At 72.2% G+C, this 56732-nt stretch carries 55 protein-coding genes and 1 pseudogene (1 of these 56 running past the window's edge); 30 read left to right on the top strand and 26 right to left on the bottom strand.

The window, feature by feature from the left end:
• From Val02_RS38720 to Val02_RS38710, 3 genes are all read right to left on the bottom strand, one after another.
• Positions 1-2793, bottom strand: partial view of an AfsR/SARP family transcriptional regulator gene (locus tag Val02_RS38720; protein WP_203904300.1) — the 5' portion only. Its footprint begins 213 nt before the window's first position; the window shows 2793 of its 3006 coding nt (coding positions 1-2793); it begins with the start codon at positions 2791-2793; the stop codon falls past the left edge of the window.
• A gap of 295 nt (positions 2794-3088) precedes the next feature.
• A complete protein-coding gene (locus tag Val02_RS38715) occupies positions 3089-3838 on the bottom strand; it encodes a Crp/Fnr family transcriptional regulator (protein WP_203904299.1) in 750 nt (249 codons plus the stop codon).
• Positions 3814-4518, bottom strand: coding sequence for a hypothetical protein (locus Val02_RS38710; RefSeq protein WP_203904298.1), 705 nt, complete (start codon positions 4516-4518; stop codon positions 3814-3816). The genes Val02_RS38715 and Val02_RS38710 overlap by 25 nt, the downstream gene beginning before the upstream one ends.
• Before the next feature lie 246 nt (positions 4519-4764).
• Here Val02_RS38710 and Val02_RS38705 point away from each other — a divergent pair, with 246 nt between their 5' ends.
• The 4 genes from Val02_RS38705 (at position 4765) to Val02_RS38690 (ending at position 8886) form a co-directional block, all read left to right on the top strand.
• Entirely contained in the window at positions 4765-5646 is an 882-nt protein-coding gene (locus tag Val02_RS38705) for a helix-turn-helix domain-containing protein (RefSeq protein ID WP_203904297.1), read from the top strand.
• An 18-nt stretch (positions 5647-5664) separates the two neighbouring features.
• Positions 5665-5892: a DUF397 domain-containing protein gene (locus Val02_RS38700; protein WP_239153664.1), complete on the top strand. Its 228-nt coding sequence runs from the start codon at positions 5665-5667 to the stop codon at positions 5890-5892.
• Between the two features lie 57 nt (positions 5893-5949).
• A complete protein-coding gene (locus Val02_RS48415; RefSeq protein ID WP_275415653.1) occupies positions 5950-7284 on the top strand; it encodes a chitosanase in 1335 nt (444 codons plus the stop codon).
• Positions 7285-7425: 141 nt separating this feature from the next.
• Positions 7426-8886 (top strand): benzaldehyde dehydrogenase, encoded by a 1461-nt coding sequence (locus Val02_RS38690; RefSeq protein WP_203904296.1) that lies wholly within the window; start codon positions 7426-7428, stop codon positions 8884-8886.
• On the opposite strand, the gene Val02_RS38685 is transcribed toward Val02_RS38690, so the two are convergent.
• Positions 8849-9646: an arylamine N-acetyltransferase family protein gene (locus Val02_RS38685; RefSeq protein WP_203904295.1), complete on the bottom strand. Its 798-nt coding sequence runs from the start codon at positions 9644-9646 to the stop codon at positions 8849-8851. The two genes, Val02_RS38690 and Val02_RS38685, sit on opposite strands and share 38 nt — an antisense overlap.
• Positions 9647-9855: 209 nt before the next feature.
• Here Val02_RS38685 and Val02_RS38680 point away from each other — a divergent pair, with 209 nt between their 5' ends.
• Positions 9856-10692, top strand: coding sequence for a hypothetical protein (locus Val02_RS38680; protein ID WP_203904294.1), 837 nt, complete (start codon positions 9856-9858; stop codon positions 10690-10692).
• Here Val02_RS38680 and Val02_RS38675 read toward each other — a convergent pair.
• Together Val02_RS38675 and rpsD are read right to left on the bottom strand one after the other, a co-directional pair.
• Positions 10681-12387 (bottom strand): proline--tRNA ligase, encoded by a 1707-nt coding sequence (locus tag Val02_RS38675; protein ID WP_203904293.1) that lies wholly within the window; start codon positions 12385-12387, stop codon positions 10681-10683. The two genes, Val02_RS38680 and Val02_RS38675, sit on opposite strands and share 12 nt — an antisense overlap.
• Before the next feature lie 45 nt (positions 12388-12432).
• Positions 12433-13041, bottom strand: coding sequence for a 30S ribosomal protein S4 (gene rpsD / locus Val02_RS38670; protein ID WP_203904292.1), 609 nt, complete (start codon positions 13039-13041; stop codon positions 12433-12435).
• Between the two features lie 53 nt (positions 13042-13094).
• Between rpsD and Val02_RS38665 the strand changes: the two genes are divergently transcribed.
• Positions 13095-13847 carry a DUF2470 domain-containing protein gene (locus Val02_RS38665; protein WP_203904291.1) on the top strand — a complete coding sequence of 251 codons (753 nt, stop codon included), beginning with the start codon at positions 13095-13097 and terminating at the stop codon, positions 13845-13847.
• On the opposite strand, the gene Val02_RS38660 is transcribed toward Val02_RS38665, so the two are convergent.
• Positions 13816-15054 (bottom strand): hypothetical protein, encoded by a 1239-nt coding sequence (locus Val02_RS38660; protein ID WP_203904290.1) that lies wholly within the window; start codon positions 15052-15054, stop codon positions 13816-13818. The two genes, Val02_RS38665 and Val02_RS38660, sit on opposite strands and share 32 nt — an antisense overlap.
• A gap of 70 nt (positions 15055-15124) precedes the next feature.
• Here Val02_RS38660 and Val02_RS38655 point away from each other — a divergent pair, with 70 nt between their 5' ends.
• Positions 15125-15631, top strand: a complete 507-nt coding sequence (locus Val02_RS38655) for a hypothetical protein (RefSeq protein WP_203904289.1) — start codon at positions 15125-15127, stop codon at positions 15629-15631.
• 21 nt (positions 15632-15652) lie between these two features.
• Here Val02_RS38655 and Val02_RS38650 read toward each other — a convergent pair whose 3' ends face one another.
• The 4 genes from Val02_RS38650 to Val02_RS38635 all read right to left on the bottom strand — a co-directional run bounded on the left by Val02_RS38650 (position 15653) and on the right by Val02_RS38635 (position 19653).
• Entirely contained in the window at positions 15653-17533 is a 1881-nt protein-coding gene (locus Val02_RS38650; protein ID WP_203904288.1) for an ABC transporter ATP-binding protein, read from the bottom strand.
• A 66-nt stretch (positions 17534-17599) separates the two neighbouring features.
• A complete protein-coding gene (locus Val02_RS38645) occupies positions 17600-18121 on the bottom strand; it encodes a hypothetical protein (protein WP_203904287.1) in 522 nt (173 codons plus the stop codon).
• A 5-nt stretch (positions 18122-18126) separates the two neighbouring features.
• Positions 18127-18750 carry a DUF6244 family protein gene (locus Val02_RS38640; RefSeq protein WP_203904286.1) on the bottom strand — a complete coding sequence of 208 codons (624 nt, stop codon included), beginning with the start codon at positions 18748-18750 and terminating at the stop codon, positions 18127-18129.
• A gap of 9 nt (positions 18751-18759) precedes the next feature.
• Positions 18760-19653 carry a glycoside hydrolase family 16 protein gene (locus Val02_RS38635; protein WP_203904285.1) on the bottom strand — a complete coding sequence of 298 codons (894 nt, stop codon included), beginning with the start codon at positions 19651-19653 and terminating at the stop codon, positions 18760-18762.
• A 200-nt stretch (positions 19654-19853) separates the two neighbouring features.
• Between Val02_RS38635 and Val02_RS38630 the strand changes: the two genes are divergently transcribed.
• Complete coding sequence (locus tag Val02_RS38630; protein WP_203904284.1) at positions 19854-20942, top strand: ATP-dependent DNA ligase; 1089 nt, start codon at positions 19854-19856, stop codon at positions 20940-20942.
• A 22-nt stretch (positions 20943-20964) separates the two neighbouring features.
• Complete coding sequence (locus tag Val02_RS38625) at positions 20965-22497, top strand: alpha/beta hydrolase (RefSeq protein ID WP_239153663.1); 1533 nt, start codon at positions 20965-20967, stop codon at positions 22495-22497.
• On the opposite strand, the gene Val02_RS38620 is transcribed toward Val02_RS38625, so the two are convergent.
• Positions 22448-22882 carry a potassium channel family protein gene (locus Val02_RS38620; protein WP_203904283.1) on the bottom strand — a complete coding sequence of 145 codons (435 nt, stop codon included), beginning with the start codon at positions 22880-22882 and terminating at the stop codon, positions 22448-22450. The two genes, Val02_RS38625 and Val02_RS38620, sit on opposite strands and share 50 nt — an antisense overlap.
• A 176-nt stretch (positions 22883-23058) precedes the next feature.
• Between Val02_RS38620 and Val02_RS38615 the strand changes: the two genes are divergently transcribed.
• Genes Val02_RS38615 through Val02_RS38605 form a run of 3 tightly spaced genes read left to right on the top strand, consistent with a single transcriptional unit; the run spans position 23059 to position 26580 of the window.
• On the top strand, positions 23059-24042 hold the full coding sequence (locus Val02_RS38615) for a DUF2637 domain-containing protein (RefSeq protein WP_203904282.1): 984 nt from the start codon (positions 23059-23061) through the stop codon (positions 24040-24042).
• Between the two features lie 22 nt (positions 24043-24064).
• Complete coding sequence (locus Val02_RS38610; protein WP_203904281.1) at positions 24065-25615, top strand: hypothetical protein; 1551 nt, start codon at positions 24065-24067, stop codon at positions 25613-25615.
• A gap of 23 nt (positions 25616-25638) precedes the next feature.
• Positions 25639-26580 carry an aminoglycoside phosphotransferase/kinase family protein gene (locus tag Val02_RS38605; protein ID WP_203904280.1) on the top strand — a complete coding sequence of 314 codons (942 nt, stop codon included), beginning with the start codon at positions 25639-25641 and terminating at the stop codon, positions 26578-26580.
• Here the strand turns inward: Val02_RS38605 and Val02_RS38600 are convergent.
• The 8 genes from Val02_RS38600 to Val02_RS38565 form a co-directional block, all read right to left on the bottom strand.
• A complete protein-coding gene (locus tag Val02_RS38600) occupies positions 26575-27486 on the bottom strand; it encodes a type II secretion system F family protein (protein ID WP_203904279.1) in 912 nt (303 codons plus the stop codon). The genes Val02_RS38605 and Val02_RS38600 overlap by 6 nt on opposite strands.
• Positions 27486-28457: a type II secretion system F family protein gene (locus Val02_RS38595; protein WP_203904278.1), complete on the bottom strand. Its 972-nt coding sequence runs from the start codon at positions 28455-28457 to the stop codon at positions 27486-27488. The genes Val02_RS38600 and Val02_RS38595 overlap by 1 nt, the downstream gene beginning before the upstream one ends.
• Entirely contained in the window at positions 28454-29863 is a 1410-nt protein-coding gene (locus Val02_RS38590) for a TadA family conjugal transfer-associated ATPase (protein WP_373318014.1), read from the bottom strand. Before Val02_RS38590 ends, Val02_RS38595 begins: the two co-directional genes overlap by 4 nt.
• Positions 29864-30014: 151 nt before the next feature.
• Positions 30015-31223, bottom strand: a complete 1209-nt coding sequence (locus Val02_RS38585) for a CpaE/TadZ family protein (RefSeq protein WP_203904277.1) — start codon at positions 31221-31223, stop codon at positions 30015-30017.
• 7 nt (positions 31224-31230) lie between these two features.
• The gene (locus Val02_RS38580; protein WP_203904276.1) at positions 31231-32034 is read right to left on the bottom strand and encodes an RcpC/CpaB family pilus assembly protein; all 804 of its coding nucleotides are present in this window, start codon (positions 32032-32034) and stop codon (positions 31231-31233) included.
• Between the two features lie 109 nt (positions 32035-32143).
• A complete protein-coding gene (locus tag Val02_RS38575) occupies positions 32144-33193 on the bottom strand; it encodes a pilus assembly protein TadG-related protein (protein WP_203904275.1) in 1050 nt (349 codons plus the stop codon).
• On the bottom strand, positions 33181-33609 hold the full coding sequence (locus Val02_RS38570; protein WP_203904274.1) for a TadE family protein: 429 nt from the start codon (positions 33607-33609) through the stop codon (positions 33181-33183). The genes Val02_RS38575 and Val02_RS38570 overlap by 13 nt, the downstream gene beginning before the upstream one ends.
• Before the next feature lie 5 nt (positions 33610-33614).
• On the bottom strand, positions 33615-33791 hold the full coding sequence (locus tag Val02_RS38565) for a Flp family type IVb pilin (protein WP_203904273.1): 177 nt from the start codon (positions 33789-33791) through the stop codon (positions 33615-33617).
• A 194-nt stretch (positions 33792-33985) separates the two neighbouring features.
• Here Val02_RS38565 and Val02_RS38560 point away from each other — a divergent pair, with 194 nt between their 5' ends.
• Genes Val02_RS38560 through Val02_RS38550 form a run of 3 tightly spaced genes read left to right on the top strand, consistent with a single transcriptional unit; the run spans position 33986 to position 36536 of the window.
• Positions 33986-35026 (top strand): zinc metalloprotease, encoded by a 1041-nt coding sequence (locus Val02_RS38560; RefSeq protein ID WP_203904272.1) that lies wholly within the window; start codon positions 33986-33988, stop codon positions 35024-35026.
• A 12-nt stretch (positions 35027-35038) separates the two neighbouring features.
• Positions 35039-35560, top strand: coding sequence for a sporangiospore maturation cell wall hydrolase GsmA (gsmA, locus tag Val02_RS38555; RefSeq protein WP_203904271.1), 522 nt, complete (start codon positions 35039-35041; stop codon positions 35558-35560).
• Between the two features lie 49 nt (positions 35561-35609).
• Positions 35610-36536 carry a hypothetical protein gene (locus Val02_RS38550; RefSeq protein ID WP_203904270.1) on the top strand — a complete coding sequence of 309 codons (927 nt, stop codon included), beginning with the start codon at positions 35610-35612 and terminating at the stop codon, positions 36534-36536.
• A gap of 4 nt (positions 36537-36540) precedes the next feature.
• On the opposite strand, the gene Val02_RS38545 is transcribed toward Val02_RS38550, so the two are convergent.
• The 6 genes from Val02_RS38545 to flgN all read right to left on the bottom strand — a co-directional run bounded on the left by Val02_RS38545 (position 36541) and on the right by flgN (position 42310).
• A complete protein-coding gene (locus Val02_RS38545) occupies positions 36541-38661 on the bottom strand; it encodes a PAS domain-containing sensor histidine kinase (RefSeq protein ID WP_203904269.1) in 2121 nt (706 codons plus the stop codon).
• Between the two features lie 47 nt (positions 38662-38708).
• On the bottom strand, positions 38709-38951 hold the full coding sequence (gene csrA / locus Val02_RS48410) for a carbon storage regulator CsrA (RefSeq protein WP_203904268.1): 243 nt from the start codon (positions 38949-38951) through the stop codon (positions 38709-38711).
• Between the two features lie 57 nt (positions 38952-39008).
• Entirely contained in the window at positions 39009-39437 is a 429-nt protein-coding gene (gene fliW, locus Val02_RS38535; protein WP_203904267.1) for a flagellar assembly protein FliW, read from the bottom strand.
• 22 nt (positions 39438-39459) lie between these two features.
• A complete protein-coding gene (flgL, locus tag Val02_RS38530) occupies positions 39460-40341 on the bottom strand; it encodes a flagellar hook-associated protein FlgL (RefSeq protein WP_203904266.1) in 882 nt (293 codons plus the stop codon).
• Between the two features lie 3 nt (positions 40342-40344).
• On the bottom strand, positions 40345-41739 hold the full coding sequence (gene flgK, locus Val02_RS38525) for a flagellar hook-associated protein FlgK (protein WP_203904265.1): 1395 nt from the start codon (positions 41737-41739) through the stop codon (positions 40345-40347).
• Positions 41740-41827: 88 nt separating this feature from the next.
• Complete coding sequence (gene flgN, locus Val02_RS38520; protein WP_203904264.1) at positions 41828-42310, bottom strand: flagellar export chaperone FlgN; 483 nt, start codon at positions 42308-42310, stop codon at positions 41828-41830.
• Positions 42311-42543: 233 nt separating this feature from the next.
• Here flgN and Val02_RS38515 point away from each other — a divergent pair, with 233 nt between their 5' ends.
• The 15 genes and pseudogenes from Val02_RS38515 to Val02_RS38445 form a co-directional block, all read left to right on the top strand.
• Positions 42544-43407: a sigma-70 family RNA polymerase sigma factor gene (locus Val02_RS38515; RefSeq protein WP_203904263.1), complete on the top strand. Its 864-nt coding sequence runs from the start codon at positions 42544-42546 to the stop codon at positions 43405-43407.
• A gap of 216 nt (positions 43408-43623) precedes the next feature.
• Positions 43624-44754, top strand: coding sequence for a flagellin N-terminal helical domain-containing protein (locus tag Val02_RS48405; RefSeq protein ID WP_203904262.1), 1131 nt, complete (start codon positions 43624-43626; stop codon positions 44752-44754).
• A 141-nt stretch (positions 44755-44895) separates the two neighbouring features.
• The gene (gene fliD / locus Val02_RS38505; protein ID WP_203904261.1) at positions 44896-46221 is read left to right on the top strand and encodes a flagellar filament capping protein FliD; all 1326 of its coding nucleotides are present in this window, start codon (positions 44896-44898) and stop codon (positions 46219-46221) included.
• Between the two features lie 20 nt (positions 46222-46241).
• The gene (gene fliS, locus Val02_RS38500) at positions 46242-46628 is read left to right on the top strand and encodes a flagellar export chaperone FliS (protein WP_203904260.1); all 387 of its coding nucleotides are present in this window, start codon (positions 46242-46244) and stop codon (positions 46626-46628) included.
• 13 nt (positions 46629-46641) lie between these two features.
• Complete coding sequence (locus Val02_RS38495; RefSeq protein WP_203904259.1) at positions 46642-46956, top strand: hypothetical protein; 315 nt, start codon at positions 46642-46644, stop codon at positions 46954-46956.
• A gap of 166 nt (positions 46957-47122) precedes the next feature.
• Positions 47123-47467 (top strand): flagellar basal body rod protein FlgB, encoded by a 345-nt coding sequence (locus Val02_RS38490; RefSeq protein WP_203904258.1) that lies wholly within the window; start codon positions 47123-47125, stop codon positions 47465-47467.
• Positions 47467-47874, top strand: coding sequence for a flagellar basal body rod protein FlgC (locus Val02_RS38485; RefSeq protein WP_203904257.1), 408 nt, complete (start codon positions 47467-47469; stop codon positions 47872-47874). Before Val02_RS38490 ends, Val02_RS38485 begins: the two co-directional genes overlap by 1 nt.
• Before the next feature lie 2 nt (positions 47875-47876).
• Positions 47877-48191 carry a flagellar hook-basal body complex protein FliE gene (gene fliE, locus Val02_RS38480; RefSeq protein ID WP_203904256.1) on the top strand — a complete coding sequence of 105 codons (315 nt, stop codon included), beginning with the start codon at positions 47877-47879 and terminating at the stop codon, positions 48189-48191.
• Positions 48191-49825 carry a flagellar basal-body MS-ring/collar protein FliF gene (gene fliF / locus Val02_RS38475; RefSeq protein WP_203904255.1) on the top strand — a complete coding sequence of 545 codons (1635 nt, stop codon included), beginning with the start codon at positions 48191-48193 and terminating at the stop codon, positions 49823-49825. The genes fliE and fliF overlap by 1 nt, the downstream gene beginning before the upstream one ends.
• Positions 49826-49828: 3 nt before the next feature.
• Positions 49829-50839 (top strand): flagellar motor switch protein FliG, encoded by a 1011-nt coding sequence (gene fliG, locus Val02_RS38470; protein ID WP_239153661.1) that lies wholly within the window; start codon positions 49829-49831, stop codon positions 50837-50839.
• Positions 50820-51494 carry a FliH/SctL family protein gene (locus Val02_RS38465; RefSeq protein WP_203904254.1) on the top strand — a complete coding sequence of 225 codons (675 nt, stop codon included), beginning with the start codon at positions 50820-50822 and terminating at the stop codon, positions 51492-51494. Before fliG ends, Val02_RS38465 begins: the two co-directional genes overlap by 20 nt.
• Entirely contained in the window at positions 51494-52798 is a 1305-nt protein-coding gene (locus tag Val02_RS38460) for a FliI/YscN family ATPase (protein ID WP_203904332.1), read from the top strand. Before Val02_RS38465 ends, Val02_RS38460 begins: the two co-directional genes overlap by 1 nt.
• The gene (locus Val02_RS38455; RefSeq protein WP_203904253.1) at positions 52798-53235 is read left to right on the top strand and encodes a hypothetical protein; all 438 of its coding nucleotides are present in this window, start codon (positions 52798-52800) and stop codon (positions 53233-53235) included. The genes Val02_RS38460 and Val02_RS38455 overlap by 1 nt, the downstream gene beginning before the upstream one ends.
• A complete protein-coding gene (locus tag Val02_RS38450) occupies positions 53226-54173 on the top strand; it encodes a transglycosylase SLT domain-containing protein (protein WP_203904252.1) in 948 nt (315 codons plus the stop codon). Before Val02_RS38455 ends, Val02_RS38450 begins: the two co-directional genes overlap by 10 nt.
• Positions 54170-56732: pseudogene (locus Val02_RS38445) on the top strand (hypothetical protein); the annotation flags it as partial. The gene Val02_RS38450 and the pseudogene Val02_RS38445, both read left to right, overlap by 4 nt.

Genomic DNA, 56732 nt, shown 5'->3' with positions numbered 1-56732 from the left:
CGGGTAGCCGGAGGCGCGCAGTGCCTCGCCGAGGCCGTTCAGGGCGCGCACCTCGCCGAACCGGTCGCCGATCTCGCGCAGCAGCGACGCCGCCCGCTGGTGGCCCTCGACCGCCATCTCCCACCGGCCCTGCCGCCCGTACACCACCCCGAGCATGCTGGTCGCCTCCGCCTGGCGGGCCACGCTGCCGCGTTCGGCGAAGATGGCGACCGAGTGCTTCAGGTAGCCGACCGCGCGGTCGTAGTCGCCCCGGGCCGAGGCGATGAGGCCCAGGTTGACGATCCCGACCGCCTCGTTGTCCGGGTCGCCGACCTGCCGGGCCAGCGCGAGCGAACGCTCCTGGCACTCCGTCGCGCGGTCGTACTCGCCCTTGCGTTCCAGCGCCACGCCGAGATTGCCCCACGCGCGGGACTCCCCGTGGGCGTCGCCGAGCGCGCGGAACAGCTCCACCGCCTGTTCGTGCAGCGGCACCGCCTGCGGGTACTGGCCGGTCTGGGCGTGGATGAGGCCCGAGTTGGTCAGCGCGCGGGCCTCCCCGAGCCGGTCGCCCACCAGCCGGAACAGCTCCAGCGCCGCCTCGTAGCGTTCCAGCGACTCCTTGAAGCGGGCGAGCCGGCCGTAGACGCCCGCGCTGTCGCTGAGGGCGTTCGCCTCGGCGGCGCGGTCGCCGGAGAGCCGGGCCGCCCGCAGCGCGTGCGCCGACACCGTGACGGCGTCCGGGAAGTGGCCGCCCCAGTCGAAGTAGCGCCACAGCGTGCCGCTGAGCCGGGTCGGGTAGGTCCACCAGCCGTGCGTGACCGTGTGGGCGGCGACCGCCACGATCGACGGGCGCTCGTTCTCCAGCCACAGGCGGGCCGCGGCCGCGTCCGACATCGGCGGCACCGGTGTGCCCACCTCGGGGATCGGCGGGCGGCGGTCGCGTTCGGCCGGGTAGAGCACGTCCATCGCGGTGCCGGCCGTCGCCAGGTAGTAGTCGAAGAGCCGGGTCAGGGCCGCCCGCCGGGCGTCCTCCGGGTCGGTGGCGGCCGCGAGTTCGGCGGCGTACGCGCGCAGGAGGTCGTGCATCCCGTAGCGGCCCGGCCCGGCGGCGTGCAGCAGGTGAACGCGGGCCAGCGTGCCCAACCACCGCCGGGCGGCCCCGAGGTCGGCGCCGGTGAGCGCGGCGACCGCGTACGCGTCGAAGTCCGCACCCGGGTGCAGCCCCACCATGCGGAACGCTCTCGCCGCATCGGCCGGCAGGTGCTGGTACGACCACGAGAAGACCGCACGCACCGCGCCCCGGTCGTCCCCGCCGGCGTCGAGCAGTTCGAGCCGCTGCTCACCCAGTTCCCGCGAAAGATCCGACAGGGGCGTGGCCGGGCGCGCGGCAACCAGCTCGGCCGCGACGCGCAACGCGAGCGGGAGGCGGGCGCAGCTGTCGGCGAGGAGCCGGGCGGCGTCGGGCTCGGCGTCGACCCGCTCGCGCAGCAGGCCGCGCAGCAGCTCCATCGCGTCGCCGGACTCCAGCAGGTCGAGGTCGACGCGCCGGGCGCCGTGCAGCGCCACCAGCCCGGCGAGGGAGTCCCGGCTGGTCACGACCACGAGACAGGTGGCGCTGCCGGGCAGCAGGGGCCGGATCTGCTCGACCGAGGCGGCGTTGTCGAGCACGATCAGCATCCGCCGCCCCGCCACCTCGCTGCGGAACCGGGCCGCCCGCCCGTCCACCTCGAGCGGCACGTCCCGGCCGGCGAGCCCCAGCGCCGCCAGGAACCCGGCGAGCGCGTCACCGGGCGTCACCGGCTGCTCGGGGTCGTAGCCGCGCAGGTTGACGTAGAGCTGTCCGTCCGGGAACTCGTCCGCGACCCGGTGCGCCCAGTGCACGGCCAGCGCGGTCTTGCCCACCCCGGCGGTGCCGGAGACGGCGGCGATGCGCACGGCGTTCGGCTGGCCGTCGGCGGGACTGAACAGCGCGTCGAGGGTGGCGATCTCCGCGTCCCGGCCGGTGAACCCGTACACGTCCATCGGCAGCTGCGCCGGCACGTTGCGCACCACGACCGGCGCCGGCGGAGGCCCGGCCGGCGGGTCGAGTTCGCCGCGCAGGGCGGCGCGGTGCATCGCCTGCAACTCGGCCCCGGGGTCGACGCCCAGCTCGTCGAGCAGCCGCTGGCGGGCGGCCGCGTAGCAGTCCAGGGCGTCGGTGACGCGCCCCACCGCGCAGAACGCCCGCATCAGCACCGCCACGGGCGACTCGGCCAGCGGATGTTCGGCCACCAGCTGGCTCAACGGCGTCAGCACGGCCCCCGGGTCACCGCCGTCGATCTCGGCCCGGGCCCAGGCGACCGTGCCGTCGAGGCGTTCCTGGCGCAGGGCCTCGCGGGTCCGGCCCACCCACTCGCCGGAGAGCCCCGCGAGCGGCTCCCCGCGCCACAGTTCGACGGCCTCGCGCAGCAGGGCGGCCCGTTCGGCGGGGCTGCGCCCGGGCTCCCGCGCCTCGGCCCGCAGTCGCCGGCCCCGGTGCAGGTCCACCCGGTCCGGGACGATGTCCAGCACGTATCCGCCCGAACGCCGCACGATGGCGGCACCCGGCACCTGTTCGACCATGCGGCGCAGCCGGGTCACGTAGGAGTGCAGCGTGCGGCGGGCGGCCTCCGGCGCGGCGGTGCCCCAGACGCGGTCGACGATCAGGTCGACGGGCACGATCCGACCCGCCTCGACCAGGAGCACCCCGAGCACGCACGACTGCTGCGGCGGCCCGGCGTCCTGCCACCCGCCCGGCCCGCGCAGCTGGATCGGACCCAGGGCCCTGAAGTCCATCGGTCCTCCTTCCAGCGCTCCGTGCACGTCGGTCGTCGACGCGGCGCCGCCGTCAACAACTCATCAAGGAACCATCCAACACCGCGCATCCATCCTTTAAGTCACCGGTGTGCTTCGTCCAGCCATGCCGGTTTCCGGACGGTCACAGCGTGGCCGCCGGTGTCGTGATCGGCGCCCGGCTCGGCGTTCAACCTCCCCGTCGAGCCACATCGGGGGGGCGCCGCTGACGACGTTCTGGACGGCGCCCTCCTCCTGCCCCTCTTCGGCGGGGCGGACGCGTCCTCGGCACGGCGCCTCAGCGCGGGCGGGCGGTCTGCCCGGCGATGCGGTGCAGGTCGGTCGGGCTGTTCACCACGACCCATTGCCGACCGGTTGCCACAATGCCGCGTTGCCGCCAGACGCCCATCACGCGCGCCACCGAACGCGACGAGCCGCCGACGCACGCGGCCAATTCCTTCTGCGACAACGCCAGACCGATCCGCTGACCGCCACCTGCCGTCGGCTCGCCGAACCGCCGTGTGAAATCGAGCAGCAGGCCCGCCAGACGCTGATCGACCGAGGTGGAGCCGGAACCGAGGCGGATACGGTCCGCCTCGAGCAGCCGTGCGATCAGCACCCGGTGCACCACCATCGACGCATGCGGATCGCGCATCAACAGCGCGCCGAAGGGCTCGCGGTCGACCGCCAATCCGGTCGCGCGGCCGATCGCCGTCACCGTCGCGCACCGCCGGCCCCCACCCACGCTCGCCATCTCGCCCAGAATGTCGCCCGGCCCTCGGACCGCGAGAATTACCTGCCGTCCGACCGCCACGCGGGAGTGAACCTTGACGAAGCCGCGCCAGAGAATCACCACATTGTCGGTCGACGCACCTTCGCCCATGATCGAATCCCCGGCGGCATACCTGCGTAAACTGCCGGCAGTCGTCAATGCCTCCCGGGCGGCGTCGTTCAGGTCGCCCCAGAATCCGGCACCTGGCTCCGGAAAACGCAGCGCCATGGGCAACCCCCGCTCGACCGGTCCTATCGACATGGACAGGATGAACATCGCGCTGCTATGTCGGACTCCAGGAGCCACGCCGGTGAATTGAATTCTTTGATCTGGACCTGGATCTCGCGAAAGCGGGTGGGCCCGTACATTCCGAACCCATGCCTGACGACGGTCCGGAACATCTCGTCCGAGACCACTACCACCAGGTCGAGGTCCCGCGCCGTTGCCAGCGCATCTCGTACCGGCAGGGCATCCACCAGGCGGGCCGCCCTGATCAGCGGTTCACCGGTCCAGTTGTGCCGGTGGGATTCAATCAAGCCGATGTCGAACGAGACCCGCAGGCGGATCCGGGCATGGGCGTCGACATATCGGCGATGCTCGCGAAGACCGGCCGTCAGGCCCGCCACGAAGGCGTCGACGATCGATGCGGGCGGGACGACGTCGAGCGGAACTATTACTCGCATACCGTCACCGCAGTCCTGACAGGACAACGCCGTCGCAGAGATCCCGTCGCCGAGCGTGACCCGATCAAGGATTTCATAAAGGTCATCGCGCATCCGCCGGAATGCGAGATCGTCACGTCGGGCCGAACCCTCGATGTCCACCAGAACGATTCCGTATATGTTCAGGCCCGTTCGACCGGACGATCGCGGCTGCTCGGGCAAGCGTGACGGCACCGCCTTGACCCGACGCCGGGCAGCAAGGGAGATCGGCCGCAAGGCTCGTTCCGCATTCATGATCGCTCCTCAGGTCACTGCTCGGATGCGCCGGGCACGCACCGAGATCGGTGTCGGAGGGCCTCACCGGACAACCGATCGACGCACTCCCTTGATCGGATCGGGATACTCGATATTTATATTGCGCAACGGATTGCCGCCGAACGCAAGAAGCCGTTATGCGCCATCTGGCCGTGATCATCCGCGCAACTTGCAGAACCCCACCGCAAGATGCCGAACCGAGGCGCAACTCGCTATGGTTTGCTGATGCCGGCTAGGGCAAAACAAACGCCCCCCAGACATCAACTCGGTCGGGACCTGCGCCTGATCCGCGAACAACGGCACCTGACGGCCGCCGCCGTGGCCGCGACCCTGGGCTGGTCCGAGTCCAAAATCAGCCGGATAGAAACGGCACTCGCCGCGATCTCCGCGAACGATCTCACGCGCCTCCTCGATCTGTACGAGGTCAACGAGCCCCGACGGGCACCGCTGATCGAACTCGCCGCGCAGGCACGCCAACGGCGACGCCGATTCCACACCGGCGGGACACTGCCCGACGTGTACGAGAAATACACCGAGTTCGAGGCCGAGGCAGCAACCATATCGGTCTATTGCAATACCGTCATTCCCGGCCTGTTGCAAACTCCCGAATATGCGAAGTCGATCGCTGCGGCGGCACCGGCACCCGAAGATGAGGAGTTGCTTTCCGAACGCATTTCCGTGCGCATGGTCCGACAGGCGGCGGTCTTTACGAGACAGCCACCCCCGGCGCTGCACATTGTGATCGACGAGGCCGTACTGTCCCGTATGATCGGCGGCCCCAGTGCCATGCGCCGACAGCTTCTACGAGTCCTGGAGGTGAGCGAGGCGCCCCGTACCACCGTCCAGATCCTGCCCTTCACGTCCGGCGCACATGCCGCACTCTCCGGCCCGTTCGTCATCCTCACGTTCGAGCCCGACACCGTTCCCGCGCAGGTCTACTGCGACGGGCTGACCGGCGGCGTCATCCACAAGAATCCGGACGACGTCGAGCTTTATCGACGGTGTTTCAATTCCGTCGCAAACGGAGCGCTCGATCCGTTTGAGTCGGCCGACATGATCGGTCGCGCCGCGGATCGCCTGGTCGGCCCCAATCACCCGACGGAGTGAAGTTGGGCGGATCATGCGGTGGCCGAAAACCTGCGAAGCACACTTCTGCAGGTGAATTGGCGTAAGAGTAGCCGCAGTTGGGACACCGCGAACTGCGTTGAGGTGCTTGTGGCGAAAGCAGGCGTGTCGATCCGCGACTCGAAGAGTACCGAGTCCGGCATGCTCGAATTCGATGCTGACGTATACCGTGAATTTATCCACGCGGTCCGGACAGGGCGGTTCGACATCACCGCACAGGTCCGCTGAGCCGAACATCCGCGAACCGCCCGCCCGGGTACCCGCCACTGCACTAGGTTCGGTGCGATGGGCGGGTGGGAGCGGCGACTGAAAGCGTTGATCGCCGCGGTCGCGCTCGGGGTGGCGGCCACCTCCTCGGGCGTGCTGATGTTCCGCGGGCAGGCGGCCGCCGAGACGCTGCTCTCCCGGGGCAAGCCGGCCGTCGCGTCGTCTGTCGAGGGGCCGGAGTTCGCTGCCGGCCACGCCGTCGACGGGGACAACCGGACCCGCTGGGCCTCCGAGGAGGGCGTCGACCCGCAGTGGATCCAGGTGGATCTCGGCTCGGTCGCCCGGGTCACCCGCGTGGAGATCGCCTGGGAGGTGGCGTACGCGCGGGCGTTCTATCTGGAGACCTCGACCGACGGGACGACCTGGACGCCGGTCGCGACCATCACGGGCGGCGACGGCGGCCTCGACCGGGTCCGGGTCGACAGTCGGGCCCGTCAGGTGCGGATCCTCGGCACCGAACGCGGCACCGCCTACGGCTACTCGATGTGGGAGCTGCGCGTGTACGGGGAGCCCGGCGTGCCGGGAACGGGCTCGACGAGTTCGTCGCCCACGCCGGCACCGGCGGGCAGCGCGACCGTCTCGGCGACGCCGTCCGCTTCCCCGTCGGCGAGCGCGTCGGCGCTGCCGGCCAGTGCCGCGCCGCGGGTGGACCTGTCCGACGCGCGCAAGAAGGACATCGCGATGCAGCTCGTCGCAAGCGCCGAGAACAGCTCGCTGAACTGGCGCGCGCAGTACGCCTACATCGAGGACATCGGCGACGGGCGCGGTTACACGGCGGGGATCATCGGGTTCTGCTCGGGCACCGGCGACATGCTCGACGTCGTGAACCGCTACACCCAGCGGAAGCCCGGCAACGCGCTCGCCAAGTACCTGCCGGCGCTGCGCCAGGTCAACGGCAGCGCGTCGCACGCCGGGCTCGACCCCGGGTTCACCGGCGATTGGAAGGCGGCGGCGGCCGATCCCGCGTTCCAGCGCACCCAGGACGAGGTGCGCGACGGCACGTACTTCAACCCGGCCGTGGGCCAGGCCAAACGCGACGGGCTGCGGGCGTTGGGGCAGTTCGCCTACTACGACGCGATCGTGATGCACGGGCCGGGGAGCCAGCGGCTGGCGTTCGGCGGGATCCGGGCGGCGGCGCTGGCGAAGGCGAAGCCGCCCGCGCAGGGTGGGGACGAGACGGCGTTCCTGCATGCGTTCCTGGACGCGCGGGCCGCCGCGATGAAGGCCGAGCCGGCGCACCGGGACACGAGCCGGGTGGAGACGGCGCAGCGGGTCTTCCTCCGGGCCGGCAACCTCGACCTGAACACGCCCCTGGCGTGGAGCGTCTACGGCGAGCCGTACCGGATCGGGTGATCGTGGATCTTGGTGCACGGGTGCTGCCGGATGCGCCATGGGGCGACACTGACGCACCAAGATCGACGATCACGAGAGGCCTCTTCCGGCCAATGGAAGGGGCGTGGCGGACCGGAGCGTGACCGTGCTCACAATTCGCGGGTGACTCTCCTCGATCGCAGTGTGTGGGAAGGCCGGATCTGGTCCGGCGGTTGGATCACCGGCTCGGGCGGGGAGTACGCCGCCGTCGAGCCCGCCACCGGACGGGAGCTGGCCCGCGTGGGCGCCGCGACCGCCGCCGACGTGCACAAGGCCGCCGAACGCGCGCAGCAGGCCCAACGCGAGTGGGCGGCCCTACCCTACGACCGGCGCGCGGCCGTTCTGCGCAGGGCCGGGCAGCTCTTCATCGAGCACGAGGACGAGATCCACGAGTGGCTGGTGCGCGAGTCCGGGGCGATCCGGCCGTTCGCGCAGTTCCAGACGCGGGGGGTCGCCGCCGAGGAGTGCTGGGAGGCGGCCGGGCTGGCCAGCCACCCGTTCGGCGAGATCCTGCGCAGCAACCAGCAGCGGCTGTCCATGGCGCGGCGGCTGCCCGTGGGCGTGGTCGGGGTGATCTCGCCGTTCAACGCGCCGATCATCCTGTCGATCCGGGCGATCGCGCCGGCGCTGGCGCTGGGCAACGCCGTGGTGCTCAAGCCCGACCCGCGCACCGCGATCAGTGGCGGGGTGGTCTTCGCGCGGCTCTTCGAGGAGGCGGGGCTGCCCGACGGGCTGCTGCACGTGCTCCCCGGCGGGGTCGACGTGGGCGAGGCCGTCGTCACTGACCCGCTGATCCGGGTGATCGCGTTCACCGGGTCGACCGCCGCGGGCAAGGCCGTCGCCCGCGCCGCCGCCGACCATCTCAAGCGCGTTCACCTGGAACTGGGCGGCAACTCCGCGCTCCTCGTCCTCGACGACGTCGACCTGGAGAAGGCGGTGTCGGTGGGCGCGTTCGGGTCGTTCAACCACGCGGGGCAGATCTGCATGGCCACCAGCCGGCACATCGTGGCGGCGTCGATCGCCGACGACTACGCGAACGCGCTGGCCGTGCACGCCGACCGGCTGCCCGTCGGGGATCCCACCGGCGAGGTGGCCATCGGCCCGATCATCGACGCCAAGCAGCGGGACAACATCCACCGCGTGGTGACGTCCAGTGTGGACGCCGGTGCGCGACTGGCCGCCGGTGGCACCTACGAAGGGCTGTTCTACCGGCCGACGGTGCTCGCCGACGTGCCGCTGACCGCACCCGCGTACGCGGAGGAGATCTTCGGACCGGTGGCGCCGGTGGTCGCGTTCCGCGACGTGGAGGAGGCCGTCCGGCTGGCCGCCGGGACGGAGTACGGCCTGTCGCTGGGCATCCTGACGGCCGACGCGATGCGCGGGCTGGAGATCGCCGAGCGCATCCCGGCCGGGCTGGTGCACATCAACGACCAGACCGTCAACGACGAGGCGATCATCCCGTTCGGCGGGGTGGGCGCCTCCGGCAACGGCTCGCGGGCCGGCAGTCCCCAGTCCAACCTGGACGCGTTCACCGAGACCCAGTGGGTCACCGCCCGGCGGGATCTCCCGGCATATCCGTTCTGACCGGCACGCGCGGCAGTTCCAGGCCGAAGTGGTCGCGATAGGCGGCCATGAGCGCCGCGTCGTCCGCCAGCGTCTCCTCCGTCTTCACGCCGTCGACGGTGCGGATCAACCGGTCGCCGGAGATCGAGATCCGGCCGTCGGCGGTGAGGCGCGAGCAGATCACGCCCTGCGTGAAGTGGGACTCCGGCGACGTGGCCGTCCACCAGCACGTCGGCACGCAGTCGGCCAGCTCGAGCGGCCGGCGCTCGATCCGGTACTGCGGCTCGCCGTCCTTGACCACGTCCACGTCGTCGCCGGCGTTCACCAGCCGGAACCCGCCGCCGGGATCCTCCTGCACCCACGGCTCCGCCCAGCGCAGCGGGTACGTGCTGTGCGCGCCGAACCCGACGTCGCAGACCCACGGCTCGCCTCCCTCGACGGTGTGCACCAGCAGCGTCAGGTGCGCCATCGGGGCGCTCAGCGTCCCGGCGCCGTAGACGCGGGCGCCGTGCAGGTCGACCCGGGCGCCGAGGGCGCGCAGGAGCTGCGCGAAGAGGCCGTTCAACTCGTAGCAGAAGCCGCCCCGGCGCCGGTGCACGATCTTGTCGACCAGGTCGTCCGGGTCGAGCGAGATCGACTCGCCGAGGTGGATGCTGAGGTTCTCGAAGGGAATCCGCTCCTGGTGCGCGCGGTGCAGCGCGCGCAGCGCCGCGGTGTCCAGCCGCTCCGGCCGGGGCGTCCCGAGGCGGTCCAGGTACGCCGCGACAAGCTCGTCCCTCATGGCAATGGATCCTATTGCGGTCCCCCTGGGGTGTTCCGCCGATCGGGTTCTTGCGTCCCGTTCCGCTCCGCCCCACGGGCCGATTCTGTTGGGGTTGGAGCATGGGTTGCCCGCGTTGCGGAGGCGCCGACCGCAGACCCGTCGCCCCCGGTTACTTCCAGTGCACGAGTGTGGTGCCGACCAGCCGGCCCGCCCAGACCCCGTCCGGGATGCAGATCATCCCGAGCAGTGCCGTCTGCGGTCACCGTTATCAACCGGGCCGCGCGGTCGTCGGGGCTTCGTGCGGCTGTGGAACGTACGCCGTCGGCGTCTGCGCCGAGTGCGGCCGGGGCGTCTGCGGCGACCACTCGCACGCCGGCGACGTGCGCACCTGCACCGACTGCGACACCGTGGAACGCGAACGGGTGCTGCGCGAGGCGGAACGCTTCCGCACCGAGTCGCACGACCGCGTGATCGCCGCCCTGACCGAGGTGCCCGATCCGCTCGAACGCCTCCTGCGGGTGGCCTGGTACCTGGTGCGCGCGACGGCGCTGAGCGAGCGCACCGGCGCCAGCGACGAGGACCTGCACGTCGTCGTCCCCGAACTGGACGGCGGCACGTGGGAGACGACCGAGGTCGCGGACTGGTTCCTGGACCGGGCCGCCGAGCAGGGCCTCGAACCGCCGGACCGGCTCAGCCTCGGCGTGAAGCGCTTCTCCTGGACCAGGGCGCTGGCCGGGCACGCCGGTTCGTACTACGAGCCGGGCCCCTCGCGACCGGCGTGGCGGCTACCCGGCGCCTCCACCCACGAACGGGTCGACGACCAGCTGCGCACGCACCGCCTGGACGCGTACGTGCTGCCGGACGCGCAGGTGGTGGCGCCGGCCGGCGGTGGGCACCACGTGACCCGCCACGGCTGGGAGTACGAGTGGTTCATCACGTCGGTGGAGCCCACCGAGCTGACCCTGGAGGGCCTGGGCGCGCTGGCGGACCTGCTGGGCTACTCGGTGGACCAGCCGGAGGTTCCCGAACTGGCCCACCTGCGCATCCAGCGCTCAGCCGTGTGAGGTGATCGCCTTGCGGACCTCTTCGACCAGGTCCGCACACGCGACGGCACGCGTCTCGCCGGTGGCCCGTTCGGTGAACTCGACGGCACCCTCGCTCAGCGCCTTCTTGCCGACCGTGATCCGGAACGGGATGCCGACCAGCTCGACGTCGCGGAACTTCACGCCGGGCCGCTCGTTGCGGTCGTCCACGATCACGTCGACGCCGGCGGCGCGCAGCTGCTCGTAGACCTGCTCGCCGAGCGCGACGGTCTGCTCGTCCTTCGGCTGCGCGATCACGACGGCGACGGCGAACGGCGCCACCGACAGCGGCCACACGATGCCCTTGTCGTCGTGGTGCCCCTCGACGATGGCCGCCATCGCGCGTTCGACGCCGATGCCGTAGCTGCCCATGATCACCGGGATGCGGTTGCCGTCGGGGCCGAGCACGTTGGCGCCGAGCGCCTCGGCGTACTTGTAGCCGAGCTTGAAGATGTGGCCCACCTCGATGGCGCGCTGCACCTGGAGCGGCTCGGCACAGGTGGGGCACTCCTCGCCGGCGGCGACCTCGCGCAGGTCGGCCCAGCGGCCCACGGTGATGTCGCGCTCGACGCTGACGCCGCGCAGGTGCACGTCGTCGGTGTTGGCGCCGGTGAACATGTCGGTGCGCCCGCGCAGCGCCTCGTCGGCGATGATCGGCAGGTCGGTGACGCCCACGCCGCCGAGGCTGCCCGGGGAGGCGCCGAGGGCCTCGCGGATCTCCTCGGGGTGTGCGGGGCGCAGTTCGCGGGCGGCGAGCGCGTCGTTGAGCTTCTGCTCCATGAGCGCGTGGTCGCCGCGCAGCAGCACCAGGGTGAGCTTGCCGTCGACGACGTAGACGAGCGTCTTGACCTGGCGCTCGCCCGGCGCGTCGTAGCGTTCGGCGAGGTCGGCGATGGTGCGCGCGCCGGGGGTGTCGAAGCGTTCGGGCGCCTGGAGACCGGGGGCGTCGGTGACGACGGGCAGCCGGGAGGTGGCCTTCTCGACGTTGGCCGCGTAGCCGCACGAGGTGCAGTGCACGACGAAGTCCTCGCCGGCCTCGGACGGACACATGAACTCCGTCGACGCGGAGCCGCCCATCGAACCGCTGGAGGCCTCCACCGGGATCGCCGGGATGCCGAGCCGCTGGAAGATCCGCACGTAGGCGTCGTGGTGCTTGTCGAACGAGGTGTCCAGCCCGGAGGCGTCCAGGTCGAACGAGTACGAGTCCTTCATCGTGAACTCGCGGGTGCGCATGAGGCCCGCCTTGGGCCGCGGCTCGTCCCGGAACTTCGTCTGGAACTGGTACCACATCTGCGGCAGCTGCTTGTACGAACTGAGTTCGAGCGCGAGGGTCGTGAAGATCTCCTCGTGCGTCATGCCGAGGGCGATGTCGGCGCCCTTGCGGTCCCGCAGCCGGAACATCTCCTGGCCCATGCCCTCCCAGCGGCCGGTGCGCTGCCAGATCTCGGCCGGGTGCATCGCCGGGAGGATGAACTCCTGCGACCCGATGCGGGCCATCTCCTCACGGATGATCGCGACGACGCGGCTGCGCACCAGAACGGCTATCGGCAGCAGGGAGTAGTGACCGGCCATCAGCTGGCGGATGTACCCCGCGCGCAGCAGCAGCCGGTGGCTGGGTGCGTCGGCGTCGGCGGGGTCTTCTCGCAGCGTGGGGATGTGCATCTGGGACCAGCGCATGGCCGGAAATTGTATGCGCTGGTCCCGTGCGCCCGACGGGCGGGATTACCGGGAGTAGAACTCCACGACCAGCTGCGTGTCGCAGATGATCGGCACCTCGGCCCGGACCGGCAGCCGCAGCACCCGCGTCGTCAGGTTGGGCAGGTCGGTGGAGAGGTACGGGGCGGTCCGCTCGAGCTGGTGCGCACCGGCGGCGGCCACCTGCCACGGGGTCTTCTCGCGGCTGGCCTCGTGCACCCCGACGACGTCGCCGGGGCGCAGCCGGTAGGAGGGCTTGTCGACGCGGCGGCCGTTGACGGTGATGTGCCGGTGCGTGACGGCTTGGCGGGCCTGGTAGATGGTGCGGGCCAGGCCGGAGCGCAGCACGGTGGCGTCGAGGCGCATCTCCAGGAGGGCGACGAGGTTCTCGCCGGTGGCGCCCTGCCTGCGGTGCGCCTCGTCGAACGCCCGCCGCAGCTGGCCCTCGCTGACGTTGTACTGGTGGCGCAGCCGCTGCTTCTCCATGAGCCGCACCGCGTAGTCGCTCGGGTTGCGCCGACGCCGGCCGTGCACACCCGGCGGGAAGGGCCGCTTCTCGAAGTACTTCACGCACTTCGGCGTCAACGGGATGCCGAGTGCGCGGGAGAGCCGCACCTTGGGCCGGGACTGGTTCACCGATCGACTCCTTGTCAGGTTAGCCTTACCTACACGAGCATAGGCTTACCTTAGTGGATCGGAGATCGCCCGTGCAGCCCAGCCCCGCAGAGATCGCTCGCACCCTCGCGTCGGGCCTGCTGCCCGGCGAGGCACACGTCCGCCAGCACCGCGGGCGGCTGCGGATGCGCCACGCGACCACGCCCGAGGGCGAGACGTTCCTGCTGACCCGGGCGGGCGGCACGCTGGAGCGCGCGCTGCGCCCGGCTCCCGGCGAGACCGACACCGCGCTGGTGCTCGCCGTCGACGATGTCGTTCCGGTGCAGGGCGGGCCGGATCACGGGCGGGTGTGGCTCTCCGGCTGGGCGGAGCGCCTCGACGGCGACGACGCGCGGGCCGCCGCCGACGGTTACGCCGCCGTCGCTCCCACCGGTGACCTGCTCGGCATCGGGTCGAGCCACTCGATCTACCGGTTCTCGGTGGACGAGGTGCGGCTGGAGCGTGGCGGCATCCTCGTCGAGATCGATCCCGTCGACTTCGTCTCCGCGACGCCCGACCCGATCCAGGCCGTCGAGCGCGAGTTGCTCGCCGACCTCAACGCCCACCATCTGGGGGAACTGGCGGAGGTGCTCGCACGCCGCGTTCCCGGCCCCGCCACGTTCCGTGCGGTGCGGCTGGACCGGTACGGCGTGGTGCTGGAGGCGTCCACTGTGGACGTTCCGGTGCGGATCAGCCTGCCCGAGCCGGCCCGCGACGCCGCGCACCTGACCGAGCTGCTGCACCCGGCGCTGTGCCCTAACTGCGCGGGACACCCCGCATCGCGCTGACCACGGCGGCCGTCTCGTCGCGGATGCGCGCCAGGTCCCGGTCCACCCGCCAGTAGTCCGGATGCGGGGCCTCCAGCGCCTCCTCCGCCGCACCGATGCGCCGCACCAGGCTGTCCAGCTGCGGCGCGTACTTGCGGTCCACGTTCTGTCCGAGGAACACGAACAGCCGCTGCGCCTCCCGGACGGCGAACCGGGTCCGGCGCACCGGTTCCCGCGGGTCCCGCTTCAGCTCCTCCAGGGCGGCGAGCCGGCGGGTGACGGCGTCCACGGCGTGCGAGGCGGCGTCCAGCGCCTCCCGGGCCGCGGCCACCTCCGCACGCGCCGACGGCCAGTGCTGCCGTGTCGACTCGCGTTCGGCCGCGGCGATCCGCTCCCGCGCGGCGCTCAACAGCCGGTCGGCCTCGGCCGGGCTGCCCTCCACGTCGGCGTACGCGGCGGCCACGAACTCCCGACGCAGCGCGCTCAGCGTCGCGGGGAGGCGTTCCCGCCGGGTGGCGACCGCATCCGCCCTGGTGTGCACCGACGCGAGCGAACGCCGCACCTCCTCGCCCTGCTCCCGCACGGTCTCCGCGAGGGAACGCGCCCGCGCCGCCTCGGCCAGCACGCCGTCGGCCGCCGCCACGGTGGCCCGCAGCCCGTGCACCGCCGGCCCCTCGGCGACGATCGCCCGGGCCCGTTCCGCCGCCGACAGCACCTCCGCCGCCTCGAACGCGGGCGTGCCGGCCCGTTCGGCCGCCTCGATCGCCGCGCGGGCGGCCGAGAGTGCCGCGTCGGCCTCCCGACCCGCCGCGCCGAGCCGGGTCACCGCGGCCTCGACGTGGGAGAAGACGGCCGCGTGCCGGGCCGTGAAGTCGCGCATGGCCGTGGCGGCCCGCTGCAGCGTCTCCTCGGCGTGGCGGAACGCCGCCTCGGCCAGCCGCGCGTCCCGTTCACTCAGATCCGTCTCGATGTCGAACTCGGCCGGAACCTTGAGATACGCGGCGAGCGCGGCGTCGGTGTCGGCGCGCAGCGCCTGCCAGTCCGGCCCCACCCGGGCGCCGGCGGCCGGATCGAGGGCGACCAGCGAGTCGACCTGGAGCTCGGTGCTTCGCTGCAACCCGTCGACCGCCACGAACACGGAGGCGGCGCTGCCCGCGGCGGCGCGGGCCCGTGCCTGTGCCTCGTCCCGCCCGCGACGCCACCAGCGCGCGGTGCCCTGCACCGTCACCCTGGCCACTTTAGGCGGCGCGGGCACCAGAAGGCTTGGTCACCGTGTGCGGTGGGTAGGGTCACTTGATGTGACCTGGTCCTTCGAATCGGCGCGGGAACCCGCGGCGTTCCCGGCGGGGCGGGCAGAGCAGCCGCCCGACGATCCGGCGCTCGAGCACGCCCTCGGTCCCGAGGGTGCGCTCTGCGGCATCCCGCGGGCCCGCATCACCATGTACCGGCACCTGTTCTTCCCGCAGCACCCGGCCGCCTGCCCCGCCTGCGTGAAGGCCGCCGCCGAGGTGCCGGCGATGCCGAGCGTGCAGGAACGCCTCCACGACCGCGTGCTGGAGGCCCAGGGCGGACCGCTGCGCAACGAACTCCTCGCCGTGCTGCGCACCGGGGCCAAGATCCGGCTGTGGGTCAACGGCGATCCGATGGACACGCTACGGCACGTGGCCGCCCTGGAACGGGTTCCGGAGGGGATCCGCGAGGTGCGGCGGCTGGGCGTCGCGGCGGTCCCGCACGACGGCGGCGAGTTCGTGGTGCTGCTGCCCGAGGGCGGGACGCCGTTCATCACCCGGGCGCAGTCTTCTTGAGGGCGCAGTCTTCTTGAGGGCTCAGGCGGCGTAGCCGCTCGCCTGCAGGTTGAACAGCTCGCGGTAGATGCCCTCCTCGGCCATCAGCCGGTCGTGACCGCCGTGCTGCACCACCCGCCCCTCGTGCAGCACGTAGATGTGGTCGGCGTGGCGGACGTTCGCGAGGCGGTGCGTGATCAGCACGATCGCCCGGTCCGGCCGCGCCCGCAGTTGCTGGAACACCGCGTGCTCGGCCCGGGCGTCCAGCGCCGACGAGGGTTCGTCGCAGATGAGCAGCGCCGCGTCGCGGTAGAAGCCACGGGCCGACACCAGCCGCTGCCACTGCCCGCCGGAGAGATCCTGCCCGTTCTTGAACTGGCGGTTGAGCAGCGTGTCGTAGCCGTACGGCAGTTCGGAGATCATCCCGTGCGCGGAGGCGGCGGTCGCCGCGTCGGTGATCGACGGGCCGACGTGCTCCGGCGCGCGGTCGTGGCGTCCGATGTGGATGTTCTGCCCGGCCGTGAACGGGAACTTCCACCAGTCCTGGCTGATCACGCCGACCTGTGCGGCGAGGCTGCGCGGGTCGAGGTCGCCGGTGTCGACGCCGTCCCAGGTGATGCGGCCGGCGCTCGGGGCGTACAGGCCGGCGATCAGTTTGGCGAGGCTGGACTTGCCGGAGCCGTTCTCGCCGACGAGTGCGATCACCTCGCCCCTGCGCAGCGTCAGCGAGACCCCGTCGACCGCGGGCGCGTCGGTGTCCGGATAGTGCAGGCACACGTCGTCGAGCCGGATCTCCTCGAACCCGTCGACCGGGTGGCCCGCCTCGTTCGGCAGCTGCTGGCGGGCGCGTTCCAGGAAGTCGCGGTAGTCGCCGTAGTAGAGCGCGTCCTCGTAGACCTGGTTGGCGGCGTAGATGGCGTTGTTGAGGCTCATCCGGGCGGACTGGATGGCCAGCAGCGCGGTCGCGGCCGCGGCGAGCGGGATCTCGCCGCGCAGCAGCAGGAGCCCGAGCAGCACGTACACGGCGAACCCGGCCAGCCCGGTCAGCGACGCGCCGGCCAGCCGGGTGCCGGTCTGCTGGCGGGCGAGGTCGAGGCGTTCGGCCGTGTCGACGTCCATGATCCGGCGGTACTGCGCCAGCAGGAACCCGCGCATCTGGTACGTGCGCACCTCGGCGGCGGTGTGCCGGTTGGCCATCAGGTGGCCGAGCATCCAGCGGCGGCGGTGCCGGGTGATGCGCGCCAGGAGGGCGATGTACTCCCGGCGGGCCATGCGCACGGCGGTGACCGCGGCCGGCAGCGCCGACAGGAACAGGCACGGCAGCAGAACGGGTTCGATGACGGCCACGGCGGCCGCGGTGGCGACGACGCCGACGACGCCCGTGATCAGGTTGACCGTGGTGTCCACGATGGACGCCGCTTCCAGCATTCCCCGGTCGCGGGCCCGATCCATCTCCTCGGCGAACCCGGCGTCGTCGAACGCGGCCAGCCGCACCGCCGTCGTCGCCTCGTACAGCCGCAGTTCGACCGTGTAGTTGATCTGTGGGGCGATGCGCGCCTGGGCCCAGCCCGCCGCGATGGTCAGCCCGCCGCGGGCCATCGTCGCGAGGGCCGCCGCGATCAGTGCCGGCAGGGCCGCCCGGACCCGGTCCGGGGTGGGCCCGGCGGCGAAGAGTTCGCGCAGCACCCCGGCCGTCGCGAGCAGGCCCAACGTGGTCAGCACCCCGGCGAGCAGGTTGAGGCCGATCGCGGCGACGGTGTCGCGGGGGTTGGCGCGCCAGGCGAGCCCGACCGCCTCGCGAACGATCGCGGGCAGGCGCCGGGCGACCGCCCAGAAGCCGGTGTTGACGAAGTCCTTGGTGTGGTGCAGCCAGTCCGGCGCCTCGAGCTCGGGGATCTCCTCGTCGTAGCCGTCGATGCTCACGGACCCATCGTCGCGAACCGATCAGTGGCTGAACCAGGTCTGAGGGCACACACGCCCCTGAATGAGTTACGAATCGAACAACTCACGTGCGGCGGCGGCCTCGGACACGGCGGTGTGGGCCGGGGCGGGTCGGGACGTCGCCACCCGGGAGAAGACCCGGCCGCCGGTGACCCCGCGCCGGGCGGTCACCGCGCAGGTCACCAGGTGCACCGGCGGCCCCGGATCGGTGAAGCGCCCGGTCCCCCACCGCACCCACAGCGCGATCCGGCCGGCGTCCGCCTCGGCGCGCAGCTTCTCGACCGAACGCTGCCGGTCGGAGCGGTCCACCTCGATCGCGACCGGCCGCCCGACCGGCCGGGCGAACGCCACGTCCAGGTCGGAACGCCGGTCCTCGTACGGCGGCGGCAGCGGGAACACGCTCGGCGCCCGCCGGTAGACCCGCCACCGCTGGGAGCGGCCCCATTCGACGATCGAGTCGACCAGCAGCCCGGTCACCTCGTCCGCGGGCCGGTCCACGAACGTGAACCCGTCCAGCCACACGGTGAGCGCGGCGGCGACGAGCGCGCTGTCGTCGTCCACAGTGGACATCGCTGCTACGCGGCCTCGCCGGCGGGCGCCCTGTCGTCGTCCTTCTTCTCGTCCTTGTTGTCCTTGTCCTTGTCGGAACCGTCGGCCTGCTCGGGCTGCCCCGGCCGGCCGTACTGGCCCGCCTGGCGCACCTCGGCGAGCGTCTCGTCCAGCTCCTTGCGCGCGCCCTGGGCGTGCTGGCCGACGATGATCAGCACCTGCTTGATGCTCTCCAGCAGGGCCAGCAGCTGCTGCGGCGAACCGCCCTGGAGCACCGTCGCGGTGAGCTTCTGCGTCTCCGACACCTTCTCGATGGTGGCGGCGTTGGCCTGGGTGGCCGCGACGAGCTTCTCGCTCGCCGGGGTAAGCACGGCGATCGCCTGCTGCGGCGACACCTCGCGGGGTGCGGCCGACACCGGCCGGTTGGCCTCGTTGGTGTCGTTGGCCACGGCGGTCAGCCGGGCGCGCACCTCACCGACGGCGGTCTTCACCCGGACGAGGTTCTGCGCGATGCCGAGGAAGCCCGCCGCCTGGATGCGGGTGGTGACCTCCAGCACCTTGGTCTCCAGCACGGCGGTGCGCGCCTGTGCCTGCTCGAGCCCGGTCACCATCGCCCGGAGTTCGACCGCGATCTTCTCCAGCGTCGCCATGCGACCAACTTAGCGGCGCGCGGGCGCCTCGCCCCAGACCCGCACGTAGTCGATCACCATCTCCTGGGGGAACGGCACGGTCGACGGCGGCGCGCCCGGCCAGTCACCCCCGACGGCGACGTTCAGCAGGACGTAGAACGCATGGTCGTCGAAGATCCACTTCCCCGACGCCCCGTACGCCGTGCAGCCCGGTGCGACATCGGCCGTGCGGCAGATCGTCAGGTACTTCGTGTCGTCGATGAACCACGACACCCGCCCCGCCGACCACTCGATCGCGTACCGGTGGAAGTCGTCGGAGAGCGTGAACGGCATTGCCTTGTAACCGGACTTCGTGTACTCGCCGCTGCCGTTGGCGCGCGGCCCCCACAGGGTGCCCTCGACCACGGTCGGCGAGTCACCGACGTTCTCCATGATGTCGATCTCGCCGTCGAGCGGCCATCGCGCGTCCGGCCCGCCCAGCATCCAGAACGCCGGCAGCAGCCCGGGCCCGCGCGGGATCTTGATGCGCGCCTCGAACCGCCCGAACTTCTGGCTGAACTTCCCCTGCGTCTTGATCCGCGCAGAGGTGTGGGAGCACGTGCCGTAGTAGCACTTCACGGCCGGGTCGGCGTTCTGCCGGGCGGCGATCACCAGGTTGCCCGCGCCGTCGTGGGAGACGTTCTCCGGCCGGTTCGTGTAGCTCTGCAGCTCGTTGTTGCCCCAGCCGGTGCCGTCGTCGCCGAGGTCGTACACCCACTTCGTGCGGTCCGGCAGCGTGCCGGCCGGCGCGTCGAAGGTGTCCTCCCAGGTCTGCTCCAGCGTGGCGGCGGACGCGGTGCCGTTCACCAGCGGCAGTACGAACGCGACCGCGGCGCCGAGGGCAAGGGTGGACAGCACCGCGACGGTGCGTCTGCGGATCCGCACGGAAACTCCTCTCGACGTGCGAAGACGGCCGAGGCGTGCTGACCCACGACCTCGACCGTCCCCTTCCCTTGTACCCCTGTGACGCGGCGCGACCTGGCGAAGGAATCGATCCGCGTCGGCTTCCCTACCTGTCCTGACGGGCCGGGGGGATCATCCGGTCGCAACGTTCCTTGTCGTACCCCCGTGCGAACATGCGGGGCATGAAGCTGCCGGTCATGCCACCGATCGAGCCGATGCTGGCCAAGAGCGTGCCCGAGGTGCCGGTCGCCGAGGGCATGTCCTACGAGCCCAAGTGGGACGGCTTCCGGTGCATCGTGTTCCGCGACGGCGACGAGGTGGAGCTGGCCAGCCGCGGCGGCAAGTCGCTCACCCGCTACTTCCCCGAGGTGATCGAGCAGGTCAAGGCCCAGTTGCCCGAGCGACTCGCCGTCGACGGCGAGCTGGTGGTGATCAAGCGGGTCGAGGACGGGCTGCCCCGGCTCGACTTCGATCTGCTCGGCCAGCGGATCCACCCGGCCGTGTCGCGCGTGCGCATGCTGGCGGCGGCGACGCCGGCCTCGTTCATCGCGTTCGACCTGCTGGCGATCGGAGACGACGATCTCACGTCGCGGCCGTTCCGGGAGCGGCGCGCGCGGCTGGCGGAGGCGCTGTCGGCGGTGGTGCCGCCGGTGCACCTGACGCCGGTGACGACGGATCCGGCCCGGGCGCGGGAGTGGTTCGCGTCGTTGGAGGGGGCCGGGCTCGACGGCATCGTCGCCAAGCCGGCCGACGCGGGCTACGAGCCCAACAAGCGCGTCATGTTCAAGGTCAAGCACGCGCGCACCGCCGACGTGGTCGTCGCCGGGTTCCGCTGGCACAAGTCGGGCGACGTGGTCGGGTCGCTGCTGCTCGGGCTGCACGACGCGGCCGGGTTGCTGCACCACGTGGGGGTCTGCGCGTCGTTCCCGATGGCGCGGCGGGCCGAGCTGGTCGAGGAGCTGGCGCCCTACCGTGAGGGGGCCGAGGCGGCCAACCCGTGGGTCGGCGTCGACCCGGCCAACGAGACGCACCGGGTGCCGGGGGCGGTCAGCCGGTGGACCGGCACCAAGAGCCTCGACTGGGTGCCGCTGCGCCCGGAGCTGGTGGTCGAGGTGGGCTACGAGGCGATGGAGGGCGAGCGCTTCCGGCACACGGCCCAGTTCAAGCGGTGGCGGCCGGACCGGGAGCCGGCGTCCTGCGGCTACGAGCAGTTGGAGCGGCCGTTGCGGCTGGACGTGGACGCCGTCCTCGCCGGGGCGGTCGACGAGTGACCGGCCCGGTTAGGCTCGGCGTGTGATTCGCCGTCCCCGTGCCGCCGTCGCCCTCGTCACCGCAGCGTTGCTGCTGCTCACGGGGTGCGTGTCACCGCCGACCCGCTGGGCGGGGCCGATCTCCGGGCGGCCGGGCGCCTCCGCGTCGGGTTCGACGGCTCCGGGGCAGGTCAACTGGACGCCGTGCCCGGAGATCTCGGAGCGCAAGCTGCCCAACATCACGTTCGAGTGCACGACGCTCAAGGTGCCGCAGGACTGGGCGGCGCCCAATGACGGGAAGACGTTCGACCTGTCGCTGGTGCGCGCCCGCGCCAAGGGGCAGAACAACAAGATCGGCTCGCTGCTGATCAACCCCGGCGGGCCGGGCGGCTCCGGCGTCGAGATGGCGACCTACCTCGCCGCGGCGCTGCCGACCGACGTCCTGTTCCGCTTCGACATCGTCGGGTTCGACCCGCGCGGCGTGGGCCGTTCCTCGCCCGTGGAGTGCTTCACCGACGCCGACCTCGACGCCAACTTCGGTGCCGACCCGGACCCGCAGAGCCAGGCCGACTTCGACGCGCTCGTCGGGCTGACCGGCCGGATGGCCAGGTCCTGCGGCGACAAGTACGGCGACACGCTGCGGCTGTTCTCCACCGAGCAGGCGGCCCGGGACATGGACGCCATCCGGATCGCCGTCGGCGACGAGAAGCTCTCCTACCTCGGCTACTCCTACGGCACGCTGCTCGGCGCGACGTACGCCCAGCTCTTCCCCAAGAACATCCGCGCGCTGGTCCTCGACGGCGCCGTCGACCCGACGCAGAGTTCGGTCGCCTCGTCGGAGGGGCAGGCCAAGGGCTTCGAGCGGGCGTTCGACAACTTCACCACCTGGTGCAAGAGCAACGGCACCAGATGCCCGATCTCCAGCGACCCGCGCGGCCTGGTCACCCAGGCGATCAACAACGCCCGCGGCAACGCCGTCGCCGGTGCGGGCGGGCGCAAGGCGACGGCCGGTTGGGTGTTCACGGCGGTGATCGCGTCGCTGTACACCGAGCAGAGCTGGGAGTCGATGGCCAAGGCCATGGACAACCTGCGCAAGGGCAACCCGGCCGGCATCTTCGAGCTGGCCGACTCCTACGCCGAGCGGGACGCCTCCGGCAAGTACAGCAACCTCTTCGACGCCAACCTCGCCGTCAACTGCGCCGACGACGACAAGTCCGTGACCGTCGAGGAGGCGCGCCGGCTGCAGGGCGAGTGGCGGCAGAAGTACCCCCTGTTCGGCGCCTCGCTCGCGCTCAACCTGGTCTGCGCGCAGTGGCCGGGCAAGCGCGACCCGTACCCGAAGGGCAAGGCCGAGGGCGCGCCGCCGATCGTGGTGGTCGGCACGAAGGGCGACCCGGCCACGCCGTACGAGCAGACCCCGGCGCTGGCCAACATGCTCGGCACCGGCGTGGTGCTGACCTGGGAGGGCGAGGGTCACACCGCCTATCCGCAGACGCGCTGCATCAACCAGGCGGTCAACAGCTACCTCATCGATCTGAAGGTGCCGGCGGCCGGAGCGAGCTGTCCCGCTCGCTAGCCGCCTCCAGGCGTTCGACCGCCTCGCGGATGCGGCGGAGGTTTTCCTTGATCTCCTCCTGCTCCTCGTGGCGGAACGCGTCCTGATCCACGATGAGCTTGCTGGCGAAGTGCGCGGTGATCAACGGCACGACCAGCAGCACCATCGAGGTGATCAGCGTGCCGGCGACGATCCGCCCGCCGGTCGTCGCCGGATAGGTGTCGCCGTACCCGACGGTGCTGGCCGTGACGACGGCCCACCAGATCGCGTCGCCGACGCCCTTGTGCTCCAGCGCGCTATACAGCACGGCGCTCACGATCACCAGTAGCACGAAGGCGGACACTGTGGCCTTTGCCGAGTTCGCCACCCATAAGAGGCCCCGGAAGGCCGCCCGAAACACGGTCATGCACGCATAATGCCTGTTCAATGCCAGTCTGGTGGGCCCTTGGAGTCACCGGACGGACATCGCTGCGTAACGGAGTACGCCAATATCTCGACACGCCGGGCGAAACGTGTGCGGCTACCATGCACTGTCGCGAAGATGACGCCCGAGTCAGCCCACCACCCGACGAGGAGGTCCCGTTGCCGCTGCGTCAGCTACGCCGCGTCCGCTGGGCGGTCCGCGCCGCACTGGTCCTGGGCGTTGCCGCCAGTGTCGCGGCAAACGTCCTGCACGCTCAGCCCAATCCGATCGCGCAGACCATCTCGGCCTGGCCGCCGCTCGCCCTCATGCTCACCATCGAGCTGATCTCGCGGGTGCCGGTGCACCGGCGTTCACTGGCTGCCGTGCGGCTGATCGCGACGTTCGCGATCGCCGGCATCGCGGCCTGGGTCTCCTACTGGCACATGACCGGCGTGGCCGCCCGCTACGGGGAGACCGGTGGGGCCGAGTACCTGCTCCCGCTCTCCGTCGACGGGCTGATCGTCGTGGCGAGCGTCTCGCTGGTCGAACTGGCCGGTCGCATCCGGGAGGCGGAGCAGGAGCTGCGGGAACGGGTCGAGCCCGCGGCCGCGCCGCCGAGTGTGGCGGCGTCGCACCCGGCCCCGGCGCGTAGCGAGGCTGCCCCGCAGGGCGAGGGGGCGGAACGGATCTCGGTCGTCGGCCTCTCGTCGGAGTTCGTGCACGACGGCGAGACCGACACCAAGCCGGTGCGCGGTGCCGGGGTGGGTGCCCTCATCGGCGCGCCGCCGATCGACACCCGCCCCCGCCTGAACGGCCTCGCCAGCAACGGCCACGGCGGCAACGGCAACGGGCACCGGGTGAGCGCGCTCGACAGCAACACCCGGCTGGAGCTGTCCCGGATCACCTCCCCGGTGAGCGCGGTCAGCGGCCGTTCGGCGTCCCGGCCGGCGCCGCGGCCCGCCGACGAGCCGGCCGTGGGGCGGGCGATGCCGGGCGTTCCGGCACCGGCGCAGCGGCGCGGGCGGCCCGTGGCGGAGACCCGCCGGCTGGCCGCCGAGCTGACGGCGCAGCAGCCGGACGCCACCGCCGAGGATCTGGCGCGCCAGTTGGGCATCACGCCGAAGCGCCTCAAGTCGATCCTGTCGAGCACGCCCGCCGCGTAGCGCACGCGCCCAGAATGGATGAATGGGGCGTTCCGGACAGTGGTTGCTGGCCACCGGTGCCGGGCTCCCCGTTCTCCTGGCGCGCGCCGGTGACCTGCACGAGTCGGACACGTTCTGGCAGGTGCGCACCGGTGAGCTGATCCTCGACCGGCACCGGCTGCCCACGGTCGACCCGTTCTCCTGGACGGCGGCGGGCCGCCCGTGGGCGCTGAACAGCTGGCTCTTCGACGTCCTGCTCGGCGCCGCGTACCGGCTCGGCGGGCTGCCGGCGGTCGCCCTGTTCGCGGCCCTGGTGGGCCTGCTCGGGACGGCCGCGCTGGTCCTGCTCGCCCGCGAGCTGGGCGCCACGCCCGCCGCGTCGGGCCTGGCCGCCGCGGTCGCCTCGATCGCCCTGATCGACTGGCTCGGCGGCCGCCCGCAACTCGCCGACTACGCGGCCGTACCGGCGCTCCTCGTCCTCCTCCTCCGCTGGCACCGCCCAGTCCTGCCACCCCGCCGACCTTGCAGTTGTGGCGCCGGGTGCGTCCGGTTTTGCCCCGCCCTGTCCCCACCACAACTGCAAGATCGGCGTGGGCTGGGGGTGCTCGCCGCGATCGGAGGGCTGCATGTGCTGTGGGTCAACCTGCACTCCAGCGCGCCGCTCGGGGTGGGGCTGTGCGCGGCCTTCGCGGCCGCCCACGTGCTCGGCGGGCGCCGGTCGATGCGTGGGCACCCGCCGGTGAGCGGGCCGCGTGGTGGCGAGCGGCGGTGGGTGAGAGTCGTTGCGCCGACGGTCGTTGCCGGGGTTTCGGTGCTGGTCAACCCGTGGGGGGTCGGGGTTCTCGCGCGGGGGGCCGCGGTGCGGCGGGAGTCCGCGGGGCTGGTGCAGGAGTGGGGGCCGCCGGACCTCACCGAGTGGTCCCAGGTGCTGCCGCTGATCGTCGCGATCGCCGGCTGCGCGCTCGCTTCGTGCGCCGCCCGGCCCCGGGGCGCCGGCCGCAGGGGTGGCCGAGCGGGGGCGCCGGTGCCGGCGACCGACCGGACGTTCCCGGTCGGGGTCGCGCTGTGTGCCGTCGGGCTTACCGGCGTGGGTGGTCTGATGTTGCGGTTCGTGCCGGTGGCGGCAGTGGTCGGCGCGGCCGTGATCGCCGTCGCGCTCTCCTCGCCGCGGGTGCGCGCGTGGGCCGCCGAGCGGCGGGTGGTGCTCGGCGGCGGGGCGGTCGCGGGGGTCGCGGCGCTGAGTGCGCTGGCCGTGCCGGCCCTCACCCACCTGGGCCGGCCGGAGGTCGAACCGCGCCTGCTCGACGCGTTGCCGTCCGGATGCCGGCTGCTCAACGAGTACATCCTCGGCGGGCACGTCATCCTGCGCAGGCCCGACGTGCCCGTGAGCCTCGACTCCCGCAACGACGTCTACGGGGCGGCCGAGGTGCGCCGCCTGCAGGGGGCGTTCGACGTTCCCGACGAAAGAACGATGCGGGGAGTGACGTGCGTGCTCAGTCGGACCGACCGGCGCCTGGCGGAGGTCCTGCGCGACGACCCGGGCTGGCGAACGGCCGCGACCGGCGGCGGCGTCGTTATCTACGTGCGCGCCTGAGCGCGAACCGCCACCATGGCCCGATGCGGTTCGCACCGGCCGACGCGCACGCGGCCGTCTTCGACCACTTCGGGGTGGCGCCCGCCGACCGGCCCACGGCGTCGTGCTACCGGTGGGCGCCGGTCTACCGGACCAGGGTCGACGGGCGGATCGCCGCGATCAAGCGCACCGCGGCGCCGCTCACCGACGCGGACGGGCTCGCCGCGTGGCTGGGCGCGCTCGCCGATCGCGGCATCCCCGTGGTGTCGCCGCTGGCGCTGCCGGTGCGCAACCCCGCGCCGATCGGCCGCAGCGACGAGGTCTGGGTGGCGTACCCGTGGATCGACGGCCGGCGCTACGACGGGAGCGACGCCGACGTGGCCGCCGCCGGGGACCTGCTCGGCCGCCTGCACACCGTGGACGTTCCGGACGACGGGGTGCCGGACCTGACGTGGCCCGCGCCCGACGCGGACTCCGTCGCCGAGGACATCGACGGGCTGCGTCCCGTGGTGCCGCCGCGCGATCTGCACCGGTTGAGCGCGCAGTTGGCGGCGTTCACGGCGGAGACGCTGCCGGCGATCCGCGACGCCGGACTGCCCACGCGCGCGGTGTCGCTGGACTTCAAGGCCGAGAACCTGGTGTACACAGTGGACGGTCCGGTGCTGGTCGACCCGGACAACGCCGACCGCGCACCCCGCCTGCTGGACCTGGCCAACGCCGCCCTGCTCTTCCACAACGACCGGCCGGAGGCCGACGCGCTGTTCGATCCGGGGCGGTGGGCGGTGTTCCGCGACGCGTACACGCGGCGGGTGGCGCTCACCGCGGACGAACGCGCGCTGTGGCCGGTCGCCGTGCGCTACATGATCCTGGAGTGGGCGGTGTGGACGCTGATCGACGCCGGCCGGCACGGCGAGTGGAACGTCGAGCCGCGGCGGTCGTTCCTGTGCGATCTGGCCGGCACGGACGAGCACCGGTTCCCGCTATAGATACTTGATCATGCTCAGCACACCCGGCCCGATCACCACGATGAACAGCGCCGGGAACAGGCACAGCAGCGTCGGAAAGAGGATCTTCACCGGGATCTTCTGGGCCGTCTCCTCGGCCCGCTGCCGATGCTTGAGCCGCATCTCCCGGGACTGTTCGCGCAGCACCTGCGCCACCGGCACACCGAGCTCGCTCGCCTGCACGACAGCCGAGGCGAACCCCTTCAGCTCCGGCACCGTCGTGCGCGCCGCCAGCGACCGCAGCGCCTCCGCACGGGATTTGCCGATGCGCATCTCCTGGAGGACCCGCGCCGTCTCCCCCATCAGCGGGCCGCGGCCGTTGCGGGCGACCTGCGCGAGCGCCGCGTCGAAGCCCTGTCCGGCCTCCACGCAGATGGTGAGCGTGTCCAGTACGTCCGGCAGGGTGAGGCGCAGTTCATCCTGGCGGTCGCGGCCCTTGCCGTAGAGCCGCGCGTCCGGGGCGAGGAACCCGGCCACCGGCCCGAGCACCGCCCCGAGCAGCACCGCCTCGGCGCCCCCGGCGAACAGCCCCAGCACCAGCCCGCACACCTCGCCGGCGACCAGGCCGGCCGCCTTGGCGACCAGGACCCGTTCGATGATCCAGCCCGGCGGATTGCCGGCGTAGTCGAGGTAGCGCTGCAGCCGGGCGCGCTGGCCGGCGGGCGTCAGGGCCGTTCCGGCGCGCAGCAGCGGGCGGTACAGCGGGGCGAGCAGGAGGGAGATCCGCCCGCGCCGCGCGGGAGCCCGCAGGACGGCCGAGTACCCCTGCTCGATCGCCGCGAGCGAACGGGCCACCCGCGCGTCCCCGGCGGCCGGCGCGGTGATCGCGACGACCCCCGCCGCCAATGCCGCGCAGAGCGCGACCAACCCCACGACCAGCAGCGCCATCAGACACGCACCCGGATCAGGCGCCGGATCCACAGGATGCCGACGGCCACGGAGAGCGCGCCGGCGGTCAGCATCACCAGGCCGCCCCGCTCGGTGTACAGCGGCCGCAGGTACTCCGGATTGCTGATGAACATGTACCCGGCCACCGCCACCGGCAGCCCGCACAGCAGGTACGCCGACAGCCGCCCCTCGGCGGAGAGCACGCGCACGTGCCGGGCGAGGCGGGCGCGTTCGCGCATGGTCTCGTTCGCCGTCTCCAGCACCTCGGAGAGGTTGCCGCCCACCTCGCGTTGGATCCTGATCGCCATCACCAGCCAGCTGAGATCGCGGCTGCCGTTGCGGGCGGCGGTGCGTTCGAGGGCGTCCTCGAGTTCGCCGCCGAGACGGGTCTCCGCCTGTGCCCGCCCGAACTCCGTGTTGATCGGCTCCGGCCCCTCGCGGACCACCGCGTCGATCGCCTGCGCCAGCGAGAACCCCGACCGCAGCGCGCTCACCACCAGCTGCAACGCGTCCGGCAGCAGGTCGGCGAAGCGCGCCGAACGCTTCTCCGCGCGGGCGCGGCGGTACTGGTTCGTGCCGACCCACCCGCCCACCAGGCCGGCCGGCAGCCCGAACCACCACGGCCCGGCCAGCATGAGCACGAAGGCACCCGACAGCGCGGCCGCGCAGCGGGTCACCACCCACTCGGCCGGCCCGAGCGCGATGCCGGCCCGTTCCAGGGAGGCGGCGAGCGCGGTCCGGCGAGACTCGCCGAGCAGCCGGTCCACCAGCGCGAACGGCCCGTGCCGCCGGGCCTCGCCGGCGATGACCGCGCTGCGCCGGTACTCCGCGACGGCGTCGAACGCGTCCAGCTGCCGCAGCCGCCGCAGCACCGCCCGGCGCCGCACCGCCGCCCGCGACAGCAGCGGGACGAGAATGACGACGGCCGAGAACAGGCAGGCGACCCCGACGGCCAGCAGCACCGGCGTCACCCGCCTACCGCGAACGTCTCCGCCGGCACGTGCACCCCGAGCGCCGCCAGCCCGTCGAGGAACCGGGGCCGCACGCCCGTCGGCAGGAGCGTTCCCCGCCGGTGGTCGTAGACGAAGATGTCCTGCAGCAGCACCACGTCGCCGTCGATGCCGAGCACCTCGGTGATGTGGGTGACCCGACGGCCGCCGTCCTTGAGGCGCGCCATCTGGATCACCAGGTCGACGGCGGAGGAGATCTGTTCGCGGATCGCGCGCACCGGCAGGTCCATGCCGGCCATGAGCACCATCGTCTCCAGGCGGCTGACGCTGTCGCGCGGGGAGTTGGCGTGCACGGTGGTGAGCGAGCCGTCGTGGCCGGTGTTCATCGCCTGGAGCATGTCCAGTGCCGCGCCGTCGCGGACCTCGCCGACCACGATCCGGTCGGGGCGCATCCGCAGGGCGTTGCGCACCAGGTCGCGGATGGTGATCTCGCCGCGGCCCTCGGCGTTCGGCGGGCGGGACTCCATGCGCAGCACGTGCCGCTGGTGCAGCTGCAGCTCGGCGGCGTCCTCGATGGTGACCACGCGCTCGTCGTCCGGGATGAAGCCGGACAGAACGTTGAGGGTGGTGGTCTTGCCGGCGCCCGTTCCGCCGCTGACGACGATGTCGAGCCGACCCTGGACGCACGCCGCGAGCAGGTCCACGGTCTGCGGGGTCAGCGTGCCGACCTCGACCAGGTCCGCCACCCGCAGCGGATCCGCCGAGAACTTCCGGATCGTCAGCGACGAACCGTCCAGCGCGATCGGCGGCACGACGGCGTTGATGCGGCTGCCGTCCGGGAGGCGCGCGTCGACCATGGGACTCGCCTCGTCGACCCGCCGTCCCACGCGGGAGACGATCCGGTCGATCACCCGTCGCAGGTGTGCCTCGTCGACGAACTCGGCGTCGACGCCGTGCAGCCGGCCGTCGCGTTCGACGAAGATCTGGCGCGGGCCGTTCACCATGATCTCCGTGATGGCGGGGTCGCGCAGCAACGGCTCGATCGGACCGTGACCGAGGATCTCGTCGTAGACCTCCTGCGCGATCCGCGCCCGGTCGGTGCCGTTGAGCGGCGTCTCCTCGCGCGCCAGCAGCTCGGCGATGATCTCCCGCACGCCGTGTGCGAGCTGCGCGTCGGTGCCGGCCGTGTCGTAGAGCTTCGGGCCCATCGTCTCGACCAGCGCGTGCTGGATCCGCCGGCGGACCTCGCCGACCACCTCGGGCCCGCCCCGGCTGCTGCGCATCCGGTCGATCGCCGCGCGGGAACGTTCGGGGTCCGGCTCCGGCGGGAGAACCGGCTCGGGCGGTGGCGGCGGCTCGACCGCCACGGGTGGATGCCGCGGCGGCGCCTTGGGAATCTTGCGCCCGAGCCGGTCGGACAAGCTCATCTGCTTGCCCGCTCAGTGCACGGCTCCGCCCCACGGCGGCTTCCCTCCGCTGCGCTCCCTGCTTCCCGCTCAGTGCACGGCTCCGCCCCACGGCGGCTTCCCTCCGCTGCGCTCCGGTCCAGGCGCCGCGCTTTGCACTCGCTCATCGGGCTTACCTGGCGCCTCGGCGCAGGAGGAAGGGGCGGCGCTTGTTGCCGGCCGGCTCGGCCGTCGCCGGGTAGACCTGTTGTCCCTCGCCGCCGCCGAGCCGGTTCACGGCGAGATCCTTGATCGCCTTGCTCACCGGGTGCGCCTCGTCCTTGACCATCAACGGCACGCCCTGATTGATCGAGACCGGCACGTCCCGGGTGGAGGGCACGTTCGCCTGGATCGGGGCGCGCACGACCCGTTCGATGTCGGCGGGCGTGAGCCCCACGTGCGAGTCGGCCCGGTTGAGCACCACGATCCGCTCGTCCTTCGGGTACTCCAGCAGGTCGAACATGTCCATCGTCAGGCGCAGGTTCTTCAGCGACGGGATGTCCGGCGTGGCGAGCAGGATGTAGTGGTCGGTCACGTCCAGCGCGGCGAGTACCTGGTCGCTGAAGAACGGCGGGGTGTCGACGACGATGAAGTCGAAGACCTTGCGGGCGGTCTTGATGATCTCGCTGACCAGGTCGCGGTTCACTCGTTCGCCGTCCGCGGGGCCGGCCGGTGCCAGCAGCGCGTCCACCCCCGGGGCGAACGGCGTCAGCAGCGACCGCAGCCCGGTCTCGTCCAGCCGCCCGGTCATCCCGACGGCGTCGACCATGCTGCGTTCCGGCGCGAGCTGGAGCATGATCGCGACATCGCCGAACGACAGGTCCAGATCCATGAGCAGCACCGAGTGCGCCCCGTTGCCGGCCAGCGCGACGGCGAGGTTCGTGGCCATCGTGCTCTTGCCGCAGCCGCCCTTGCCGGCGAAGACGGTGATCAGCCGTCCGGCGGTCGGCCGCGCGGGGGCCGGCGCGGCCGTTCCCATGGCGCCGCCGAGCTGACGGGACACCTCGAGCGAACGCGCCAGCGCCTCCCGCACCGCCACGACGTCCCCGGGGAGCACGACCTCGCGGATGCCGGCGCGCAGCGCCTCGGCGAGGTCGGTCACGTCGAGGTGGTCGCGCAGGAGCACCACGCCGAGCGAGGGCCTGATCATGCGCATCTGCTTGGCGAAGTTCAGCGCGTCGGGGAGCACCACGCCGGAGCCGAGCAGCACCAGTTGGGCGGTCTTGTCGGCGTTGACGAGTTCGGTGATCGCCCCGAGGCTGGCCGTGGGGCGCACCTCCTTGCCGAGCAACGCCGCGTACTCGCGGGCGCGGTCCGGCTGCGGCTCGAAGTACAAAATCATCGTGGCCTCACGGGAAGAGCGATCGGGTGTCCGTGCCCGGTCCCGGGCGAAGGGCTGAGGAGTCGTCGAGCAGGGCGACGTAGATCTGGGTGGTGGTGGCGGCGAGGATCAGCCTCTCGGCGTCCTCCTGGCTGACCGCGAACGTCACGGCGGTCAGCGCGGACGCGGCCTTCTCCCCGGTGGCGAGCTGACCCGCCGGCGCCTGCGTGGCGTCGGAACCGGTCGCGCCCGTGGCCGCCCCGACGGCGAGGACCTGCACCTTCGGCATCAGCAGCCGGGTGACGTGATCGGCGTCGGCGGCCGGCTGCGGACCCTTCAGCCCGGAGGGCACCCGCGTGGCGTCGCGCGGGGTGTACACGTCGAAGACCGCGACGAGCGAACCGGCGCGCACCAGCGAACCGGCCGGCACCCCCGCCACGTCCACGGTCACCGCGATCTTGCCGGACGGGATGGCCACCCCGCCGGAGAGCCCGCTGCGTTCGCCGAACGCCCCGCGCAGCACCAGCTGGCGCGGTTGCAGGTCGGCGGTGAGCACCAGGGGGTCCAGCGCGCCGTCGACGTTGTTCAGCGCATCGTCCGGAACGGTCGACGCCGGCATCGTGACCGCCTCGACGTAGCCGCCGGCCCGCAGGTCGGCGCCGGTCGTGCCGGCCGGCACGCGCTTCGTGGTGACCAGGACCGACACCGGCGCGCGCCCCTCGACGGCTCGCCGGTCGGCGGCGCCCACGTACAGCAGGATCGCGGTGCTGCCGGCGGCGGCCAGAACGACGGCCGCGGCCACCGCGATCAGGCTGCGCTTGTTCCGGGCCACACCACCCTTTCGGCAACCGATGCCCGAAAATAAGCGGATTAAGGCGTGTCCTGCCGGTCAGGGGGCGGCTGGGTCCGCCGCAGGCCCGCCATGATCGGCAGGAGGCGCCTTACCCCGTGGTGCGGGTCTGGAGGCTGGTCACGCCGTCCCGGCGGGTCCCGCCGCCGCGCACGATCGGATACGAGTACTGGGTGAACCAGCCGTACAGGCAGGTCTCGGTGCCGGTGCACGGGTCGGTGCCGGTGAGCGTGGACGGGCGGGCGCGTCCGGGCAGGTGGTAGCCGGTGAGCCGGAGTGCGGCGAAGCCCACCAGGTGGTAGCCGCCCGGGCCGGCGGTGTCGTAGAGCGGCACCGGCATCGGCGTGGCCCGGTCGACGTAGCCGTCCAGCACGTTCTGGCAGGTCGGGTCGGGTGCCGCGGCGCCGGGATGGCCGGCCGGGCGGTCGGCGGCGTAGGTCCCGGTACAGGTGGGGCCGGCGAGGAAGCCGAGGCCGGCGGGTGCCGTCGCGCACGGGTCGGTCGGGTCGGGCACGACGCGCAGCGCGCGTTCGGTGGTGGCGTAGCCGTAGCCGGCGCGGTAGCACTCGGCGAGGGTCACCGCCGGGGTCGCCATCTCCAGGGGCAGCGTGGGGTCCGCGCGTCCGTCGCCCGGGCCGGTGGTCGGGGGCCGTTGCCCGGCCGCCGCGCGGGCACAGGCCGAGACCGGGGTGCCGGCACTGTTCTCCCGTCCGATCAGGGCGCGGGCGAACGACGGAGGCACGACCACGCGGACCCGCACCTCCACGTACGGCCCCGCGGCGGGGCGGTGCGCGGAGCACTCGGCGAGGCTGGGCTCGGCCGGCAGCGGGGCGCACGCGGGCAGCCCCCAGCCCGCGCCGCACAGCTCCACCGGCGGCGGCTCGTCGGGGATGTTGCGCCGCACGTAGTCCTCGGCGGTCGCGCGGGGCGTGCAGGTGGCACCGGTGCCGCACTGCTTGGCGACGGCGAGCGCGCCCGCGTCGGCGGCGGTCTGCAGGGTCTCGCGGGCCACGTAGACCTGCCCGATGTCGACGACGACGGCGGTGACGCCGAGCAGCGCACCGCCGGCGAGGAGCACCGCGACGAGGGCGGTGATGGCGCCCCGTTCGCGGTCGTGCCGCAATGCGCTCAGGCGCTGCACGTCATCACGCCGGTGGCTTCCATCGCGACGGTCTCCCCCGGCCCGCTGCCGCCGACGATCCGCGCCAGCGCCCCGAACGGCGTCACGAAGTGGAACGTGTGCCGCACGGTCACGGTGGCCGCGCCCGGGTCGGCACCGGCGCCGCACGGGACGACCTGCACGTCAGCCGCCGTCGGCAACGGCTTGGACGTCATCGAACCGGCCGCCCGCACCGCGCGGGCCCGGGCCGCGTCGGCGCTCTCCCCCAGGGCCACCGCCCGGGCCCCCTCGCGGGCGGCCTCGGTGAGGGTGATCCGGGCGTGCAGCAGCCGGCCGAAGTCGATCGTGCCGAAGACGATGAGCAGGAGCACCGGCAGAACAAAAGCGAGTTCGACCGCAGCCGCCCCCCGTTCGCCCCCGCCGCGCAGCCGGCGCACGGCGGCTACTTGACGGCGTTCTGGACGGTGTCGAACTTCTCGTTGAGGTTGCTCCCGAGCATGGTCACGGCGCCGACCACGACCACCGCGATCAGGGCGACCATCAGTCCGTACTCGACGGCGGTCGCACCCCGGTCGCGGGTGGCGAACAACGCCTGGAGGCGGGCGTAGAGGTCGGACATCAACGCACTCCTGTCATCCGTAACGTTCAACCAGGGTCGCAGTTCGTTACCCCGGGTAGCAGCCGGATGACCGGCCGTTGTTCGGTGGTCGCCCGGTGGGCACGCTCTCTGATCGGCCGACAGCCGGCTGTCGTTAACCGATATGACCGAGAAATCAGGACAAAAAACATTCGCGCCCCCACAATGGGGAAATCATGAATCAGCGTCGACGTACGAGCTCCGTCGCGACCGCGCTCCTGGCGGCCGTTGCGCTGCTCGCCACCCCGCCGGCGGGCCCGTTCCGCTTCGGGGCCGGCCGGCCGGACACCTGCCCGCACGGCACCGGAACCGTCGACGCCGCCGCACTCGCCGAGGCCACCCCGATCACCGGCTGCCGGCTCGGCGGCGCGGTCGTCGCCAGTGGCGAGCTCAGCGTGCGCGTGCCGGACGACGACGGTTCGGTCACCGCCGCCGGCATGGGGCGCACCGGGCACCCGGCGGTGCTGACCGTCACGCGGATCCGCGGCAAGGTGCGCGCCATCGTGTCGGGGCGCGCCCGCACGGAGAACGAACCGTCGCAGGCCATCGAACGCTTCGGCCGGGCCGACGGAAGTTCGACCGAATCGGCCGGAGAACCGGCGGCCGAGACGGCCGCGGTCGACCCGCGCTGCGCGGACGCCGCGGGAACCTGGCTCGGGATGCGCTGGCGCAACCAGTACAAGTGGTGGCTGCGCAACAAGAACCTGCCCGGCTACCTCGGCTCGGCCGACCCGGTCCGGGACGCGATCCGCGCCGCGGGCGCCGGCGTCGACGACGGCCGGAACGACTGCGGCCTCGGCGGCGGCCTCGCCCTCTCCCAGCGCTACATCGGCGACACCGACAAGGACGCGAACATCCGCCCCGACGGCACCTGCGGCAGCCGCGACGACCGCAACGTGGTCGCCTTCGGGGAACTCTCCGGCGGCCTGCTCGCCCTCACCTGCCTGTGGTGGTCCCGCGGCCGCACCGTCGAGGCCGACATCCGCATCAGCGACGTCGACAACCTCTTCTCGCTCGCGCCGACCGAGAGCTGCGCCGACACGTGGGACCTGCAGGGCACGCTGACCCACGAGTTCGGGCACGTGTTCGGGCTGGGGCACGTGACGTTCGCCGAGCACGGCGAACTGACCATGAGCGACGGCCTCCCGGCGTGCTCCACCCGGTTCCGCGCGCTGGGACTCGGCGACTACCAGACGCTGAAGAACCAGTACGGCTGAAGAGCGGCGGCGATGACGACCACCGGCGCCCGGCCGCGCGGTCCGGCCGCCGCCTACGCGGGTGCGGCGACCCGGGCCGCGTTCCTGACCATGGCCGTCGATCCGGCGCGCACCACCCGGGACCAGTACCGCGTGCCGGCGTCGGTGACGCTCGCCCAGGCGATCCTGGAGTCCGGCTGGGGCCGCAGCCGCCTCTCCACCACCGACCGGAACTACTTCGGCAAGAAGTGCCACGGCGGTGAACCCGGCCCCATCGCGGCCGGCTGCCACCTCTACCCGACCCGGGAGTGCACTGCGTCGGTGTGCGTCACGATCACGGCCGCGTTCCGGGTGTACCTCAGCGTGACCGACTCGTTCCGCGATCACGGGTTCCAGCTGTCGACGCTGCCCCGGTACGCGGGGGCGTTCCGGTACACGCGACAGCCGGACCTGTTCGCCGCCGAGGTGCACCGCAGCGGCTACGCCACCGACCCGAACTACACGACGAAGCTCGTCGGGATCATGAAGAAGTACGACCTGTACCGCTTCGACTAGCTTCCTGCCGGGACAGCGCCGCGCCACCCGCCTGGCTACGATGCCGGCCGTGAACCAGCCCCCGGACCCGTTCGCCGGCCTCGACGGCTGGGCCCGCTCCGTCGAACGCCGCGAGACCCGCGCCCTCAGTTCGGGTCGCCGTCGGCGGCGGTGGGGGCGGCGCCTGATCGTGCTCGTCGTCATCGGCGCGGCCGTCGGAATCAGTTGGGGCGCCCGGGGAGACCTGACACAGTGGCGGCCCGACGCGGCCGCCTACCCGACCCAGAGCCCACCGGCCGGTGCGCAGGCCACGACGACGCCGGCCGGCAGGGCGAAGCGGCCGTTCGAGGGGACGCCCGCGGAGTCCTACGCGGAGGGCGAACGGGGCATCGTCGATCCGCCCCTCGTCGCCGTCGCCGGGTTCAGCGACCAGCAGGTCACCGACGCGATCGGGGCCGTCCGCAGGGCGATGGTGGCCGGCAGACTCGACCCGCGCATGATCGTGCAGCGGGACCCGAGCGCCTACCTCGGCCTGCTGGCGCCACGCGCACGCGAGCAGATCGAACCGTGGTTCGCCACGAAGAGCGCGGCCAACCTCGCGACCCGGGTCGCCGACGGCTCCTCGCTCGCGCAGTATCCGCCGCGCGTGCGTGGCACGTTCTCGTACCTGGGCGGCACCACCGAGCACGGCGTTCCCTACATCGAACTGACCACCAACTACGTGTGGGTCTACCCGTGGGCGAACGACGCCGGCGTCTTTCTGGCGCACGACGAGGTGAAGTGGCGGGTCTACGACCCGGGCCGGGTGGCCCCCGCGGATCGCGGGCTGTGGGTCAGCGAGGCCCGGTCGTACCTGTTCGGCGAGATCGACTGCGGGCGTTCGGACGGGTTGGTGGGGCTGCGGCGGGCGGCCGACGTGACCGGCGGGGTGCAGCCCGGGGACGAGAAGCAGTACTACGACCCCAACCGCTCGCTGGAACTGGAGCAGGGTTGCTGAAGGATCAGGGGTCGGTGACCCTGGGGATCAGGCAGGTGACCTCCGTGCCCGGGCCCTCCGGCGGGGACATGGCCCAGATGCGGCCGCCGTGGCGTTCGACGATCGACTTGGTGATCGCCAGGCCAAGGCCGGTCCCCTGCATCTCCCGCTCCTGCGAACGGGTCGACCGGAAGAAGCGGTCGAAGATCAGGTCCACCTCGTCGTGCGGGATGCCGATGCCCGTGTCGGCGACCACCAGCCGCGCGAACCCCTCGCCGTCGTCGTCGACGCTGACCCGCACCTGGCCCCCGGCCGGCGTGAACTTGAGCCCGTTGTCGACCAGGTTGATCAGCACCCGTTCGAGCTGGGCCTGGTCGCCGAGGACGACGACGGGCTCGGTCGGGAGTTCGACCTGGAGGTCGACGCCGCGGCCGGCGCGCACCGCCTGGACGGCCTCCAGCGCGCCGCCGATGATCGCGCGCACCGGCACCGGACGGGTGTTGATTTTGACCGCCCCGGACTCGATGCGCGACAGCATCAGCAGGTCCTCGATGAGGACCAGCAGCCGGCGGGAGTTGCGCTCGATCGCCGCCACCAGGCGGGCCTGCATGCCGGCCAGCGGTCCGGCGTCGCCGTCGGCCAACAGTTCGACGTTCCCGAGAATGCTGGTGAGCGGGGTGCGCAGCTCGTGGGAGACGGTGGCGACGAGGTCGGACCTGACCCGGTCGACCTCGCGCAGCGACTCGGTCGCGGCCATCTCGCGCTCGAGCGCCGCCCGCATCGCGTCGGCGGCGGCCCGCTCCCGGGTGACGTCGCGGGCCACGCCGAGGTAGCCGGTGACGGCGCCGCGCTCGTCGCGGATGACCGAGGTGCTCACCGCGACCGGCACGTGGCTGCCGTCGGCGCGCACGTAGGTCCACTCCTGCGGCTCCTTGTCGGGCGCCGCACCGGCCACGCCGAGCGGCGCCTCTCGGGTCGCCAACTCCTCCGGCAGGTGCCAGCGGATCGGCGTGATCCGGCCGACCACCTCGTCGGCGCGGTGGCCGAGGAGGCGTTCCGCGCCCGCGTTGAAGAGGGTCACGATGCCGTCCCGGTCGGTGGCGATGATCGCCTGGTCGACGGGGGCGGCGAGGACGTGGGCGATGAGGCGTTCGCTGCGGCGCTGCTCGGTGACGTCCATGCCGGTGGAGATCGCGTGGGTCACCCGGCCGTCGGGGGCGGTGAGGACGATGTCCCGCCACAGGATCGTCCGGTGCTCGCCGGCGGCGTCGCGCCAGTTGCTCTCCAGTTCCGCCGAGGGCGCGTCCGGGCCGCGGTCCACCAGGTCGCGGCGCCAGTCGATCACGTCGACGTGGTCGCCGAGCACCTCCTCGAACGGCTTCCCGAGCACCTCCTCCGCCCGCAGGCCGGTCACCTCCGCACAGCGGTTGTTGAAGACCGTCACGCGGGTCTGCGCGTCGGTGGCCACCACGAGGAACCCGGCCCGGTCGAGCACGACCCGGGTGAAGTCCCGTTCGGCGCGCAGCTGCGCCGCGGTGGCGGCCACCTCGGCGGCGGCCCGGCCGAGCTGCTCGGCGGCGCGGCCGTTGTCCTGGACGAGGCGGCCGGTGCTCCACGCCGCGACCCCGCCGGCGACGATCCAGAGCAGGGCGAGGCGGAGTTCTCCCGGGTGGTCGACGCCGTGGGTCAGCGCCGGCTGCAGCACGGTCAACCCGCCCAGAACGATGCCCACCAGCAGCAGCCGCGGCCCGTGGTACAGCGCCAGCCACGCCAGCGGCAGCAGCAGGAGCGGCGTGTAACCGGACATGACGGCGCCGTCGTGGCCCCCGTGCACGGTCCCGGAACGCACGATCGCCACCACCGCGAAGAACCCGATCGGCGGCACGGCCTCCCAGGCGGGCGGGAACCGGTGCCACGGGAACAGCAGGACGGCGAGGGCGAGCAGACAGGTCAGCGCCACCGCGACGGCGAACGGCCCGGCCCGCACGGCCGGCGGGAGCGGCGCGACGCTCAGGCCGATCACCGCGACGAACGCGAACGGCGCGAGCCGGCGCAGCCGGCCGGGTCCGGTGAGCGCCCTTACGGCCGGCGGTTGGAACGCCGTACCGTCGGCCTCCGGCCGATCCGTGGCGACTGCGGCCTGCACGCCCTAATTGTCGCCGGTCAAACGTTCGCTGTCCGACGTTCCGCCTGTCAGTCGGCCTTCTTGCCAGCTCGCAGCATGCGACTGAGCGCCTGGACCGCGTTTTCGGTCGGCGAGGCGGCCTCCCGGTTGACCTTCTGCAGCTCCCGGTAGACCTCCTCGCGGTGCACCTGCACGCTGCGCGGGGCCTTGATGCCGACGCGGACGACATCGCCGCGCACGTCGAGGACGGTCACGACGACGTCGTCGCCGATCATGACGCTCTCTCCCGGGCGGCGGGTCAGCACGAGCACGAGCGCTCCCCCTTCGACATACCGCCCGAAGTGAACGGTATGCGTAGAGTACCCGACTTATCCGCTCATGAGCGAGGCTCGTACGGGCAAGCCACTCCCCGAGAGCACCAACTGCACCGCCCGGCGGCTCTCCTCGTGCAGCACGATCGGCGCCATGAGGTTGGCCGTCGACGCGTGCGCCGTCTCCCCCGCCGTCACCACCAGCAGCGTGAGCAGGTGCTTGTCGTCGTGCACGCCCAGCGCCCGCAACGCCTCGTCGTCGATCTCCGGCGTGTAGTCCGGGAAGAACGGGGCCGGCGGCACCACCAGGAAACGCAGCTCCGGATCGTCGACCGAGGTGAGCGCGAAGAGCACGCCCGCGTCGTCCAGCCGCACCAGCACGAACTTGCGCTCGGCCGGAAAGCCGGCCAGCGGCGCCACGAACTCGATCACCGGCACCTCGAAAGCCGCCTCGGCCTCCAGGGTCCGGGCTGCGGTCCCGCTCATCACAAGCTCCTAACGTCGCTGGTCAGCGGAGGAAGTCGACGAGGCTCGACTGCACCACGCGCGCCCCCGCCGCGAGCGCCGCCTGGTAGGCGGTCTGCTGCAACTGCAGGTCGGTGATCGTCTTGGGCAGGTCGATGCTCTCCACCTCGGTGAGCGAGCCCATCAGGTTGAGCACCGCGTCGTCCGCGACCTGCCGCATCTTTTCGAGTTGAGCCGCACGACTACCCACCGTTGACAATCCAGTCTGAATAGTAGTGGCCACGGAGTCGATCCGAGCCAGTTCGGCCTGGAGACCGTTAGGGTTGGTGCGCAGCTTGGACGCGACGGTGGTGAGCACCTCGTAGAAGCCGCCGGTGCCCGAGCCGAAGATCTTCGTTCCGTCGACGTCCACCCGGACGCTCGCGCCGGCGCTGACCTGCCGGATCACCTGACCGGTGCTGCCGTTGTGCGTCCCGTCCGGCTTGAACGCGAAGGTGTCCGAGGCGGTGCCGCCGAAGACCGGCCGGTCCAGGTACGTGGTGTTGGCGAAGCCCAGGATCGTGTCCCGGATCTGCTCCACCTCCAGGGCCAACGCCTCCCGGTTGGTGGCGTCGCCGACCGCGCCGGCGGTCAGACCCTGCAGCGCGATCTGGCGCACCCGGGCCATCTCGTCCGAGGAGGACTGCAGCGCGCCGTCCGCCGCGCCGAGCCAGCCGAGGCCGTCGTCGACGTTGCGGGCGAACTGCTTGTTCGCCGCGACCTGGGAACGCATCTCCAGCGCCGACACCGTGCCCGCCGGCGAGTCCGACGGCTTCATCAGCTGCCGGCCGCTGGACAGGTGCTGCTGCGTCGCGCCCAGCCGGTTGATGTTGCTCTGCAACGCCGTGAGGACGGACGACGCGATCGAGTTCTGTGTGACGCGCATGGCCTATCGCCCCATCCCGTTGATCAAGGTGTCGAGCATCGTGTCGATCGTGCTGATGACGCGGGCGGCCGCCTGATAGGCCCGTTCGTACTGGACCATGTTGGTCATCTCCTCGTCGAGACTCACGCCGGCGTCACCCTCGCGCTCCGCGTCGCTCTGCGTGACGACGCCGGCCTGGATCTCCACCCGCCGGTTGACCGTCTGCGCCGCGACGCCGAGATCCACGATCAACTGCCGGTACTTCTCGTTGGCGCCGTCCTTCTTGTTCGCCAGCTTCGCGATCTCCTGGGCGTTCGCGCCGTCCAGGGGGCCGGACGCGGAGGCGGCGTCGGCGGCGGCGATGTCGTCCGGGTCGACGACGGCCACGCCGATGTCGCTGGCGTTGGTGCCGCTGAAGAAGGCGCCGCCCATGTCGCCGTCCGCGTCGCGGCCGAGCGCGTGCTGCGCGTTCACGCTGGTGATCAGCTCGTTGGCGACCCGGTCCAGGCCGTCGGAGTAGGTGCGGATCGTGCGGTTGAGCGTCTCCAGCATCCCGGCGAGCTTGCCGGAGTCCGGCGACGCGGACGGGTTCGCGGGCGGCTCGTTGAACTGCAGCGCCACGGCGCCGCCCGCCTTGACGTCGTTGAGGTTCGCGGCCCCGGTCGCCGGCGAGATCGTGCGGGAGTGGTTGCCCGACACCAGCACGGAGCCGTTGAGCAGCACGTCGGTCACGCCGTTGTCGCGCGGCACGCCCCTGGCGCCGGTCAGCTCCGCCAGCTTCATCACCAGCGCGTCGCGCTGGTCCATCAGGTCGTTCGGCTGCTGGCCGACCGCCGTGGCCGCCATGATGCCCTCGTTGAGCTGCGCCACCGCCGCGGTGGTCGAGTTGACGTCGAGGATCATGGCGTTCAGCTCGGTCAGGGCCGTGTCCCACTGGGTGGAGAGCTGGTCGCCGTTGCCCCGGATCGTGTCGGCGACGATGGTCGCACGGGACACCACGGACGAACGCGCCGCGGTGCTGTTGGGTCGCAGCGACAGGTCGCTGAACGACGCCCACATCTCGTCCAGCTGCGCCTGCAGCGCCTCGTCGCTCGGCTCCGCGAACGCCTGCTCGATCCGGCCCAACTGAATCTGCTGGGTGCCCAGGTACTCCGCCGCCGCGTGCTCGATCCGGCCGCGGCTCTCCAGGAAGATGTCGCGCAGCCGCTGCACGCTCTCGACCATCACGCCGTCGCCGACCGGCGAGGCCTGCGAGGTCAGACCCGGGATGGCCGGCCCGGCGATCGCCTGCAGGTTGGCCCGCTGGCGGGTGTAGCCCGGCGTGTTGACGTTGGCGATGTTGTGGGCGGTGACCTCCATGCCCCGCCGGTTGGCGTAGAGCGAGGTAAGGGCGGTCGACAAACCGTTGAACGTGCTCATGCCGCCGCCTCGCTCCGCTCACCGGCGCCCTGAGACACAAGTGCGCCCTGCTTCATGATTCGCTTCCGCAAGCGTCCACTCATGCGATCTAGACCGCCTCGTCGAGGATCCGGGTGCGTGGAGCGGCGGCGACCGTCTCGCCGCGCCGACCGTAGGTCTCCACCGAGCCGACCACCGCGAGCATCGTCTCCCGCACGGCGCGCTGGCCGGCCGTGAGCAGGTCACGGTTGGCCTCCGCCATCGCGGTCACCTCGGCCGCCAGGGCCAGGAACGCCTTGCGGTGCTCACGCAGCAACTCGGCCCACGGGGATGGGGCCGCTTCCGCGAGTTGGCCGAGGCTCGCCGCGGTGCCGAGCCCCAGTTGGGCGCCGATCACCTCGACCTCGGCGGCACGCACCACTTCGGTGTGCCGGATCTGGTCCAGCACCATCTCCACTTCGCGCGTGGCGTGCGCCAACCAGCGCCCCCGCCCGCTCGCCAGGATGAGCTGCTCCTCCTCCAGCTTGAACAGGAGCAGTTCGAGCATTTCCCGTTCGCGCCACAGGATGCTCGACAGGTCTGACAGGCCCACCGCTGCCCCTTCCTCCAGTGACACGTCCCGAACGTGTGCCTCGCCCGACAGATCGACGCCGGGCCCACGGAACTTGAGGCTTTCAGCGCCACCGAGTGGGTCATGGCAACCCGACTGCAACTGTGCGTGACCCGCCTCAGTACCCGTGGCGACCGAGTCTCGTAATCGGCCGACAGCGGGGCACGACCCCGAACCGGCCCGCCGAGTCGAACATCGCCAGCGAAGAGGTCGTCGTGAGCACTTCAGTAGCCACCACGCAGGACGCCAAGAACGTCGAGGAACTGGTCCGCAGCCACCTCCCGCTCGTCGGCCACCTCGTGCGCGAGATGCTGAGCCGCCTTCCGGCACACGTCAGCCGCGAGGATCTGGTGTCGGCCGGCATGGCCGCGCTGGCCACCGCCGCGCAGTCGTTCGACCCGGAGCGGGGCACGCCGTTCGGCGGGTTCGCCACCGCCCGCATCCGCGGGGCCCTGCTCGACGAGCTGCGCGGGCTGGACTGGGCCAGCCGTTCGGTGCGCAGCCGGGCGCGCCGGCTGGACACGGCCACTCAGCAGTTGACCGCCACCCTGGGACGCACTCCGACGGAAGCGGAGCTGGCGGAGTCGCTCGGGGTGGCGGTCAGCGAGATCAAGGCCGTCGGCGAGGACGTGCAGCGGGCCGTCGTGCTGTCGCTGCAGGGGTTCGCCGCCGGGACCGCCGAGGACCTGGTGCCGGAGCGGGCCGCCGGCCCGGAGGACGTGCTCGTGCACCGCGAGAAGGTCGGCTACCTGCACCACGCGATCGAGGCGCTGCCCGACCGGCTGCGCCAGGTGATCGAGGGTTATTTCTTCGCGGAACGGCAGATGACCGACATCGCAGCCGAACTCGGCGTGACCGAGTCGCGCGTGTCGCAGCTGCGCGCCGAGGCGCTGGTGCTGCTGAAGGACGGCCTGAACACCTACCTCGACCCGGAGCTCGTGGAGTCGCCGGACCGACCGGGCGGCTGTGTGGCCCGCCGGCGCGAGGCGTACTACGCCCAGATCGCCGCCCGTGGCGACCTGCGCAGCCGCCTCGCCCTGACCGACCTCCAGGGCATGCCCCTCGCAAAGAGCGCCTGACCACGTTTCCCTCGCGAGCCCCGCTTCTGCCGTCCTCCCGCGGCAGGGGCGGGGCTCGCGGCATTCCCCGGGCAGGTTCCTCCCCGGCGGGCGACTCAACGCCGCCGAAAAGTCTCCGAAGTTTTCTCATGCCCACGGCCACGCGACCGATGTGCTAATCGACCGGGCCACGGATGGCCTGGTGTACGAGACCCCATCAAGGAAGAAGGAACACAAATGGGCCTCAGGATCAACCAGAACATCGCCGCGATGAACGCCTACCGGAACCTGTCGGTGACGGATGGGCAGATGTCGAAGCAGCTCGAGAAGCTTTCCTCGGGTTTCCGGATCAACCGGGCGGCCGACGACGCGGCCGGCCTCGCCATCTCCGAAGGCCTGCGCTCGCAGACCGGTGGCCTCAAGGTCGCCGTTCGTAACGCGCAGGACGGCATCAGTGTCGTGCAGACCGCTGAAGGCGCGCTCTCCGAGTCGCACTCCATCCTCCAGCGCATGCGCGACCTGGCCGTTCAGTCGGCGAACGACTCCAACGACTCCACGTCGCGTACCGCCATCAACGCCGAGGCGTCCGCGCTGAAGTCGGAGCTGGACCGGATCGCCGACAAGACGACCTTCAACAACGTCAAGCTGCTCGACGGTAACTTCAAGACCAAGGACATCCAGGTCGGCTACGCGGCCAACGACACGATTCAGGTTGACATCGTGTCCTCGGGCGCGTCGGCGGCGACCAGCACCTGGAACAACGGTGTTGCCGCTGCCACCGCGAACACCGCCACGTTCACCCTGGGTGGCGTGGCTGTGACGACCGCCGCGCTGTCGGCGTCGACCGACGCCAACAACATCGCCACCCAGCTGAACGCCGACGCCAGCTTCAAGGCCGTCTTCACGGCCCGTGTCACCGACACGGGTGGCCTCGAGGTTCAGGCGAAGGACCCGAACCAGACCGGCACCATCGCGATCTCCGGCACCGGTATCAACGCCGCGTCGTCCGCTGTCGCGGCCGGCGCCGGTACCTCGGGCTTCTCCTCGACGCAGCTGGGCGTGAACGCCATCTCGCTGACCACCAAGGCCGGTGCTCAGTCGGCGATCACGGCGATCGACACCGCCATCAAGTCGGTGTCGACCTCGCGGGCGAACCTGGGTGCTCTGCAGAACCGCTTTGAGCACACCATCAACAGCCTGAACGTCGCCGCGGAGAACCTGTCCGCGTCGGAGTCGCGCATCCGTGACACCGACATGGCGCAGGAGATGGTGTCCTTCACCCGCGCACAGATCCTGTCGCAGGCGGGCACCTCGATGCTCTCTCAGGCGAACCAGGCTCCGCAGTCGGTTCTTTCGCTGCTCCGCTAATCCATAGCGGTCCGGCGCCGACCTAGGAACGACGAACGGTGGTGCACGGCCGCCCGGCCCGTCCGGGCGGCCGTGTGCCGCTTCAGGCAGTTGGTGGGCAGTGCAGTTGGCGGGCAGAGCAGCAGGGCGTAGGGGGTAGCGATGGGCGCCACGACGAGCGTCGACGGCCTGGTCAGCGGTTTGAGCACGTCCGACCTCATCAGTCAGCTGATGGCGGTCGAGTCCGCGCCCAAAACCAAGATCGAACAGAAGATCACCACGCAGAAGGCGGTCAACACCGCGCTGCAGTCGGTGAACACCAAGGTCAAGGCCATCTTCACGGCGGCCGACGCCCTCACCAAGGCCACCGGTCTCGATCTGACCAAGGCCTCGTCCACCTCCGACGCCGTCAGCGCCACGGCCACCGCGAGCGCCGCCACCGGTTCGCTCACCTTCGAGGTGAAGACGCTGGCCAAGGCGCACGTCATGACGGCCGCGTACGCGAACGCGAGCGCGCCGGCCGTGGTCGACCCGGTCGCCGGCATCAACATCAGCATCGGCGGCGGCGCCCCGGTCAACATCACCGTCGACCCGACGAAGAACACGCCGCAGGGCATCGCCGAGGCGATCAACGCCAAGGGCATCAACGTGAAGGCCGCGGCGGTCGACACCGGCAGCGGCATCATCCTGCAGCTCACCTCCACCAAGACCGGCACGGCGAACTCGTTCACGGTGACCGGGCTGACCGGTACGGCCAACATCGCCGCGCAGGGCGACGACGCCAGCATCGTCGTCGGCGGCGGCACCCCCGGCGCCTACACCGTCAAGAGCGCCTCCAACAGCTTCACCGGCCTCATGGCCGGCGTCACGCTCACGGTCACGAAGCCGGCCGCCGAGGTCACCGTCACGGTGGCCAAGGACAACGAGGGCATCGCCGGCAAGGTCTCCGCCATGATCGACGCCGCGAACGGCGCGCTGGCCGAGATCGCGCTCAAGGCCGACCCGAAGGTCGCCAGTTCGCAGCTCAAGGGCAACTCGCTGGTGCGCCAGACCGCCTCGTCGATCCTCGGCTCGGTCGCCGGCGGCCAGGTCACCGAGATCAACGGCGTCAACGAGTACACGAGCTTCGCCTCGATCGGCGTGCAGGTCGACAAGGCCGGCCGGCTGTCGTTCGACAAGGACAAGTTCATGACCGCCCTCAACGCGGACCCCGCGGGGACGGCGAAGATGGTCCAGGAAGGGCTGGCCAAGAACCTCGCCTCGGTCGCCGACGGCGTCACCAACTCCACCGTGGGCAGCCTCACCCAGGTGCTGAAGAACGGCGAGTCGACCATCACCCGGCTCAACACCGAGATCACCAACTGGGACAACCGGCTGGAACTGCGCCAGAACGCGCTGAAGAAGCAGTTCTCCAACCTGGAGGTCGCGCTCAGCAAGATGAAGTCGCAGTCCTCCTGGCTCGCCGGCCAGCTCTCCGCACTCGGTTAATCCTCGAATAGGACGGCTCCATGACATCCCCGGCTATGCGTGCGCGGTACCTCAACGACTCCATCGCGACGGCCTCACCCGCCCGGCTGCTGGTCATGCTCTACGAACGGCTGGTCGTCGACCTGTCCCAGGCCGAGACCGCGCTCGGTGCGGGCGACCGGGAGACCGCGGACGACCGACTCAAGCACGCCCAGGAGATCGTGATCGAGCTGCGTACCTCATTGCGGCTGGACCTCTGGGAGGGCGCCACCGACCTGGCCCGCATCTACGGGTTCCTGCTCGGGGAGATGATCTCGGCAAACATCCGGGCCGATGTCGAGAAGGTCGTCTCCTGCCGCAAACTCGTGGAGCCGCTGCTCGACGCGTGGCGCCAGGCGTCATTGATCTCGGCCGAGCCGGCCGCTTAAGGCGTTCACCCGGATGAACGTCGAATGGCACGCGGCCTGGAGGGCGGCCCTGGACGCGATGGAGGCGGACGTCGCCCGGATCGAACGTCTCGCCCGCGGCGCGCAGGAGGACGACGAGCAGGAACCCTGGACGCCGCCCGCCGGGCTCGGCCCGCTTCCGCCCGAGCTCAAGGCGCGCGCCGAGGAACTCCTGGCCCGCCAGCAGGCGGCGACCCACGACGTCGCGGTGGCCCTGGGACACAACCGGCGCCACGCGGCGTTCGCGGCGCGGGTGGAGTCCGGCGACCCCGGCGCGCCCCGGCCCGGATACATCGACCACGCCGCATAGCTCCGCACGCCGCCTCAAGAACCGGTCAACGGCAGCTCAAGCTGCAACCGTCCGGCAACCGAACGGGACCTCAGGTCGAGGCACCCGCGTCCGATGTGACGGTCGAGCACGGATTGCTCCCCTCCGGCCACGGATCGGCCACTCCTTTCCCGCGAAGGAGCCCACCGTGCTGGACGACATCACGTCGGTCACCATCAAGTCCGCGTTGCACGGGCTGGCGATGCGCCAACGTGTCGTGGCCGACAACATCGCGAACATCGAGACGCCGCAGTTCCTCGCGGGACGGGTGTCGTTCGAGGACACGCTGCGGGAGGCCTACGAGAACGGGCACCCCGAGGCCGCCGCGCCGTCGATGGCCCGTTCGCTGGAGCCGACCCGCATGGACGGCAACAACGTCAACCTCGACCACGAGACGCTGAGCCACATCGACACGAACCTGCGCTACCAGTTGATGCTGCGCGCGGTGGACCACAAGGCGGGCCTCATCACCAGCGCGCTGAGGACGGCGTAATGCCCATCTTCGGCGCCATCGGCATCGCGAGCACCGGGGCCACCGTCTACCGCAAGTGGCTCGACGCGGTCAGCGACAACATCGCGAACATGAACAACGCCACCGACACCCGTAGCGCGGCCTTCCAGGCGCACTACATCCAGGCGCGCGCCGTCAACTACGGCAGCGGCACCGGTGGGGTCGAGGTGGCCGCCGCGCTGCGTTCGGGCAACACGCAGGGCCGGGTGGTGCACGAGCCGGACAACCCGCTCGCCGACGCCGACGGCAACGTGCGCTATCCCGACATCGACCTCGGCGAGCAGATGACCAGCCTGATCATGGCGCAACGCGGCTACCAGGCGAACCTCTCCGTCGTCGACCGCGCCCGTGACGCCTACAACGCCGCTCTCCAGCTCGGGAGGTCCTGACCATGACCATCACCCCCATCTCCCCGGTGCTGCCGATCTCCGTCCCGTCCGTGGTGGCTCCCCCGGCCGGCGACGACAGCACCACCATGGCCGGCGGCGTGAACTTCGCCGACGTGCTCGGCAACAGCATCGCCCGGGTGCAGGGCGTGCAGGACCGGGCCGACGACCTCGCCGTGCAGGCGGCGACCGGCACGCTGGAGGACGTTCACGAGTACATGGTGGCCGCCACCGAGGCCTCGCTCACCACCCAGCTGACCGTGGCGATCCGTAACAAGGCCGTCGACGCCTTCAACGAGATCATGAGGATGCAGGCCTGATGCGTGACCGGGTCACCGCAGCGCTCAAGCGGATCGCGAGCACGTTCGGCTCGTTCTCCGCGGGGCAGAAGGCCGTCACCATCGTGGCGGTCGTCGCGCTGGCCGTCGGCGGCTACTTCTTCTCGGTGTGGGTGCAGGCGCCGACGTACGCGCCGCTGTACTCCAGCCTCGCGGCCTCCGACGCGGCGGCGATCGTCGAACAGCTCAACGCGGAGGGCGTTCCGTACCAGCTGGCCGACGGCGGCAACACGATCCTGGTGCCGAAGGAACAGGTCTACGACCTGCGGCTGACGATGAGCGGCCAGGGACTGCCGGCCGACACCGACAACGGCTACTCGTTGCTGGACAAGCAGAACGTGATGACGTCCGAGTTCATGCAGCAGGTCGGCTACCGGCGCGCGATGGAGGGCGAACTGGCCAAGACGATCAAGTCGATGGACGACGTCCGAACCGCCACCGTGCACCTCGCCATCCCCCAGGAGAACGTCTTCGCGGACGAACAGAAGCCGCCGACGGCCTCGGTGCTCGTGGCGACCAACAAGAACAAGCCGCTCACCGGCGATCAGGTGCAGGCGGTGGTGCACCTCGTCGCCTCCAGCATCGAGGGCCTCGAACCGGCGAACGTGACCGTCGTCGGCGCCGACGGCCAGGTGCTCTCCTCCGGCGACTCGGCGCAGGCGGGTGGCGGCAGCAGCGCGGCCGGCGACCAGCGCACCCGCGCCACGACGGACTACGAGACCCGCCTGGGCACCTCGCTGACGCAGCTGCTGGACACCGTGGTCGGGCCGGGCAACGCGAAGGCGCACGTGACGGCCGATCTCGACTACGACAACACCGAGACGAAGACCGAGAAGTACGTGGCCGACCCGAACACCCCGCCGCTGTCGGAGCAGACCGAGACGGAGCGCTACATCGGCAACAGCAACGGCGGCGCCACCGGCGTGCTCGGGCCGGACAACGTGCAGGCGCCGCCCGGCGAGCAGGGTTCGGGGGTCGGCAACTACGACAAGACCACGGAGACCCGCAACAACGCGGTCGGCGTCGTGCGGGAGACCCGCCGGTCGGCCCCCGGTTCGGTGCGCAAGCTCTCGGTCGCCGTGGTGCTGAACTCCGACGCGATCAAGGGCGCAAACGAGGCGCAGCTGCAGCAGATCGTCTCCGCCGCGTTGGGCCTCGACCCGCAGCGCGGCGACACGATCGCGGTCTCGGCGATGCAGTTCGACAAGACGGCGGCGGCGAACGCGGCCAAGGAGCTGCAGGAAGCGGAGAAGGCCGACGCGACGAGCGCCCTCATGCAGCAGATCAAGACCGGCGCGGCGATCGGCGGCGTGCTCCTGCTGCTGCTGTTCGCCTGGATCAGCAGCCGCCGGCGCACCAAGCGGCTGGAGAAGGCGCTGCAGGCGGAGATCGCCCGCTTCGAGGCCGAACAGGCCGCGCTCAGCGCCGGCGGCGGTGCGCAGGCGCTCGGCGGCGGCAGCGGTGCCGCGGGCGAACTGGAGGCCGGGCCGGGCGGGCCGTCCGACGACGAACGGCTGCGTGCCGAACGGCAGCGCGACATCTCGTCGATGGTCGAGCAACAGCCGGAGGAGGTGGCCGCGCTGCTGCGCGGATGGCTCGCGGACCGGAGGAGCTGACCGGTGACCACCGAGGATGTGAGCGGCGTTCGCAAGGCCGCGGTCATGTTGATCCAGATGGGCAAGGAGAACGCCGCGAAGGTGCTCGCCACGATGCGCGAGACCGAGGTGGAGGAGCTGACCGCCGAGGTCGTGCGGCTCGGCATGATCGATCACGACCTCGCCGACGGGGTGCTGGACGAGTTCCACACGATGCTGACCGCGCAGCGGCACGCCGCCAGCGGCGGTATGGACGTGGCCCGCGAACTGCTGCGCGCCTCTCTGGGCGACGAACGGGCCGACGAGATCGCGGGCCGGCTGTCGGCGACGTTCCGCGACCTGCCGTTCAACTTCCTGCAGCGCGCCGACCCGCGGCAGGTGCTGTCGTTCCTCCAGGACGAGCACCCGCAGACGGTCGCCCTCGTGCTCGCGCACCTGCACGCCAGCCAGGCGTCGCAGATCCTGTCCGGCCTCACCGGCGACCTCCAGGCCGACGTCGCCAACCGGATCGCCGTGATGGACCGCACCTCGCCGGACATCGTGCGCCAGGTGGAGACGACGTTGGAACGGAAGCTGTCGTCCGTGCTGCAGCCCAGCGACCTGTCCAGCGTCGGTGGCCTGCAGCCGCTGGTCGACATCATCAACCGTTCCGACCGGGCGACCGAGCGCATGATCCTCGAGGGGCTCACCGAGCGGAACCCGGAGCTGGCCGAAGAGGTGCGCGCGCAGATGTTCGTCTTCGAGGACATCACGACGCTCGACGACCGGGCCGTGCAGCTGGTGCTGCGCCAGGTGGAGACCGGCGACCTGTCCGTGGCGCTCAAGGGCGTCAAGGAGGACGTGCGGATGAAGGTTCTCAAGAACATGTCCGAGCGGGCCGCCGAGAACCTCGCCGAGGAGATCGAACTGCTCGGGCCGCAGCGCCTGAAGACCGTCGAGGACGCCCAGGCCAAGATCGTTCAGGCGATCCGGGCCCTGGAGGAGTCCGGCCAGATCATGATCACACGGGGTGACGATGACCAGATGGTCGCCTGAACCCGGGGTGGTCCGGGCCGCCGACGCCGGAACCGTGCAGGCCGCGCGCTTCGACGTGCCGCTGGCACTGGGGCCGCAACTGCCCGGCGAACTGGCCGAGAAGCTGCGCCGGGAGGCGCAGGCGGCGGGCTACGCGGCCGGCTGGGCCGAGGGGCGCCGGGCCGCCGAGGAGGGCGCCCGCGAGGCGCGTGCCCGGTTCGACACGGAGGCCCGCGCCGCGCTCGCCGCGCAGGAGGAGGTCGTCGCGCGGGTCCTCGGTGCCGTCATGGCCGCCGTCGAACGCTTCGAGCAGCGGGCCGTGCCGAGCATCGAGGGCATGCAGGCCGATCTCGTCCGGGCGGCGTTCACCCTCGCCGAGACGATCATCGGTCGGGAACTGGCCAGCGCCACCGACCCCGGCCGGGACGCCCTGGGGCGCGCGCTCGCGTTCGCCCCGCCCGGGCGGGCCGCGATCGTGCGGATGAGCCCGTCCGACGCCGGCACGCTGCCCGGGACGTTCTCCACGGAGGGGCGCGACCTGGTGATCGTCGCCGACCCGACGCTCGGACCCGGCGACGCCGTCGTCGAGTGCGACGCCACCACGATCGAGTCCCGGATCCAGGACTCCGTCGCCCGCGCCCGCGCGGTCCTGCTCGGTACGGAGGAGGCGACGTGATGCTGACGATCACCGAGATGATGGAACCGGCGATCGCGGCCGCCCGGCCGCTCGTCAGCGGGCGGGTCACCTCCGTCGTCGGCCTCTCCGTCGCCGTCACCGGCATCGACGGGGCGGTGGGCGACCTGCTGATCGTGAACGGGCGGGTGCCGGCCGAGGTCGTCGCCATCGACCACGGCAAGCTCACCTGCCTGCCGCTCGGGCCGACCGAGGGAATCTCCGCGGGCGCCGTCGTCACCACCACGGGCGGGCCGCTGCAGATCCCCGTCGGGTTCGGGTTGCGCGGGCGGGTGCTCGACGGGTTGGGCCGGCCGATGGACGGCAGGCCGCTGCCGCTGGACTGCGCCGCCGTCACCGTGGACGCCGTTCCCCCGAACGCCCTGCACCGCAAGCTCGTCAACGAGTCGCTGCCGCTCGGCGTCCGGGCCCTGGACACCCTGGTGCCGTGCGGGCGCGGGCAACGCATGGGGATCTTCGCCGGTTCCGGGGTCGGCAAGTCCAGCCTCATGTCGATGATCACCCGCGGCACCGAGGCCGAACTGACCGTCGTCTGCCTCGTCGGCGAACGCGGGCGCGAGGTGCGCGAGTTCCTCGAACACGACCTCGGCGAGGAGGGCCTGTCCCGCGCCATCGTCGTCATCGCCACGTCCGACCAGCCGCCGCTGGTCCGGTTGCGGGCCTGCTTCGTCGCCACGCGCATCGCCGAGTGGTTCCGCGACGCGGGCAAGGACGTGCTGCTGCTGATGGACAGCCTGACCCGCGCCGCCATGGCGCAACGCGAGGTGGGGCTCTCCGCGGGAGAACCGCCCGCCACGCGCGGCTACCCGCCGTCGACCTTCGCGATGCTGCCGCGGCTGCTGGAACGCGCCGGGCCGGGGCCGGTCGGCAGCATCACGGGGCTCTACACCGTTCTCGTGGAAGGCGACGACCACAACGAACCCATCGCCGACGCGGCCAGGTCGATCCTCGACGGACACATCGTCCTGGACCGGCGGCTCGCTACCACCGGGCACTTCCCCAGCATCGACGTGCTCGAATCGATCTCGCGGGTGGCCGGCGCGGTGACCACGCCCGCGCAGCGCGCCGCCGCCAACGAACTGCGGCGCATCATGGCCGCCGGCCGGGAGATCCGCGAACTCGTCGAGATCGGCGCCTACGTCCCCGGCACCAACCCCGACGCCGACCGCGGGCGCGCGCTGCAACCGCGCATCGACGCGTTCCTGCGCCAGGACATGACCGACCAGAGCAGCGCCTACGACGCCTGGATGGCCCTGGCCACGCTGCTGTCCGAAGGAGACGTCTGATGGCGAGATTCCGGCTCGCGGGCGTGCTGCGCGCCCGGCAGGCGCAGGAGAGCGTCGCCAAGGCCGCCGCCGCCAAGGCGCGCGCCGACGCCGAGGCCGCCGAGGGCCTCGTGCACCAGCAGGCCGCCACCCTCGACGCCGCCTGCGCCGTCAACCCGGACACCGCGCAGGCCCTCGCCGCCGCCCTCTCCGCGCGCCAGGCGATGGCGGCCGTCCTCAGCGCCTCCGTCACCGCGGCCGCCGACGCCGCGCGGGTCGTCGAGACGAGCACGGTCGAACTGGCGGCCGCCGCCGCGCAGCGCAAGGCCATGGAGAAGCTGGCGGAACGGCACGCGCTCGCCCGGCGCAGGGCGGCGGAGCACGCCGAGGCGATGGAGGTCGACGACCTCGTCACCTCCCGACACCGGTCATCGGAAGAGGAGCACACGTGGCAGTGACCGACGTACTGGCGCGCGTCTCGCAACTGCGCGACCAGCTCGGATACCACCGGGTCGCCGCCTCCGGCGGGGACTTCGCCGCCGCGCTCAGTTCGGCGCAGGGCGCCACCGGCGCGCGGAACGTCACGGCGACCGATGCGGTGGCGGCCGCCAAGCAGTATCTCGGCGTGCCCTACGTGTGGGGCGGCACCGACCCCGCCAAGGGACTCGACTGCTCGGGGCTGATGCAGCGGGCGTTCGCCGACATCGGGGTGAAGCTGCCGCGCATCGCCGCCGACCAGGCCCGCGTCGGCACCGCCGTCCCGAGCATGGCGCAGGCGAAGCCCGGGGACCTGCTGGCGTTTCACTCCCCGGTCGACCACATCGGCATGTACGTCGGCGACGGCATGATGATCGCCGCGCCCCGGCCGGGCGAGAAGGTGCGCATCCAGAAGGTGAACGGGACGCCGACGGCCATCCGCCGGGTTCTGCCGTCCACTGTGGACACTCCCGGATATCCGGGCGTCCTCCCCGCGAACATGCGACCCGCGGGCGGCGTCGCGGGGGTGCCGTACGCCGAGTTGTTCAACGCCGCCGGTGTGCGGCACGGGATCTCGCCGCGGCTGCTCGCCGCCGTCGCCAAGGTCGAGTCGGACTACGACCCGCGCGTGGTGAGTTCCGCCGGTGCGCGCGGGCTCATGCAGATCATGCCGGCGACCGCGAAGTCGCTGGGCGTCGCCGACCCGTTCGACCCGGCGCAGGCCGTCGACGGGGCCGCGCGGCTGCTGCGCAGCAACATCCGGGAGTTCGGGGGCGACCTCGACCTCGCCCTCGCGGCGTACAACGCCGGCAGCGGCGCCGTGCGCAAGTACGGGGGCATCCCGCCGTACGCGGAGACCCGGGCCTACGTGCCCAAGGTGAAGGCGGCCCTCGCCGCACTGGAAGGACTGACGTCGTGATACTGCCGATCGACAGGCTGCTGGGCAGCAACGGATCCTACGACCGCTCCGGCAGCTACCATCGCGATCCCGCGTCGGATGCGCGGTTCGACGCCGTGCTGTCGAACCTGGGCCGGGACCGTCAGCAGCAACGCCACGAGGACCCGCCGCACACCGGAACGCACGCGTTGCGCCCACCGCCGCGTAAGCCGCGGGAGCAGACGACGTTCATCGCCGCGCCGGCGCGGTGGGAGCCGTCGACCCGCTACGCGCACCAGGACCGGCTTGAGTACCAGCCGCCCGGCGACGGTTCGGCGGCCGCCTCGGTCACCAGCATCGGCCCGTCGTTGAGCGCCTATCAGCCCGCCGTGGACAGTTCGCTGCGAACGCGGGTCGAGCGGGACCTCCTCGACCGGTCCGCACGCACCGGAGCCGCCCTCGCCGACAGCATGAACGCCCGCTCCGCGAGCGCCCGCAACGCCGCAGCCGCCGCAGAACGCCACCGCGAATCCGCCCGCGCCGCCGACGCGCGGGACGCTGCCGCGGACGCGCGGGACGCTGCCGCGAAGCGCTACAGGGAGTCCGCCCGCGCCGCCGACGCAGCGGCCGACGCCCGTGCCGCCGCGGCCGCGGACCGCGTGGCGGTGAACGCGCCGGCCGGCGTTCCGGCGGTCCCGGTGCCCACCGCCGACGGCGACACCGGCGCGCGTCCCGGACAGGCTCCCGGTGGGGCACTCCAGGGCGGCCCGGCCGCCGCCGACGTGGCAGCCGCCGCCGGCCTGCGGGGTCCGGCCGGCACCACGCCGACGAACGACGCCGCGGACCCGACGGCCGCGACGAACGCCGCCGGTGCCGCGCGGGCAGCCGGAGACGGCCCGACGACCGGCCGCGTGTCGGGCGACGACGGATCCGCAGCGTCCGGCGAGCCCGCTCGCACCGTCGTGAACGTCCCCTCGGGCGTGCCCGCGGTCCCGGTCCCGACCGTGGACGGAGACACCGGCGCGCGCCCCGGACAGGCACCGGGCGCCGGTGCGACCGGCGCGGGCCCCGCCGCCGCGGGCACAACCGCCGCGGGCGGCGCAGGCACGACCGGCGCGGGCACGACCGGCGCGGGCACAGGCGGCGCAGGCACAGGCACGACCGGCGCGGGCGGCGCAGGCACGGGCGGCACGAGCGCAGGCGCAGGCGGCGCAGGCGCGGGCACGACCGGCGTGGGCGCAGGCGCGGACACCAACGGCGCGCGCGGCGCAGGCCTGGGCGGCACGGGCACCGGCGGCACGGCGTACACCGGGAGCACGGCCGGCACGGGCAGCGTGGCCGGCACAAGCGGCGGAGCCGGCGCGCGTGGTGCCGGCGGTGCAGGTGGTACCGGCAGCGCGGCTGGTGCAGGCGCCGGTGGCACCGTCGGGGCCAACGGCGTGGGTGCCGCGGGCACGAGCGGTGCCACGAACGCCGGCGGCACCGCCATGGGACCCGCCAACGGCATCGGCGCCCCCGGTGGCGTCAGCGGTGCGGGTGTCCACAGTGGAGCGTCGAGCCCCACAGCCGCCGGCGGTCCGGGTGGCGCGAGCGGTGCCGGTGTCCACAATGGAGCGTCGAGCCTCACAGCCGCCGGAGCCGGAGCGGGTGGCGCTCGGGGGGCATCCGTGGCCGGCGGCGGTGCGGCCGCGACCGCGGCTGCCGCAGGCGTCGCCGGAGCGACGGGTGGAGTCGAGGACGCCGGAGCCGGAAGCGCGGCCGATGGCCCACGCGGTCCCGTCGGTGCCGGACCGGGCGGGACCGCCGCTCCGGGTGTCGCGGCCGGGATCATCCCGCCGGGCGGGCCGGGAACCTCTGGTGCGCCCGCCGATGCGGGCACCCTCGGGAGCCCCGGTGTCGCCGGGCTGGCCGGGACGCTCGGCACCACCGCGGCGCTCGGAGCCACCGGTGCGCTCGTCGCCGGGACAAGCGCCGCAGGTGTGAGCGGGGCGGTCGGTCAGGTCGCAACGGGCGCGCCGGGCGTCGGATCGGTCCCGGGCGCGCCCGGAGCTGGATCCGTCGCGGGCGCTGCCGGATCCGTTCCGGGCACGACTGGAAACGGGGCCGTCCCGGGCACCACGGGCAACGGAGCTGTCCCGGGCGCTGCCGGCGCTGCGCCGGGTACGGCCGGCGCCGGGGCTGCTTCGGGGATGCCGGCGGCCGGGTCGCAAGGTGGGCCGGGCGCCGCTCAGGCCGGCGCGGCCGCAGGTGCGGGCATCGGCGCCGGGCAGGGAGCCACCGGCGGGGATGCCGGTGGCGGACCGGGCGCGGGTGGGACGGCAGGCTCGGCTGCGGCGCAGGGCAGCGGCGCTGCCGGACCGGCCGACACCGGGCCGTCGGTCAACGGCATGTTGGCGGCCGTGCTCGGCGCGGACACCGCGGGCGCGGCGGGGGCCTCCGGAACCGGTGCTGCGGGAGCGTCGGACGCGGACGGGGCCGCGGGCGTGCCGGGCACCGCCGGGACCGCAGGCGCCGCGAGCATGACAACAGGCGCGGGCGCCTCAGCCGGCGCAAGCACAACGGCGGGCGCAGGCGCCACGGCGGGCGCGGGCACGATCGGCG

It is taken from the genome of Virgisporangium aliadipatigenens (assembly GCF_016863615.1).
GTDB lineage: Bacteria > Actinomycetota > Actinomycetes > Mycobacteriales > Micromonosporaceae > Virgisporangium > Virgisporangium aliadipatigenens.
Note: the sequence above shows the minus strand (reverse complement) of the source record. Positions and strands in the feature narration are given on the sequence as shown.

What these genes read in the sequence shown, in the direction of transcription:
- Val02_RS38715 (WP_203904299.1), bottom strand. Translation starts at nt 3,838, where the DNA reads ATGTTCATCCTGTCCATGTCGATAGGACCGGTCGAGCGGGGGTTGCCC.
- Val02_RS38710 (WP_203904298.1), bottom strand. Translation starts at nt 4,518, where the DNA reads ATGAATGCGGAACGAGCCTTGCGGCCGATCTCCCTTGCTGCCCGGCGT.
- Val02_RS38705 (WP_203904297.1), top strand. Translation starts at nt 4,765, where the DNA reads ATGCCGGCTAGGGCAAAACAAACGCCCCCCAGACATCAACTCGGTCGG.
- Val02_RS48415 (WP_275415653.1), top strand. Translation starts at nt 5,950, where the DNA reads ATGGGCGGGTGGGAGCGGCGACTGAAAGCGTTGATCGCCGCGGTCGCG.
- Val02_RS38685 (WP_203904295.1), bottom strand. Translation starts at nt 9,646, where the DNA reads ATGAGGGACGAGCTTGTCGCGGCGTACCTGGACCGCCTCGGGACGCCC.
- Val02_RS38680 (WP_203904294.1), top strand. Translation starts at nt 9,856, where the DNA reads ATGCAGATCATCCCGAGCAGTGCCGTCTGCGGTCACCGTTATCAACCG.
- Val02_RS38675 (WP_203904293.1), bottom strand. Translation starts at nt 12,387, where the DNA reads ATGCGCTGGTCCCAGATGCACATCCCCACGCTGCGAGAAGACCCCGCC.
- Val02_RS38645 (WP_203904287.1), bottom strand. Translation starts at nt 18,121, where the DNA reads ATGTCCACTGTGGACGACGACAGCGCGCTCGTCGCCGCCGCGCTCACC.
- Val02_RS38640 (WP_203904286.1), bottom strand. Translation starts at nt 18,750, where the DNA reads ATGGCGACGCTGGAGAAGATCGCGGTCGAACTCCGGGCGATGGTGACC.
- Val02_RS38630 (WP_203904284.1), top strand. Translation starts at nt 19,854, where the DNA reads ATGAAGCTGCCGGTCATGCCACCGATCGAGCCGATGCTGGCCAAGAGC.
- Val02_RS38620 (WP_203904283.1), bottom strand. Translation starts at nt 22,882, where the DNA reads ATGACCGTGTTTCGGGCGGCCTTCCGGGGCCTCTTATGGGTGGCGAAC.
- Val02_RS38610 (WP_203904281.1), top strand. Translation starts at nt 24,065, where the DNA reads ATGGGGCGTTCCGGACAGTGGTTGCTGGCCACCGGTGCCGGGCTCCCC.
- Val02_RS38605 (WP_203904280.1), top strand. Translation starts at nt 25,639, where the DNA reads ATGCGGTTCGCACCGGCCGACGCGCACGCGGCCGTCTTCGACCACTTC.
- Val02_RS38600 (WP_203904279.1), bottom strand. Translation starts at nt 27,486, where the DNA reads ATGGCGCTGCTGGTCGTGGGGTTGGTCGCGCTCTGCGCGGCATTGGCG.
- Val02_RS38590 (WP_373318014.1), bottom strand. Translation starts at nt 29,863, where the DNA reads ATGAGCTTGTCCGACCGGCTCGGGCGCAAGATTCCCAAGGCGCCGCCG.
- Val02_RS38585 (WP_203904277.1), bottom strand. Translation starts at nt 31,223, where the DNA reads ATGATTTTGTACTTCGAGCCGCAGCCGGACCGCGCCCGCGAGTACGCG.
- Val02_RS38565 (WP_203904273.1), bottom strand. Translation starts at nt 33,791, where the DNA reads ATGTCCGACCTCTACGCCCGCCTCCAGGCGTTGTTCGCCACCCGCGAC.
- Val02_RS38560 (WP_203904272.1), top strand. Translation starts at nt 33,986, where the DNA reads ATGAATCAGCGTCGACGTACGAGCTCCGTCGCGACCGCGCTCCTGGCG.
- gsmA (WP_203904271.1), top strand. Translation starts at nt 35,039, where the DNA reads ATGACGACCACCGGCGCCCGGCCGCGCGGTCCGGCCGCCGCCTACGCG.
- fliW (WP_203904267.1), bottom strand. Translation starts at nt 39,437, where the DNA reads ATGAGCGGGACCGCAGCCCGGACCCTGGAGGCCGAGGCGGCTTTCGAG.
- flgL (WP_203904266.1), bottom strand. Translation starts at nt 40,341, where the DNA reads ATGCGCGTCACACAGAACTCGATCGCGTCGTCCGTCCTCACGGCGTTG.
- flgK (WP_203904265.1), bottom strand. Translation starts at nt 41,739, where the DNA reads ATGAGCACGTTCAACGGTTTGTCGACCGCCCTTACCTCGCTCTACGCC.
- Val02_RS48405 (WP_203904262.1), top strand. Translation starts at nt 43,624, where the DNA reads ATGGGCCTCAGGATCAACCAGAACATCGCCGCGATGAACGCCTACCGG.
- fliD (WP_203904261.1), top strand. Translation starts at nt 44,896, where the DNA reads ATGGGCGCCACGACGAGCGTCGACGGCCTGGTCAGCGGTTTGAGCACG.
- fliS (WP_203904260.1), top strand. Translation starts at nt 46,242, where the DNA reads ATGACATCCCCGGCTATGCGTGCGCGGTACCTCAACGACTCCATCGCG.
- Val02_RS38495 (WP_203904259.1), top strand. Translation starts at nt 46,642, where the DNA reads ATGAACGTCGAATGGCACGCGGCCTGGAGGGCGGCCCTGGACGCGATG.
- Val02_RS38485 (WP_203904257.1), top strand. Translation starts at nt 47,467, where the DNA reads ATGCCCATCTTCGGCGCCATCGGCATCGCGAGCACCGGGGCCACCGTC.
- fliE (WP_203904256.1), top strand. Translation starts at nt 47,877, where the DNA reads ATGACCATCACCCCCATCTCCCCGGTGCTGCCGATCTCCGTCCCGTCC.
- fliF (WP_203904255.1), top strand. Translation starts at nt 48,191, where the DNA reads ATGCGTGACCGGGTCACCGCAGCGCTCAAGCGGATCGCGAGCACGTTC.
- Val02_RS38465 (WP_203904254.1), top strand. Translation starts at nt 50,820, where the DNA reads ATGACCAGATGGTCGCCTGAACCCGGGGTGGTCCGGGCCGCCGACGCC.
- Val02_RS38460 (WP_203904332.1), top strand. Translation starts at nt 51,494, where the DNA reads ATGCTGACGATCACCGAGATGATGGAACCGGCGATCGCGGCCGCCCGG.
- Val02_RS38455 (WP_203904253.1), top strand. Translation starts at nt 52,798, where the DNA reads ATGGCGAGATTCCGGCTCGCGGGCGTGCTGCGCGCCCGGCAGGCGCAG.